The sequence below is a fragment of the Nonomuraea sp. 3N208 genome (assembly GCF_052245935.1).
Classification (GTDB): domain Bacteria; phylum Actinomycetota; class Actinomycetes; order Streptosporangiales; family Streptosporangiaceae; genus Nonomuraea.
This window is the reverse complement of record NZ_JBQQBR010000010.1, coordinates 223,966-273,819: the sequence shown is the minus strand read 5'-3', so window position 1 is coordinate 273,819 and position 49,854 is coordinate 223,966. Positions and strand designations below refer to the sequence as shown.

Genomic DNA, 49,854 nt, shown 5'->3' with positions numbered 1-49,854 from the left:
CAAACGCTGGATCACCCGCTGGAAAGCCGCTCTGAACGCCTTCGCCATCACCTTCGAAGGCCGTCTGACCCCGACCACTCGATAGAACTAATTCAAGATCGAGTTACACCGTTTTCTGGACAGGCCCGGGCGCCCCTGGTGGGCGTTACGAAGCCATGGAGAAACCGCAGCGGTCGCTGCCTGATGTGGATGGAGAGGTGGACCATGGCCAAGGTCCCGGATGACGCCGCCAAGACCGAGCGAGCTCGGTTGCTGTTGGAACGAGGCAAGCGTCTTGGGGAGCTGGATCGCCCGGCCGAAGCCTTGATCGCGGAGGAGGAAGCCGTCGCCATCCGCCGGCAACTGGCCGCGACGGATCCCGATGACCACCGTTCCGACCTCGCCGAGTCCCTGATCAACCTCGGTGTGGCCCTTTCGCAGCTGGACCGCGCCGCCGAAGCGTTGATGGTGGAGCAGGAGGCTGTCGCCATCTACCGGCAGCTGGCCGCGAGCTCTCCTGACCGTTATCGCTTCGACCTTGCCGAATCGCTGACCAGTCTCGGTGTGACCCTTTCGGAGCTGGGTCGTGCGGCTGAGGCGTTGGGTGCGGAGGAGGAGGCTGTCGTCCTCTACCGGCAGCTGGTCGGGACCGATTCGAATGACTACCGTCCTGAGCTCGCGAAGTGCTTGACGAGTCTTGGTGTGACGTTCTCGGAGCTGGGCCGCCCGGCTGAAGCTTTGGGTGCGGAGGAGGAGGCCGTTGCGCACTACCGGGAGCTGGTCGCGACCGACTCGGGTGACTACCGTCCTGACCTCGCCGAATCCTTGTTCAACCTCGCTTCGCGGCTCTCTGAGGTGGATCGCCTGGCCGAAGCCTTGACCGCGGAGAAGGAAGCCATCACCATCCGCCGGCAACTGGTCGCGACCGACCCCGATCGCTACCGTCGCGACCTCGCTGAATCCCTGACCAACCTCGGTGTGCGGTTCTTAGAGGTGGACCGGCCGGCCGAAGCCTTGATCGCGGAGGGAGAAGCCGTCGCCCTCTACCGGCAGCTGGCTGCCACCGACTCCGGTGACTACCGCTCCGACCTCGCCAAATGCCTGATCAACCTTGGCGCGATCCTCTCGCAGGTCGACCGCCCGGCCGAAGCCCTGAGCGCCGAGCAAGAAGCTGTCATGATCTACCAGCAGCTGGCCGCGGCCGACCCCGGCCGCTACCGCCCCGACTTCGCCGACTCCTTGACCAACCTCGCTGTGACCCTCTCGGAGCTGGACCGTGAGGAGGAAGCAAGGCGAGCCTGGGAAAGAGCGGAAATCATCCGAGCGAAACGATAAGGCCCGATCTCCGGCGCGTACGGCTCCTCCCCGTTCATCGCAGGCCCTCCACCGCCTTGATCGCCTGATCCACCTGCTCGGGCGTCGTCACGATGCTCGTGCCGAACCGCAGCAGCGGCTCGTTGTACGGCGTGACGCTCGCGACCACCTTCTGCGCGTGCAGCCGATTCACCGCCTCCAGCGGTTGCATGCCGCTGATCGAGCAGCACACCAGCCCGGCCGACAGCTCCTGCGACTCGGGCGTGGCCAGCGTGACGTGCGGCAGCTCCCGCAGGCCGCTCTTGAGCCGGGCGGCCAGCTCCTGTGTACGCCGCTGCACGCGGTCCTTGCCGATGGCCGTCATGAACGCGAACGCCTCCGGCATCGCCCATCGGTGCTCGAACGCCTTGTAGCCGCCCGGCGTGACCAGCTCGGCCGTGCTCGCGCCCGGCGACCCGCCGCTCTGCCAGGCGTCGAACGCGGCCTGGCTGAAGCTCGGGATGATCGGCGCGACCGCGTCCCAGACCCGGCCCCACATGATGCCGGTGCCGCGCGGCCCGAACAACCACTTGTGCGTGCCGCTGGCCAGGAAGTCACAGCCCAGATCCGCCACCCCGCCGGCCATCGCGCCGAACCCGTGCACCCCGTCCACGCACAGCAGCGCCCGGTCATGCTCGTCGCGGCCCTTGTTGACCTCGGCCAGCATGTCGGCGATGGCGCGGACCGGCACGCGGACGCCGGTGCTCGAATGCACCCAGGTGACCGCCACCACCCTCGTGCGCGGGCCGAGCCCGCTCCTGATCGCCGACACCATGCGGTCCTCCGAGGCCGCCGCCGGGCCGTCGTACAGCCGCACCCTGCGGACCTTCCCGCCGGTGCGCTCGGCCAGCAGCCGCAGGCCCTCGTGCGTGGCGAGGAAGTCGTGCTCGGTGGTCAGCACGTCCTGTCCCGGGCGCAACCGGATGCCGGAGTAGAGCAGGCCGAGGCCCATCGTGGTGCTGTCGGTCAGCGCGATGTCGCCCGGCTCGGCGCGCGCGCCCAGGTAGCGGGCCGCGGCCTCGCGTACCGCCTGGTCGGGGGACCGGCCACCAGCAGGCGTGTACTCGGGGTCGGCGTCCAGGGCGTCCCGGTACGTCCTGATCGTCTCGCGGACCGGCGCCGGAGCGGGAGCCAGCACGAACGCCGCGAACTGCGCGTAAGCGGGATCCAGTGCGAACTGCGCCCGGACGGAGGCCCAGTCCTGGGGATCGAAGGCGCGGCGCTGCGGAACGTTCGGCGTGTTCTGGGTTTTCTGGGCGGGCGCGGGCGTGCACGCGGCAACCCCGGCCAGCACCCCCGTGCCGAGCAGGGCCCGTCTGTTCAGCGGCATGCCATCTTCATATCCGGGCGTCGCGCCGCCGCCCAGGACCGCCGGCGAGTCGTTATCAGCTCCTGACCGAGGCCACCTGCCTGATCAGGTCGGAGACGCGGACGATGCCCAGGCAACGGTTCATCTCGTCGGTCACCACGAGATCGTCGTAAACGCGGCCGGCGTCCCGGCCGGCCGCCTGCATGGCCGCGATGGCCGGGGTCGTCCGCGGGACCGTGCGCGGCGGGTCGGCCAGCCGCTGCGCCGGTTTCGACCCGTGCAGGGCGTGACCGAAACGGGCCGCGAACGACAGCAGGAACCGGCTACGGTCCAGGCTGCCCTTGGGCCGCTGGTACTCGTCCACCAGGATCACGCTGGTGATCGTCGGCTCATGCCCGAACGCCTCCACGGCCTCTTCTGCCCTGGCCTCGGCAGGCAGCGTCACCGCGGGAATCAGCAGCTCCTGAACGCGCGGGCCCAGCAGCGCGGCCTCCGGCGTGGTGTCGGCGACGGGGAGCGGCACCCGTACCTTGCCGTCGGGGCCGGGCGCGAGCAGCGGGCCGTGCGCGAGCCGCACGCCCATGCCGCGGACCACCGCCACCTGCGCCTCGCGCTCGACGCCGGGCGCCATCACGTGCGCGCCGATGCCGCGCGCCAGCGTCACCACCGACCGCGCCACCGCGGTCGCCCGGTGGTCGGCCGGGATACGCGCCACCAGGTCGGGGTTCAGGGCCAGCAGGTACGGCGAGGAGTGCGTGATCAGCTCCAGTGACGCGCCGTACGATCCGACGTCGGCGAAGCCCAGCAGGTAGCCGATGTTGCGCAGGCCGTCGAGCCCGACCTTCAGCAGCGGCCGGTCCTGCTCCTGGCACGGTCCAGTGAGGAGGAGGATCGCCTCGCGCGGATGCCTGCCCGCCCGGCGGAGCGCCTCGTGCAGCGGCGCGAGCGCGCCCGCGCCCGACAGCACCACCTGGGCGGGGAGCTCGAGGATCATAGGCAGTGGGGTCGCCCGGAGCGTGTCCGCCTGGTCGACGACGGCGGGGTGCGCGATGACCGCCCCGGTGTCGAGGTCAACCATGGGGCTGGTGAGCAGGGAGGACGACACAAGCAGATGATTCCGCCCGCAGCTGGAGTCACAGAAGGCCCACGAAACAGAATTAACCGACATTTACCCTGCAGTTCCCCACCGGCCCGAAGGGGAATGCCGTTCGGTTTCCGTCCATTAGCCTTCAGAGCATGAGCGCGCGTCCGGCCAAAGGCGGTGGCCGGTGGGTCACGGTGCCGCCCGAGCGCGTGCACCCGTGGATCGACGGCTTCGCCGATCGCCACGGCCCCTTCTCCGCGACCGGGGACGCCCGAGTGGTGCGGCTGAGCGCCGCCGACGGGGCCCTGGCCGAGTTGCACGTGCCGTTCCCGCCCATGAAGCCGGGGCCGCCCCACGTCACCAGGCTCGTCACGCACGCCCAGGCCGAGCGGCGGGTGGGGGTCTTCCTGGTACGGCTCGGCGGGTACGCGGCCGGGGTCTTCCACGGCTCGGCGCTGGTGGCGTCGAAGGTGGGGTCGCGGCTGGTGCAGGGGCGTACGGCGGCAGGCGGGTGGTCGCAGCAGCGCTTCGCCAGGCGGCGGCGCAACCAGGCGGACAAGGCGTTCGACGACGCGGTGGAGACGGCGGTGCGGGTGCTGTCGCCGTACCTGGGGGAGCTTGACGGGGTGGTGTTCGGCGGGGACCGCAGGGCGGTGGACGCGTTGCGCGACGACCGGCGCCTGGCGCCGCTGCTCGCCCTGGAGACCGAGCCCTTTCTGGTCGTACCCGACCCCAAGCTCGCCGTGCTGCGGGATACCCCGGCGACCTTCCGCGCCGTCCGCGTCCGCGTGGTCGACCCTGGCCCTCCGGAATGATCGCTGGATCCTTGACGATGGCCGTCTAGTGGTCACGGAGGGCGGCGGTCCAGCCCTACCTAGCGGCTGTGCAGCTTCCCGACGATGCGATCGAAGATCTAGGGCGCGGACCTCTGGCTTCAGCTATGGAGGGTAAGCCCTTCTCTCGAAAATCCATGCGATAGACAGCCAGACGCATGTACAATCAGTGACACCATAATGACACTGCGAACGCATGTGACACCGCGTTCTCACGCATATTCCATGTCATTCGGGGCCCTGGCGTTCCGGCGTCGGGCACCTCAGCAGGCAGGATCGGCGAACAGCTCAAGTAACACATCGGTGATGCGATCGATGGAAGGAACCCTTGCTGGTGGAACCGGACGCCGTGCCCGGCCCCATAGACCTGCTGGTAGAAGCAGCCGCTCAGTTCGGCATTCATCGTCTGAACAAGGCCGTGGAGGGGCTTGCCTGCAGTGTCAGCGGTCAGGAGTTCCCGCCCCTGAGGTCGGAGCCATCGACGTTGTGGCGGCCGCTATGGGTGGCGCGCCTTTGGATGTGGTCGAGCAGTACGCCGAAGATCGGCGGAAGAGGCGGTGGATCATGCTGACCGGCCGCCGGTACCTGCTCGACCTCACCGCCGAGCAGGCCGCTTTCGCCGAGCGGATCGGCGGGGCATGCCGGGCTGCGTGGAACACTGCGCTGGAGCAACGCCGCGCCTACCGGCGGCGCGGAGGGTTCATCGGCTACCACGAGCAGGCCCGCCAGCTGGTGGAGGCCAAAGGCGAGCCAGGGCTGGAGTGGCTGGCCGAAGTACCCGGGCACTGCCTGCAACAAACCCTCATCGATTTGGATCAGGCGTGCGCCCAGCACGGGACGTTCAAGGTGCGCTGGAAGTCCAAGAGGCGCACCCGCCCGTCGTTCCGGTTCCCCGAAGGCGGGAAGATCGCTGTGGAGCGGCTCAACCGGCGGTGGGCACGGGCCCGGCTACCCAAGTTGGGCTGGGTTCGGTTCCGCTGGACGCGCCCGCTGGGCGGCCCGGTCAAGAACGCGACCGTGCTGCAGGAGGGGTGGCGCTGGTACATCAGTTTCCTGGTCGACGACGGCGTCCAGACTCCCGCCCGGCACGCCAACCCCGACAGCGGCATCGGGGTCGACCGCGGGGTGGCAAAGATCCTGACCACCAGCCAGGGGCGGTTCCACCACAAGGTGTTCGCCACCGGCCGCGAGGTCGAGCACGCCGCCAAACTGCAGCGGGACCTGGCCCGCACGACCAAGGGCAGTAACCGGCGCACGCGTGCCGCGCGCCGCGTAGGGGCGTTCGCCGCGAAGATCCGCAGACGGCGAGCAGACTTCGCCGCCAAGACCGCCCACGTGCTGACCCGCGACCATGACCTGATCGTGTTCGAGGCGCTCAAGACCAAGAACATGACCAAGGCCGTCGCACCGCGGCCGGATCCGGACAGGCCTGGGGCGTTCCTGCCCAACGGGGCCGCCGCCAAGTCCGGCTTGAACCGCGCCATCCTGGACAAGGGATGGCATCGGATCGAGCTCGCGGTCCGCAGCAAGGCCCGGTACACGGGCACCTTTGTGATCACCGTCAACCCGGCGAACACGTCCATCACGTGCCATGAGTGCAAGAACGTGGATGCGAAGTCCCGCAAGAGCCAAGCGGCCTTCGTGTGCACCATGTGCGGGCATCGTGATCACGCGGACGTGAATGCCGCCAAGAACATCCTCACCGCCGGGAGGGCGGAGCTCGCCACGGCCGGACCGGTCGTGCGGGTTGGGGCGCGCAAACCACGCAATCGCGTAGGCCGGAAGGCGAACCGCCAAGCAACAGCGGCCCAGGACGACACCGTTACGGCGAGTCCTGAGCTGGCTGGAATCCCCCGGCTTTAGCTTTAGCCGTGGGAGCGCTTCAAACTCTTCGTGTCTGTACAAGAAAGAAAAGAAGACAACAACGCAACACCAACATAGGGAGCTCAACATGGTCATGGCATCACGCGGGCGCCCCTGCAGGCTCAGGCCCGAGACCGACACCGCACGGCTACCCGCCACAGCCCGCGAACTGTTCGACGCGCTGCCGCCTCTTCCCGGCCTTCGCACCGAAGTCATCGATGGGAGATTGATCGTGAGCCCCGTCGGCACCCCCGAGCACGCGAGAATCGCGATGCTTATCCACAGCGCGTTGCTTCCTCTGCTCGTTCAACGCGGCTGGGACGGCTTCGCGGGCAATGTGGATGTCTGCATTGATGGACCGCAGACCCCCGTCGAGCCCGATTATGTGGTCGCCCCGCCTGACTGCCGTCGCTGGGACGACAGGGAGTTGCTGTCTTCGGGTCTGCTCATGGTGGTCGAGGTGATCTCGCCGAGCAGCGTCGAAGACGACCGAGTGAAGAAGCCTCCCATGTATGCCGCAGGCGGCGTGCCAGTCATGCTTCTGGTGGACCCGATCGCCGTACCGCCGACCGTCACCGTGCTCAGCGACGCCAAAGAAGGCGAGTACCAGACCTTCACCCGCGTCGCCAGGGGATCCACGGTGCACATCCCCGACCCGATCGGCTTCGACCTCGACACCGCTGTCTTCACCAAGCCCTGAGGGCGTGCGGAACGCTGAGTTCGCCCCTCATGAGGGCAGCGTCAAAAGGCGTCCTTGTGGTCGGCCAGGTAGGCGGACAACGGGCGCGGCGCGCGGCCGGTCAGGTCCTCGACCGTCGTCGTGGTCGTCGCCCAGCGGCCGTCGCCGGTCTCGGCCATCAGCGCGGCCAGGTCACCGGCGTGCGGCTGCGGGATGCCCTGCCGTTCCAGGTGGGCGGCCATCTCCGGGACGGGCAGGTCCACATACCGGACCGGGCGGCCGATCGCCGCGCCGACGGCCTCGGCGATCTGCTCGTGGGACAGCGACTCCGGCCCGGTGAGCACATGGTCGCGGTCGGGGCCGACCGGGCCGGTCAGCAGCGCGGCCGCCACCTCGGCGATGTCCCTGGTGTCGATGTAGTTGACCTGCTTGGGTCCGTACGAGCCGTAGAGCCGGCCGTCCCGGACGTCGCGCGGGAGGTTCTGCATGTACCCGGTCGGCTGCAGGATCGTCCACGGCAGGCCCGACTTCCTCAGGTGGGCGTCCACCTCGCCGTGCATTCCGCCGCCGAGCTTCTGCCCGGGGCTCGCCCCCCGTACGGACACCGCGACCACCTGTGCCACGCCCGCCCGCGCGGCCAGGTCGATCACGGCGCGGTGCGCGTCGACGAAGCCCGGCCAGAGCGAGCTGTTGAGGAACAGGCGGTCGCCGGGCGACAGCAGTCTGCCGATCGTCTCGGGCTCGGTGAAGTCGCCCAGCGCGTAGTCGCACGCCAGGTCCTCGGCGGGGCGGCGGACGACGGCGAGCACGTCGTGCCCGCCGGAGCTGGTCAGCCGTTCGACGAGCGCGCGTCCGATGGAGCCGGTGGCGCCTGTTACCACAATCATCTCGTCCTCCCCCTAAGTGGAATCTCAAATTCCGCTTACGCGGGACGGTACACTAACCGGAATCGAGTCGTCCACTTCGGACTCCAGGAGTCGTATGGTGCGCGCGGACGCGAGGCGGAACCTGGACAAGATCGTCGAGGCGGCCGCCGAGATCGTGGCAGAACGCGGGGTGAATGCGCCCATGGAGGCCATCGCCAAGCGCGCCGGGGTCGGCGTCGGCACGCTCTACCGCCGCTTCCCCGACCGGCATGCCCTCATCGCGGTCGTCGGCGACCACTACGTCCACTCCATGGCGAAGGCCCTGGACGAGGCCGAGAAGAGCAGCTCGGATGCCTGGGGCGCGATCTGGGACTTCGTCTCCTGGGTCGCCGAGCCCGGCCGCGCCGCTCTGGCCACCGCGCTGGCAGAGCTGCCAGAGGAGACGATCGTGGACCGGGCGGAGTTCGCGCGGTCGCGCGGACGGTGGATGGAGCAGCTCGACGCTCTCGTACGGCAGGCCCAGGCGGACGGCTCGATGCGGCCCGACGTCGGCGTTGAGGACCTCGTTCACCTCTTGAACGTCTTCACCTGCCACCCCGACAAGCTGCCCGCTCCGGTGGCGGCCGACCCGGCGAAATACCTGCATCTGATGCTCGACGGCATGAAGTCCACCACCGCAACATCGGCCTCGTGACCGTTTTGAGGTTTTGAGACGATTCAAAAGAATCTTGAAACCCGCTATGATGACCGACATCACAGCAGCACGGCCTCGTGAGGATCGATGGCGACCAGGAACATCAAGGAGGTCGCGCAGCTGGCGCGCGTCTCAGTGGGCACCGTGAGCAATGTGCTCAACCGCCCGGAGATCGTGTCCCCCGCCACACGCGAACGCGTCTTCGAAGCGATCAAAAAGCTGGGTTTCGTCCGCAATGAGGTGGCCCGCCACCTGCGGATGGGCCGCAGCCGGACGGTCGGGCTCGTCGTTCTCGACGTGTCCAACCCGTTCTTCGTGGACGTGGCCCAGGGCGCCGAGTCACTGGCCGACGACCACGACACCATGGTGGTGCTCTGCAACAGCGCCGGCGACCCCGGTCGCGAGCGCCGCCACCTCGACCAGCTCGAACAGCAGCGGGTGATGGGCATACTGATCACCCCGGTCGAGACCGAGACCCCCTGGCTGGAGGAGCTGATCGCCAGGGGCACGCCCGTGGTGCTGGTCGACCGCCCGGCCTCCGGGCTGCAGTGCTCGGTGGCGGTCGACGACCGGCTCGGCGGGCAGATCGCCGGCGCTCACCTCGTCGAACGCGGGCATCGGCGGATCATGTTCGTCGGCGGGCCGCCGTCCATCAAACAGGTGGCCGACCGGCACGCGGGCCTGAGCAGCGCCGTCGCCGCCGCCGACGGCGCGGTCGAACTGCTCACCGCCACCGCCCCCGCGCTGACCGTTGCCGAGGGGCGGGCCATCGGGGAGCGCGTGGCAGCCCTGCCACCAAGTAAACGGCCCACCGCCGTTTTCTGCGCCAACGACATGATGGCGCTCGGCTTCTTACAAGCGATGGCCACCCATGGGCTGCGCGTGCCCCATGACCTGGCCATCATCGGGTACGACGACATCGACTTCGCCGCGGCCGCCGCGGTGCCGCTGTCGTCGGTGCGGCAACCGCGTGAGCTGCTCGGGCGTACGGCGATCGACCTGCTGCTCGAGGAGGTCGCCGAGCCCGACCAGCATCGCCATAGACAGGTCATCTTCCAGCCCGACCTGGTGGTAAGGGAGTCCAGCGCCATGCGCCGCGACGACTGACGCTCCACCGCTTTCTTGCCACCGATTCCGGGCCACGCCAGTGCCAGGGGCGAGGGCCCCTGCCGGCGTGCCCACCGGAAGGAACCCCATTGCCCGAGATCATTTACCGCAACCCCCTCGCCACCCCCGACGACCTGGAAGGTTTCCGCATGGAGGGCGATGGCGCCCTCTCCTTCCCGCAGGGCCGCATGCGCCTGGAGAGCCGAAGACCCGCCTCCGACGGCCAGGCGGCCAACGTGGTGCTGTGGTGCCCTGAGGAGTTCCCTGCCGACATAAGCGTCGAATGGGACTTCTGGCCGGTCAGGGAGCCAGGCCTGGCCATCATGTTCTTCCATGCCCGGGGCAGGAACGGCGAGGATCTGTTCGACCCTGGCCTGGCCGAGCGCACCGGCCCGTACGACCAGTACCACCACGGCGACATCGACGCCTACCACGTCTCCTATTTCCGCCGCATGTGGGCCTCAGAACGTGCCCTGCACACCTGCAACCTGCGCAAAAGCCACGGCTTCCACCTGGTCGCGCAGGGCCCGGACCCGCTCCCGGCGGTGCTCGACGCCGAGGGCCCCTATGCCGTCCGCCTCGATGTCAAGGGGTCGGAGATCACCTTCGCAATCAACGATTTGGTCTCGTTCCGCTGGGCGGACGACGGCTCGATCGGCGGTTCCGCCCTGGCAGGGGGCAAGGTCGGCTTTCGTCAGATGGCTCCGCTGATCGGAGAGTACGGAAATCTCCGCGTCTCGGCTCATTGACTTTGAGTCGATTCAACACTAATTTCGCACCAACCCGCCGTTCACTCGCTTGTAACTGGGCAGGAACTGCGGGGCAACAACCCACCCCCGATCCGTGCAGATGCCACGAAAGGTGGTATGCCGGATGAACCATCCCGCAACGTCGATCAGAATCCAAGCTGCCTGTTCAGAGCTGATCTGGGCGGTCCAGCTGAACCTGATGTGGATCGTCTTCACCCTCGCGGGAGGCGTGATCCTCGGGCTCGGGCCCGCCACTGTAGCCGCCTACACCCTGGCTCGGAGGCATGCCCACAATGAATCGTTTCAGGCTTGGCGTGAATTCTGGACCGTCTACCGACGGGAGTTCGTCCGGGCCTCGTTGCTGGTCCTGCCGGTGGCGCTGCTCGCCACCGTCCTGATCGGCAACTACCTGTACTTCGCCGCGCAGGGTACGGAATCGGGCGGGCTGCGGATTGCGACGTTCGTTGCGCTGCTCGCGCTGGCCGCGGTCGGCACGTACATCGGACCGTTGTACGTGCACTACGAGCTGCCGCTCTGGGGTTACATCCCCAAGGCGTCGCTCCTGGCATTGACCCGGCCGGCCTCCACTGTGCTGTTGCTGTTCGCGCTGTGGGTGATCGCCTACGTGACCGCGACGCTGCCCGTCCTCGCGCTGATCATCAGTGTCGGCGCGTGGATCTATCTCAACACCTGGCTCTGCCTGCGCTTCTTCCAGGAGAACGAGGCGCGCCTGCATTCGAAAGGGAACCTATGAGCGCATCTCGTAGTCGGCTCATGGCTGGTGCGTTAACGCTAGCGACCGCCCTGCTGGCAACCGCCTGCTCCGGCACCGGTGGTGGCGGCGAGTCGAGCCAGGCCGACGCCAACACCATCACCTTCATGACCAAGCTGTTCGGCACGGCCCCGAACCCGCAGGGCGAGCTGCACCAGGCGATCGAGAAGTTCCTCGGCAAGAAGATCCAGGTCACCTGGGTGCCGAACGCGGACTACCAGGAGAAGGTCAACGTCACGCTGGCCTCCGCCAACATCCCCGACGTCATGGTGGTCAACCCGAAGTCGCCGGCCTTCGGCAAGGCGGCCGCGGCCGGGGCGTTCTGGGACCTCACCGACAAGATCAAGAAGTATCCCAACCTGGTCGGTGACGAGAAGGTTCTGCTCAACTCCTCGATCAACGGCAAGATCTACGGCCCCTACCGGACCAGGCCGCTGCTCCGCTCCGCAGTCATGATCCGCGCCGACTGGCTGAAGAAGGTCGGCCTGGAGGCGCCCAAGACCACGGACGACCTCTACAAGATCGCCGAAGCGTTCACCAAGAAGGACCCGGACGGCAACGGTAAGAACGACACCTACGGCCTGATCATTCCCAAGTGGCCGGGCGTCGAGTTCGCGGCCTCCAACCCGTTCAACGTGATCGACGTCTGGTTCGGCGCCCCGAACAACTGGGGCGAGCGCGACGGCAAGCTCGTGCCCGAGTTCGACACGCCCGAGTTCTTCGAGGCCAACCGCTTCACGAAGAAGATGATCGACGAGGGCCTCGTCAACCCGGACTGGAACACGCTCGACACCGCCAAGTGGAACGACCCGTTCGTCCAGAACAAGGGCGGCATCATCATCGACGTCGACGTCCGCACCACCCAGCTGCTCGACCTGCTCAAGGAGCAGGACCCGCAGACCTACGGCGACAAGGTCCTCACCGTCGGCAACCTCTCCCGTCCTGACGGCAAGAAGTTCTCCCTGCCGTTCAGCGGCTACAACGACATCCTGGCCGTCTCCAAGCAGCGGGTGAAGACCGAGGCTCAGCTCGACGAGCTGCTGAAGACCCTCGACAAGCTGGCAAGCAAGGAAGGCCAGGTCCTGCTCAGCAACGGCATCGAGGGACGCAACTTCAAGGTCGAGAACGGCGAAGCCGTCCTGATCAACCAGGAAGACCCCAAGGTCAAGCAGGTCCAGGACGACGTCGACAAGGCCTTCATCCAGCTCGGCACCCAGGCCAGCACCGGCACCACCGGTATCGCCTACCCGCGCGTTCCCCCGGAGGCGCCGTACCGGAAGGACCTGGCCGAGCGCAAGGAGCGCGTGGCCGAGGACCTGAAGACGGCCGTGTTCGACCCGAGCCTGCCGGTGGTCCCGCCGACCCTGGTGGCCAAGGGCGCGACGCTCAACCCGATCGTCACCGACGCGCGGATCAAGTACCTCGCCGGCCAGCTCACCGAAGAGCAGCTGAAGGCTGAGATCAAGCGCTGGTACGACGGCGGCGGCACGCAGATCGCCCAGGAGATCAACGACCTGGTCTCCAAGCTCGGCCAGTGATGTGACACGGGAGGGGCCCTCAACGGGCCCCTCCCCTAGAAAGGAGGCCGAGTGGCCACCGACCTGGCGCCGCCACCGGTCAAGGCGGCCAAGGTAGCCGGGCACAAGCCCAAGAGAGCCCAGACGCTGTGGCGCTACCGATGGCTGTACCTGCTGCTCATCCCCGGGCTGGCGTATTTCTTCGTCTTCAAGTACGTCCCGATGCGCGGGCTGCAGATCGCCTTCCAGGACTTCGTGCCGTTCCTTGGTTACAACGGCAGCGAATGGGTGGGCTTCAAGCACTTCTCGGACCTGTTCACCGGGCCCGACTTCGGCCGCTTGATGTACAACACGTTGTACCTGGCGCTGCTGAACGTCATCTTCGTCTTCCCAGCGCCGATCATCGTGGCGCTCATGCTGAACGAGCTGCGGATCAACATACTCAAGCGCTCGGTGCAGTCGCTGATCTACATCCCGCACTTCCTGTCCTGGACGATCGTCGCGTCGCTGACCTACATCCTGTTCTCCGTCGACTACGGCGTCCTCGCGGGCTGGATCCACGAGATCCTGGGCGGGCAGAAGATCGACTACGTGGCGCAGCCCGATTGGTTCCGGCCGATCATCATCCTGCAGACGCTCTGGAAGACCACCGGATGGACCACGATCATCTATCTGGCGGCGCTGGCAGGGGTGAACGCGGAACTGTACGAGGCGGCCAGGATGGACGGCGCGGGACGGTGGCGGCAGCTGTGGCACGTCACGCTCCCGGCGATCCGCCCGACGATCGTCGTCATGGCCATTCTCATGTCCGGCAACCTGCTCGACATGAGCTTCGAGCAGATCTGGCTCATGACCAACAACCTGAACCGCGGTACCGCCGACGTCTTCGACACCTTCGTCTACTACGTGGGCATCAACCAGGGCGCGTACAGCTACGCGACCGCTGTCGGACTGTTCAAGGGCGTGGCGGGAGTCCTGTTGATCTTCGGTTCCAACTGGCTGGCCAAGCGCCTCGGCCAGCGGGGCCTGTTCTAGGAGCGACCATGTCTGTGTTTCCCGATGACCTCCTCCGCTCCGCTCCTCGGTCGCTGGCGCTCCCTGCGATGCTCACTCCGGAGGCCCTCTCATGACGGTCAATCAATACCGCTCTGTGGGCAGCCGCGTCTTCGACGCGATCAACATCGCCGTCCTCGTCGGGCTGGGGATGATCACGCTCCTGCCGCTGCTGTACGTCCTGGCCGGATCGTTCGCCTCCGAGTCGGAGATCGCCTCGCGGACGTTCTTCCTGTGGCCGGAGAAGTTCGTCACCAGCACCTACGAGTACATCTTCGCCACCGACGTGTTCATCAGGGCGCTGCTCACAACCATCGGGGTGACGCTCGTCGGCACGGTCATCCAGGTGGCGCTCACGCTCACCATGGCCTACCCGCTGGCCAAGCGGTACCTGCCGGGCCGTACCCTGGTGCTCAATCTGGTGATCTTCACGGTGGTGTTCAGCGGCGGCATCATCCCCACCTATCTCGTCGTCCGCGATCTGGGGATGCTCAACAGCTACTGGGCGCTGATCCTGCCGCTCGCGATCAACCCCTTCTACCTGATCATTGTCAAGAGCTTCTTCCAGGAGCTGCCCGAGGCGCTGGAAGAGGCGGCACGCATCGACGGCTGCACCGAGATGGGCGTCTTCTTCAAGATCGTGCTGCCGCTGTCCAAGCCGATCATCGCGACGTTCTCGCTGTTCTACGCCGTGGGCATCTGGAACGACTACATGTCGCCGCTGCTCTACATCGACGACTCCAGTAGATGGACGCTACAGGTGCTGGTCCGCCAGCTCACCGGCGCGGACGCGCAGAACGCGCTGTCGGCCATGGAGACGGTGTTCTTCCCCACCCAGGGGCTGAAGTTCGCCGTCGTGGTCATCGCCACGCTGCCGATCCTGTGCTTCTACCCGTTCCTGCAGAAGCACTTCGTCAAGGGTGTGCTGATCGGGTCGGTCAAGGAATGACGCCTGCGATCCTGCTGGCCGGCGACTCGACGGTCGCCTCATGCCCGGCGTTCGAGGCGCCCATGTCGGGGTGGGGCGCGCAGCTCGGCGCGTACGTGGGCCGCCCGGTGCGTAACTTCGCCAAGGGCGGCGCCACCACGGCGAGCCACCGTGCCGAGGGTCTGTGGGCGGCGCTGCTGCGCGAGGCCGTGCCCGGCGATCTGGTGGTGATCCAGTTCGGGCACAACGACCAGAAGGAGCTCGACCTCCCGTACCAGGACAACCTGCGCGCCTTCGTGAAGGAGGCGCGCGGGGCCGGGGCGCGGCCCGTCCTGTGCACGCCGGTGCAGCGGCGCCGATGGGAGGGCGACCGGCTGGTCCCCACACACGGCGGTTACCCCGACCATGTCCGGGCGCTGGCCGCCGCCGAGGACGTGCCGCTGATCGACCTGACCGCCGCCACCACCGAGCTGTACGAGCGGCTCGGCCCGGAGGGGTCCACGACCCTGTTCACGCACTTCCCGCCCGGGGTGCACCCGCTCTATCCGGACGGGATCGCCGATGACACCCACTTCTGCTTCCGCGGCGCCGACGAGGTGGCGAGGATCGTCGCGGAGCGGCTGAAGGAGATCGCATGACAGCACTGCGCTGGCTGGACCGACCGGGGGAGCAGGGGGTGACCTGGGGAGTCCCGTGGCCGCGCGGTGCGGTCGAGCGGGACGCGCCGTTCGCGCTGACCGACGCGGACGGCCGCGAGGTGGCCGTGCAGAGCTGGGTGACGGCCACCTGGCCGGACGGCTCGGTCAAGTGGTCGGCCCACGCCATCGGCGCCCAGCCCAGCGCCGCGGAGTACCGGCTGGAGCCGGGCCGCGAGCCCGCCACGCCCCCCACACCGGTCACCGTCACCCGCGAGGACGGCGTGCTGACCGTCGGCACGGGCGTGGTGACCTGGACGATCGAGGAGAGTGGCGGCACGCTGGCCCGGTCGATCTCGCGCGGGAGCCGCGAGATCGCCAGAGACGTCCGCCTGATCAGCCTCCGCCAGCACGAGCCCACCCCCGACGAGGGCAGCCCCGTGGCCCGCGAGCAGTCCACCGGCGTGGTCGAGCAGGTCACGGTGGAGCAGGACGGCCCGGTGCGGGCAGTGGTGCGCCTGGAGGGCCGGCACGGCGACTGGCTGCCGTTCACCGTGCGCCTGTACTTCTACGCCGGCGCCGAGGACGTGCGGATCATGCACACGTTCGTCTGGGACGGCGACCCAGAGCGTGACTTCCTGGCGGGGCTCGGCCTGCGTGCCGACGTCGTCATGCGCGACGAGCTCCACGACCGGCACGTCCGGCTCGCCGGGGACCAGGGTTTCCTCACCGAGGCCGTACGCGGCCTGACCGGCCTGCGCCTCGACCCCGGCGAGTCCGTACGCAGGGCGCAGGTCGCCGGCCTGCCATGCGGCGAGATCGACCCCGAGGTCGGCAACCGCTTGCACCTCATCCCCGCCTGGAACGACCACACGCTCGACCAGAGCTCCGCCGACGGCTTCACGCTGCGCAAGCGCACCGCCGAGGGCCACGCGTGGGTGACGATCCCGTCGGGCACCCGCTCGGCCGGCTACGGCTACGCAGGCGGCGTCACCGGCGGGCTCGGCTTCGGGCTGCGGGACTTCTGGCGCCTGCACCCCACCCGCCTGGACATCAGGAACGCGGCCACCGACCTGGCCACGGCGACCGTCTGGTTGTGGTCGCCGTCCGCGCCCGCCATGGACCTGCGCTTCTACCACGACGGCATGGGCCAGGACACCTTCGCCGAGCAGCTGGAGGGCCTGGAGATCACCTACGAGGACTACGAGCCGGGCTTCGGCGACGCCCACGGCGTGGCGCGTACCCATGAGCTGACCCTGCGCGCCCTCGACGCCACGCCCTCCTCGGCGGACCTGGCCGCGTACGCGGCCGCCATGAACGAGCCGGGACTGCTCGCCGCGAGCCCCGAGCGGGTGCGGGAGGCCGGCGTGTTCGGCGTCTGGGAGCTGCCCGACCGCTCCACGCCCGCGCACGCGCGGATCGAGGGCCGCCTGGACTTCCTGTTCGACCTGTACGTGCGGGAGCGCGAGCAGCGCCGCTGGTACGGGTTCTGGGACTACGGCGACATCATGCACACCTACGACCCGGACCGGCACACCTGGCGCTACGACATCGGCGGCTACGCCTGGGACAACTCCGAGCTCTCGCCCGATCTGTGGTTGTGGCTGCAGTACCTGCGCACGGGCCGGGCCGATGTCTTCCGCTTCGCCGAGTCCATGACCCGGCACACCGGCGAGGTCGACGTCTACCACCTGGGCCGCTGGAAGGGCCTGGGCAGCCGGCACAACGTGCAGCACTGGGGCTGCAGCTGCAAGCAGCTGCGCATCTCCAACGCCGCCTACCGGCGCTTCTACTACTACCTGACCGCCGACGAGCGCACCGGCGACCTGATGGACGAGCTCAGCGTGCCCGAGGAGACGTTCACGATCATCGACCCGCTGCGCAAGGTGCGCCAGGACGTCTACACGCCGGACCCGGCGGCGCTGTCGGTCGGCCTCGGCACCGACTGGGGCTCGCTGGCGGCGGCCTGGCTCACCCGCTGGGAACGGTACGGCGACGAGCGGGCCAGAGACCGGCTGCTCGGCACCATGGCCGACATCGGGGCGCTGCCGCAGGGCTTCCTGACCGGCGAGGCCCGGCTGAACCTGGCCTCCGGCCGGTTCGACACCTCGACCGACAAAATCTCCGTCTCGCACCTGTCGTCACTGTTCGGGCTCCCGGAGATCTGCGCCGAGCTCATCGCGCTCGACCTGGGCATACCAGGGTTCGAACGGGCGTGGCTGGACTACTGCCGTCTCTACCTCGCCACCCCCGAGCAGCAGGAGGCCGAGGTGGGGCGGCGGCTCAGCGGCATCTCGCTGATCCAGGCGCACAGCAGGCTCACCGCATACGCGGCCGCCCGCACCGGCGACGCCGGCCTGGCCGCGTGGGCGTGGCGGAAGTTCACCTTCGACGAGGGCGACCAGCTCAACAAGAACCAGTTGCAGCGGCAGGAGCACTGGGAGCTGACGCTGGTGGACGGCCCGGAGGTGCTGTCCCCTTTGCGGGAGGCGTCCTTCGTGAGCACCAACGGCGCCGCCCAGTACGGCCTGGCCGCCATCCACAACCTGGCCCTGATCGGCAAGCACCTGGCGGAACGTTAATCGGAGGTATAGCCCCGCCCGTGGCCATACACTGATCGGTATGCACACTCCCGATTGATCGGCGTCGCACGCCCAAACCCTCGTTTCCTAGCTCGGGAGTGTTCCGCCACCATGATCATCGCCAATGATATCGAGCTGCGCGCCGGCGCGCGCCTGCTCATTGAGAAAGCCACATTCCGCGTCAACGCCGGTGACAAGATCGGGCTCGTCGGCCGCAACGGCGCGGGCAAGACGACGTTGACCAAGGTCCTGGCGGGCGAGGCGCTGCCCGCCGCCGGCGGCGTCACCACCAGCGGCAGCGTGGGCTACCTGCCGCAGGACCCGCGCACCGGCGACCTGCAGGTCTTGGCGCGCGACCGCATCCTGTCCGCGCGCGGGCTCGACGAGGTGCTGCGCAAGCTGCGCGAGGCGGAGCTCGGCATGTCCTCTGCCGATGATCGCACGCGGGAGAAGGCGGTCAGGCGGTACGGCCGGCTCGAGGACCAGATGCACGTCCTGGGCGGCTACGCGGCCGAGGCCGAGGCGGCCTCCATCGCCTCCAGCCTCGGGTTGCCTGACCGCGTGCTGACGCAGCCGCTGCAAACGCTTTCCGGCGGTCAGCGCCGGCGCGTGGAATTGGCGCGCATTCTTTTCAGTGGGGCGGAAACTCTCCTTCTCGACGAGCCGACAAACCACCTAGATGCCGACTCAATCGGGTGGCTTCGTGATTTTTTGCGATCCCATCAAGGCGGCTTGGTGATCATCAGTCATGACGTCGGCCTTCTTGAAGCGACGGTCAACAAGGTCCTGCACCTGGACGCCAACCGGTCGGCGATCGATCACTACAACGTCGGCTGGACGGCCTATCTGGCCCAGCGTGAGACCGACGAGAAACGCCGCAAGCGCGAGCGCGCCAACGCCGAGAAACAGGCGGGTGCGCTGCTGGCGCAGGCCGACAAGATGCGCGCCAAGGCCACCAAGGCGAAGGCCGCCCAGGACATGATGCGCCGTGCGCACCGGTTGCTGTCCGGCACCGAGGAGGTGCGCCAGAGCGACAAGGTCGCGCGGCTGCGTTTCCCCGACCCGCAGCCGTGCGGGCGCACCCCGCTCATGGCCGAGGGCCTGTCCAAGTCCTACGGCTCGCTGGAGGTCTTCACCGACGTCAACGTGGCCATCGACCGCGGTCACAGGGTCGTCATCCTCGGGCTGAACGGCGCGGGCAAGACCACGCTGCTGCGCCTGCTCGGCGGTATCGAGGAGCCCGACACCGGCGAGATCCGGCCGGGCCACGGCCTCAGGGTCGGCTATTACGCGCAGGAGCACGAAACCCTCGACTCCGGGCGTACGCTGCTGGAGAACATGCGCTCGGCCGGCGGCGAGTTCACCGACACCGAGTTGCGCAAGGTGCTCGGGTCGTTCCTGTTCACCGGCGACGACGTCGACAAGCCCGCCGGTGTCCTGTCCGGCGGCGAGAAGACCCGGCTGGCGCTGGCCATGCTGGTGCTCTCGAGCGCCAACGTCCTCCTTCTCGACGAGCCCACGAACAACCTCGATCCGGTCAGCCGGGAGCAGGTTCTCAACGCTCTGAGGTCGTATTCAGGAGCAATCGTCCTAGTGACACATGACGAGGGTGCCGTTGACGCCCTGTCACCGGATAGAGTGATCTTGCTACCTGACGGAACTGAAGACGCGTGGAGCGACGAATTTTCCGATCTTGTGGCACTTGCCTGATCTTAATTTGAGTGGGTACGGATCTTTTCCCGTGGAGTAGGTAGCCGATCCCGCTGAAATGACTGATCATGGCGGAGTAACGCTGCGGAAGTCCGGCACTACAGGAGGTACTCGTGGCCGAGACACTGAAGAAGGGCACCCGGGTCACCGGGGCCGACCGGGAAAAACTGGCCGGCGATCTCAAGAAGCGCTACGCCGCGGGCGAGAGCATCCGCGCCCTGGCGGCTTCAACCGGTCGGTCCTACGGGTTCATCCACCGCATCCTAAGCGAGTCCGGTGTGACTCTGCGTGGGCGCGGCGGGGCGACTCGAGGCAAGTCCAAGCGCTGACGGCCGCCTCGGAACGTGCGACCGCAGCCGCCCGTCCCTAGTCAGCCGCCGTCGCGCCCGGGCCAGAATCATATTCTGTAGGCTCGGGCGCGACGGACAGCACCACGGCTGGAGGGATCGGCGATGACGGAAGCACAGGCGCGGCAGCGTGGGGGGTACGCGGAGGAGGTCTCAGCCGAGCGATTGGCGGAGATCGGGCTTCGTTTCGAGGTGGACGGTGACATAGCGACGATCACGCTGGACCGGCCGGACAAGCGCAACGCGCAGACGTTCGCGACATGGTCGGCACTGGCTCGCATCGGCGAGAGCCTGCCCGAGCAGGTGCGCGTCGTCGTCGTGAAAGGTGAGGGACCGTCCTTCTCGGCAGGGATCGACCTGCGAATGTTCACATCTGAGGGGGTGCCCGGACAGGGCTCGTTCAGCTCGGCGGTCAAGATCGGGGACGCCGAGTTCGAGCAGCGCATCAGACAGGCCCAGGCGGGGTTTCTGTGGCTGCGCCGCCCGGAGATCGTCTCCATCGCCGCAGTGCAGGGGCACGCGATCGGGGCCGGGTTTCAACTCGCGCTCGCCTGTGACCTGCGGATCGTGGCCGATGATGTTGCGTTTTGCATGAAGGAGCCCGCACTGGGCCTGGTGCCCGATCTCACGGGGACCAAGCCCCTGGTCGAGCTGGTAGGTCTGGCCAAGGCGATCGACATCTGCCTGACGGCCAGGACCGTGCACGCGGACGAGGCCATGCGGATCGGCCTCGCGGAGAAAGTGGTCGCCGGGGGCGACCTGACGCAAGCCGTACAAGAGAAGGCCGCGGAGCTGCTGTCGACCAATCGGGACGCGGCTGTCGCGACCAAGCGACTCCTCCAGGGGGCGCGATCACGCACCCTGGAGGAGCAGAGCGTGGCCGAGGGCCTGGAGCAGGCCACCCGCCTCAAGGCCCTCTTCCCCTGACCCCCGCCGTCGCCCCCGCGCCACACGGGCCCCTGGCCCGCTGAGCGCCGCACGTGCCGGAGGGCACGCTCGCCCTGAGGGGTGGGCCGGTCCCGAGGGTGGGCTCGCCGAAACGTGGGCTGGAGATCGCCGGGCGGCAGGGTATTCGGGCTAGGTAGGGTGCGAGGGACGGCGTTCGCGGTGAGCTTAGGCGGGAATCGGCGGGTGGCGCGGAGCGCTCTTTGAGGGGGAGAGAGGTGGATCCCCCGGATGGCGATGATGGGTGGAGGCTTCGGGCCTCAGATGATGGCGTCGTTGCGGCGCGACGACTCCGTGACCAAACAGCGGCTGCGCCCCGGCACGGTCCGGCGCATCGCGCGCTACGCCCGGCCGCACACGAAGCAGATCGCGGCGTTCCTAGTGCTCGTCGTGGCCGGCGCGGTCGTCGTGATCGCGAACCCGCTGCTGATGAAGGCGATCATCGACGACGGCATCCTGCCCAGGCAGCCGGGCGTCGTGGTCGGGCTGGCGGTGGCGATCGCCGTGCTGGCGCTGGTGGACGCCGGGCTGACGCTGGTGCAGCGGTGGTTCTCGGCCCGCATCGGTGAGGGCCTGATCTACGACCTGCGCACCGAGGTGTTCGACCACGTGCAGCGCATGCCGGTGGCGTTCTTCATGCGGGCGCAGACCGGCGCGCTGGTGAGCAGGCTCAACACCGACGTGATCGGCGCCCAGCGCGCGCTGACGAGCACGCTGTCGTCGGTCGTCTCCAACGTGGTCAGCCTGATCCTCGTGCTGGGCGCCATGCTGGTGCTGTCGTGGCAGGTGACGCTGGTCGCGCTGGTGCTGCTGCCGATCTTCATCGTGCCCGCCAAGTTCGTCGGCCGCCGCATGTCGGCGCTGACCCGCGAGCAGATGCAGCTGGACGCCGAGATGAGCTCCGTCACGACCGAACGGTTCAACGTGGCCGGCGCCATGGTCGCCAAGCTGTACGGCCGCCCCGAGGACGACGCCCAGATCTTCGGCAGCCGGGCGGCCAGGGTGCGCGACGTCGGCGTGACGGTCGGCATGTACGGCACCGTCTTCAGGGTCGCGCTCGGCCTGGTCGCGGCGCTGGCCACGGCCCTGGTGTACGGGATCGGCGGCGTCCTGTCCGTCTCCGGCGTCTTCGAGCTGGGCACGCTGGTGGCCCTGGCCGCCCTCCTGATGCGCCTGTACGGCCCCCTCACGTCGCTGTCGAACGTGCACGTCGACGTGATGACCGCGCTCGTCAGCTTCGACCGCGTCTTCGAGATCCTCGACCTCCAGCCCATGGTGGCGGAGAAGCCGGATGCCGTGCCGGTGCCGGAAGGGCCTGTGACGATCGAGTTCGACGACGTGCGGTTCCGGTACCCGGCCGCCGAGGAGGTCTCGCTGGCCTCGCTGGAGTCGGTGGCCAGGCAGGACACGGGCCCGTCGCATCCCGTGCTGCAGGGCGTGTCGTTCACCGCCCGCCCCGGGCAGCTGATCGCCCTGGTCGGCCACTCGGGCGCGGGCAAGACCACGATCACCTCGCTGGTCTCCCGCCTGTACGACGTCAACGAGGGCGCCGTCCGGATCAACGGCCTCGACGTGCGCGACGCCACGCTCGGCTCGCTCCGCGACACCGTGGGAGTGGTCATGCAGGACGCCCATCTCTACCACGACACGATCGCGGCCAACCTCCGCTATGCCAGGCCGGAGGCGAGTGATGAGGAGATCTGGGAGGCTCTCAGGGCCGCGCAGATCGGCGACTTCGTCGAGAGCCTGCCCGACCGGCTCGAGACCGTCGTCGGCGACCGCGGCTACCGGCTGTCCGGCGGCGAGAAGCAGCGGCTCGCGCTGGCCAGGCTGCTGCTCAAGGCACCGCGCGTGGTCGTGCTCGACGAGGCCACCGCGCACCTGGACTCCGAGTCGGAGGCTGCGGTGCAGAAGGCGCTGAAGACCGCGCTGGAGGGCCGTACGTCGCTCGTCATCGCGCACCGGCTGTCCACGATCAGGGAGGCCGACGAGATCCTCGTCGTGCACGAGGGCCGCATCGCCGAGCGCGGCGGCCACGCGGAGCTGCTGGCCCGCGGCGGCCTGTACGCCGAGCTCTACCGCACCCAGTTCCGTTCTACTGATAGCCCAGCCGCTTGAGCTCCTCGCGCGCCACCTTCTCCACCAGCTCCAGGTCGTCCGGCCGCAGGCGGGTGCGCCAGGAGCCGGCCTTGGCGGCGTGCCCGTACAGCGGGACCTTGGACACCCGCGTCTCCAGGAACTCGGTGAGCGCGGCCACCGCCTCCGGCGGCCTGCGCACCAGGTCCTCGTAGCGGATGGTCAGCAGCTGCTCGGCGGGCAGCGTCCTGCGCAGCTCGGCGCTCAGGCGCACGGCGCCGCGCCAGCGCAGGGCGCACTTGCCCGCCGCCGGCATGGCCTTCCACCGGTCGAGGTGCTCGTCCTTGTTGACGCCCAGGAACGCGTTGGGGAACTCGGTCTGCTCCGTCAGCATCGCGGGCCGGAACCAGGCCAGGCACGCAGGATCGGCCAGCATGCCGGCCGCGACGTCCCTGCCGTCCCGGATGAGCTGCACGAACCGCGCGTCGGGGAACGCCTGCAGCAGCACCGGCGCGCTGTAGATCAGGTCGGGGCTGCCGTCGCCGAACCGGGTGATCTCGCCGGTGGCCACGCACGGCCCTGCGCCGGTGACGCCGCCCGCCTCCCTGCACGGCTCGGCGCACTGCCCGCAGGAGCCGGGCAGCACCTGCCACGACTCGGCGAGCGCGTCGCGCAGGACGCGAACGGCGCCGGACGTGCGGCCGATGGACGGCCTGCGGGCGAAGGCGTACACCACGTGCGCCACGCTCGCGCGGCCCATCGTCACGTGGCAGCCCGGCGAGCGTTTCAGGGCGCGGGCGAGCAGGTCCGTGCCGGAATGCGGAGCTCCGAGCAGAAAAACTGGCCGGCGGACCTTGATGCCGTTGACCACGAGGATGTGGGGCGGAAGTCGCATACGGAGGTCAAGTGTGACACCGTTTACCAGGTGAGCGAGCCAATGCCAGTGTCGGTCCTGACCGGAGCGGGGATCTCGACTGATTCCGGCATTCCGGACTTCCGCGGCCCGCAGGGCGTGTGGACCAAGGACCCGCAGGCCGAGGCGAACGCGACCATCGACCGCTACCTGGCCGACCCGGAGGTCAGGCGCCGCTCCTGGCAGGCCAGGCTCGATCACCCGGCGTGGACGGCCCGGCCGAACGCGGCGCACCGGGCGCTGGTCGACCTGGAGCGCGCGGGCCTGCTTCGGGCCCTCATCACGCAGAACATCGACGAGCTGCACCAGCGCGCGGGTTCCTCGCCTCAGAAGGTGATCGAGCTGCACGGCACCGTGCACCGCGCCGAGTGCCTGTCCTGCGCCCTGATCACGCCGATGCCGGAGGTGCTCGCCAGGGTCACGGCGGGCGAGGCCGACCCGCCGTGCCCGAGCTGCGGCGGCATCCAGAAGGCGAACACGATCTCGTTCGGCCAGTCGCTCAAGCCCGAGGTGCTGGCCGCCGCCCGCGACGCCGCCCGCGCCTGCGAGGTGTTCGTGGCGGTCGGCACGTCGCTGACCGTGCACCCGGCCGCCGGCCTGTGCGGAGAGGCGCTGGACGCGGGCGCCCAGCTGGTGATCGTCAACGCCCAGCCCACGCCCTACGACCCCTTCGCCGATCAGGTGATCAACGAGCCGATCGGCCAGGCACTGCCCGTACTCGTCCAGGAGTTGATCGATGCAGCCAGGTGACACCGTCGCGATCGTCTCGCCGTCGGGCCCGCCCGACGCCGTCCTGCTCGAACGCGGCATCGAGCGGCTGGAGGGCCTCGGGCTGAAGGTGGTGGCCGGCACGCACGTCCTCGACCGGCAGGAGCTCGACTACCTGGCGGGCGACGACGCCGCCCGCGCAGCCGACCTGCAGGCCGCCTGGTGCGACCCGGCCGTCTCCGCGGTGTTCTGCAGCAGAGGCGGGTACGGCGCCGCCCGCCTGCTCGACCTGCTCGACTGGGACGCGATGCGGGCCGGAACTCGAGCCGGTCCCAAGGTCCTCATCGGGTCGAGCGACATCACGGCGCTGCACAACGCGTTCGCCATCGAGCTGGGCGTGCCCACGCTGCACGGCCCGATGGCCGCCTGCGACGTCCTGGCTCGCGAGCCGGGCCCCGAGCCGCTCACCTGGGAGAGCCTGCAGGCCGCCGTCTTCGGCAGCCCGCAGCCCGTGCGGGGGGATCGGGTGCTGGCGCCGGGCCGGGCCGAAGGCGTGCTGTCCGGAGGCAACCTATCGTTGCTGGCGTCCATGTGCGGCACGCGGTGGCAGCCGTCGTTCGCCGGCAGGATCGCGTTCCTCGAGGACGTGGGGGAGGAGCCGTACCGGATCGACCGCATGCTCACCCAGCTGCTGCAGGCCGGGGCGTTCGACGGGGTGCGGGGGATCGCGCTCGGGTCGTGGGTGGACTGCGCCGACCCGTATCCGGTCCTCCGCGACCGCCTCGGACGGCTCGGAGTGCCCATCCTGGCGGGCCTTCCTGTGGGACACGGGTCACCGCAGATGACTGTGTGGCTGGGGAGACTTGGGGTTATCGATACCGAATCGTGCTCGCTAGCTGACACGTTCCGGGATGGGGAGCAGGCAAGGTAGGAGGGACGAATCCGACAGAAAGGGACACGGCGCGTGAGCTTGTTCAGACGTGACGGAGCACGTCGGAGCTCGGAGGAGCCCGTGTGCAGGCCCGTCGAGGACGTCGACCTCGACTCCCTGCTCGCGCTCGTTGCCGAGTCCCGCGGATTCGCCTGCGAATTCGCCAGCGACGGCTCCGCTATGACGCTCAGGGGGTCACTCGCGGGCGACACCGCGCTGGTCGTCCGGCTCACCGGGCTGCGGCGCGAGGCCGGGCGCCGGGCCAGGGATGACTGGCCCGTGCTGGTCTCCGAGCACCTCGCGCACGCCGTGGCCACCGCAGGCGAGCAGGTCGACGTGTGCGACCTGGAGCAGGCGCGGCCGCTGCTGCGCACCCGCGTGGAGTCCGTGGACGAGGTGGCCGACCTGACCAGGGTGGTGGGCCGCCACCTCAACGCCGACCTGGTGGAGCTGCTCACCGTGGGCTCGCGCTCGGTGCGTCCCGAGGAGGCAGGGTGCTGGCCCGTGCCCACGGCGCACGCGCTCGACCTGGCCGTCGGTAACGTCCGCGAGGACGAGCGGCTGCTCGTGGAGGGCATCGAGCTGTCGGGCACACCGGTGACCCGGCTGACCGCCCGCTCGCCGTCCGCCGCCACGCATCTGCGCTGGCTGGGCGACTACCTGCAGGTGCCGGACGACGGCGTGCTGGCCGTCCTCCCCGATCCGTACACGCTGCTGGTGCATCCGGTGGACGGCATCGGGGTGGTGCGGGCCATCGAGCGGCTGCGGGTCCACGCGCTGTCCACGGACGGGCTCAGCCCTCAGGTCTACTGGTGGCACGCGGACCGGTTGACCCTCATCAGGGCCGACATCGTCGTGCAGCGGGGGCAGACCAGGCTCGTGGTCGCTCCGCCCCCGGAGTTCGCCAAGGTCCTGGCCCGCCTCGCCGTCTGAGCCCCGCCGCTTCTAGGCGCGTCCCACGTACTCGCGCAGGTGGATCGCGGTCAGCGTGGTACCGGTTTCGACCAGCTCGGCCGGCGGGCCGGCGAAGATTACCTGGCCGCCGTCGTGACCGGCTCCAGGGCCCAGATCGATGATCCAGTCGGCGTGGGCCATCACGGCCTGGTGGTGCTCGATCACGATGACCGTGTTGCCGTCCTCCACCAGCCGGTCCAGCAGGGCCAGCAGCTGGTCCACGTCGGCCAGGTGCAGGCCGGTGGTGGGCTCGTCCAGCACGTACGTCGTGCCGTTCCTGGCCATGTTGATCGCCAGCTTGAGCCGCTGCCGCTCACCGCCGGACAGCGTGTTCAGCGGCTGCCCGAGGCCCAGGTAGCCGAGCCCGACGCCGGCCAGCCGCTCGAGGATCGTTTTGGACTGCCCGGTGGTGAAGAACTCGCCGGCCTCGGCCACCGACATGCCCAGCACCTCGCTGATGTTCTTGCCGCGCAGCGTGTACGTCAGCACCTTGGGCGTGAACCGCTTGCCCTCGCACTCCTCGCACACCGACGCCACCCCGGCCATCATCGCCAGGTCGGTGTAGATCAGGCCGATGCCCTTGCAGGCCGGGCAGGCGCCCTCGGAGTTGGCGCTGAACAGGCCGGGCTTGACCCCGTTGGCCTTGGCGAACGCCGCCCGGATCGGGTCGAGCAGCCCGGTGTACGTGGCCGGGTTGCTCCGGCGCGAGCCGCGGATCGGCGACTGGTCGGCCACGACCACGCCCTCGCGGCCCGCGACGTACCCGTGGATCAGCGAGCTCTTGCCCGACCCGGCCACGCCGGTGACCACGGTGAGCACGCCGAGCGGGATGTCCACGCCCACGTCGCGCAGGTTGTGCAGGGTCGCGCCCTCGATGGACAGGTGCCCGGCCGGCTTGCGGACGTCCTCGCGCAGCCGTACCCGGTGGTCAAGATAGCGGCCGGTCAGCGTGCCGGAGGCGCGCAGCCCGTCCAGGTCGCCCGCGTAGCAGAGCTGCCCGCCGGCCGTGCCCGCGCCCGGGCCGAGATCGGCCACGTGGTCGGCGATCGCGATCGTCTCCGGCTTGTGCTCGACCACGAGCACCGTGTTGCCCTTGTCGCGCAGCTGGAGCAGCAGGTTGTTCATCCGCTGGATGTCGTGCGGGTGCAGGCCGGCCGTGGGCTCGTCGAAGACGTAGGTGACGTCGGTGAGGCTGGAGTTGAGGTGCCGCACCATCTTCACCCGCTGCGCCTCGCCGCCCGACAGCGTGCCGGACTCCCGGTCCAGGCTCAGGTAGCCGAGACCGATCTCCACCAGCGAGTCCAGCGTGGACAGCAGCCCGTCCAGCACCGGGCCGACCGTCGGATCGCCGATGTCGCGGACGAAGCCGGCGAGGTCGTTGATCTGCATCGCCGAGCACTCGGCGATGTTCTTGCCGCCGATCCTGGCCGAGCGGGCGGACTCGTTGAGCCGCGAGCCGTCGCAGGAGGGGCAGACGGTGAGCTTGAGCGCCCGTTCGGCGAACGCCCGCGCGGACGGCTGCATGGACTCGCGGTCCTTGCCCAGGTAGGTGCGCTTGACCTTGAGGGCGAGCCCCTCGTAGGTGAAGTTGTTCGTGCCGTACTTGAGCTTCGTCGCGGGCTTGTGAAGGAGGTCCTTCCACTGCTCGGGGGTGAAGTACTTCAGCTTGACGGCGGGGTCGTACAGGCCGGAGCCGGCGATGACCTGCCACTGCCAGCTGTCCACCGGGAACCCGGGGACCTTGATGGCCCCTTCGTTCAGTGACAGCTCCTTGTCGACGAGCTCGTCCACGTCGATCTCGGACGCCTTGCCGAGCCCCTCGCACTCCGGGCACATGCCCTCGGCCATGTTGAAGCTGAAGTGGGAGGCGGTGCCGACGTAGGGCTCGCCGATGCGGCTGAACACGATCCGCAGCATCGTGTGGGCGTCGGTGGCAGTGCCCACGGTGGAGCGGGGGTTGGCGCCCATCCGTTCCTGGTCGACGATGATCGCCGCGCTGAGGTTGTGCAGCGCGTCCACGTCGGGGCGGGACAGGCTCGGCATGAACGACTGGACGAACGCGGTGTACGTCTCGTCGATCAGCCGCCGGGACTCCGCGGCGATCGTGTCGAAGACCAGCGAGGACTTGCCGGAGCCGGACACTCCGGTGAAGACGGTGAGGCGCCGCTTGGGGATGTCGAGGGAGACGCCCTTGAGGTTGTTCTCCCTGGCGCCGCGGACCTGGATGAGGTCGTGACTGTCGGCGGCCGTGTGATCGTGGTGCGGGACGCTGCCCGCCAGGGGGTTGGAGCTGCTGGTGTCTGAGTGTGCAAAAGGATGCATGAAGTGCCCTTAGTTGCGTTGCGGCCGAAGTGCGGCCGTGACGGCATGGACGCGGGTATGGGTAGTCCTCATCGGTAAAACGCTGGTGTATCAGAGCAGCCTGACGGTTCCGGCCCACTCCTTCGGTCTGTGGATGAGCCTGCCGACGATATCGCGCGTACGTTCTACTCGGCAGGGCCAACTCTTGGCATCCTTGCTGTCACACAATGTGAAACCCTGAGCTGGGAGGCGGGTGCAGGTCATGCGGGCATGCCGGTTCGGCCCGTCCGGGGTGGCCGTCCGCGACCGGCTCAAGACACCTCATGCTCAGTCCTTAGGAATGGTTGGAGACCACGGAATCGCGCTAAAGAATCTTGCTTTCAGTCCGTTCAGCTGATCCGCAGTCCTCGTTCCGCTCCCGTACGCCCCGCCGTCCCCCGTATGCCCCATGTTGTGGCCACATGAAGAGCCACATGAAGAGATGGCACGCGGTTGCGGCCGCGACGACGGTGGGCGCGGCGATCCTGGCCACGCCCGGCGTGGCCGCGGCCGACCGGGACAAGCGGTTCGACCTGCAGGCGCACCGGGGCGGGCTCGGGCTCGTGGTGGAGAGCTCGCTGCCGGGGTTCGCCAACGCGCTGGAGCTTGGCATCAGCACGCTGGAGCTCGACGTGCAGATCACCGAGGACGGCGAGGCGGTCGTCACCCACGACCGGAGGATCAGCAACAGGAAGTGCCGCGACACGGCGCCCGCGGTGCCGGGTGACCCCGAGTTCCCGTACGTCGGCAAGTACATCAACACGCTCACCCTGCGGCAGGTCAGGACCATGGACTGCGGGTCGCTGACGCTGGCGGAGTTCCCCGGGCAGCGGGCCGTGCCTGGAGCGCCGATGGCCACCCTGGGTGAGGTGTTCGACCTGGTCAACCGGTACCGGGCCCGCGGTGTCACGCTGAACGTCGAGGCCAAGGTCGAGGCCGGGGCGCCGCACGAGACGGCGCCGCGCGAGCAGTTCGTGCAGGTGACGGCCCGCGAGATCCGGCGCGCCGGGCTGCTGCGGCAGGTCACGATCCAGAGCTTCGACTGGGGCGCGCTCATGCGGATGCGGCAGGTCGAGCCGCGACTGCCGCTGGTCGCGCTCACCAACCGTGACTTCCTGCAGACCGGGCAGCCGGGCCCCTCGCCGTGGCTGGGCGGCATCGACATCGACGACTTCGGCGGCGACCCGCTCAAGGCGGTCAAGTCGTTCGGGGCGGACGCGTTCTCGCCGGTGCACGGGTTCCCGCAGAACGGCAAGGTGACCGACCCGGCCTACGTCCCGTACGTCACCAAGGACATGGTGGACCAGGCGCACGCCCTCGGCCTGAAGGTGATCCCGTGGACCATCGACGACGAGCCCACCATGAACAAGCTCATCGACGACGGCGTGGACGGCATCATCACCGACTACCCGGACCGGCTGCGCACCGTCATGGCCGAGCGCGGGTTCAAGCTGCCCCGGCCGTACAAGCTCCACAAGGGCTAGGTTTCCGCGGGCCGAACAGCTCGTGAACGATCGGTGCCCCGCCGTTCAGTGATCTCCAGAAAGTGACAATTGAAGCAGTAAAGGGGGATCTTAGGGAGCGTCGGTGGAGGCCGTGCTTGAGCTGCTGCGGCGGCTGGTGGAGTTCCTCGGTGGCGTGGGCCCGGTCCTGTTCGGCATCGTGCTCCTGCTGGTGGCGCCGTACGTCGACCGGCTGCTGGTGCGCCGCAAGCGCATCAGCTTCCGCGTCCTGTACAACTCCAAGATCGGGCTGGGCCCCGAGCAGCACAACGGCGGGGCCGACCCGGCCGAGCACGGGCCGCCGCAGCTGCGCCGGGTGGCGCGGCTGCTCGGCCGGATGAGCATCGTCGTCATCCGCATCCGCAACAGCGGCAGCTACGACATCGACCCCGACGACTTCGAGCGGCCGCTGTCGTTCACGTTCGGCGGGCGGCTGGTGTGGAACGCCAGGGTGTCCGACGCCAGCACCGACAAGCTGCGCGAGCACCTCCGCGAGAGCCTGCGCTTCTTCCCCGAGGAGGACCAGCCCGCCAAGGACGGCCTCGTCACGGTGCGGCAGCGGCTCTCGGACCGGATGGCGCGCTGGCTGGGCGCCTCCTCTGTCCAAGGACAGGACGTCGCCGAGCCGGCCTGGCACGGCGTGCGGCTGGACGGGCTGCGGATGAAGCGCGGTCAGAAGGCCAAGCTGGTCGTCGTCCTGCGGGAGCCCGACTCCGGCGAGGGCGAGATCACCAAGGTCGTCGGGCACAGCGGCAAGCTCAAGGACGCAGGCCTGATCCAGGACGAGCGCGAGAACCGCCGCGTCACGCTGCCGCGCGTCACAGTCGCGCTGGTGATCGTGCTGAGCGCCCTGCTCGTGCTCAGCCAGCTGTCCGACCCGCGCGACCCCACCGTCGCATGCGCCTCCGGCGAGCTGCGCGTCGTGGGTTCGACCGTGTTCATGCCGGCGATGCGGGCCGTGGCCGACGAGTACGAGAAGGTGTGCGGCGACGCCCGCATCCTCACCGAGGCCACCGGCTCCATCGGCGGCGTGCGCAGAGTCGCGGAGGCCGGTGCGAACGCGAACCTCATCGCGGTGTCGGACGGCAAGAGCAAGGTCCACCACGACCGGCTGCACGCCGAGAAGCTCGCGATCGTCACATTCCACGTGGTCGTCAACAGTGGCGTCGGCCTCGCGACGCTCAGCGTCGACGACCTCCGCAAGATCAACAAAGGCGACTACACCGACTGGAGCCGGCTCCGCGACGACAAGACGCCCTTGCCCATCCGCATCGTCAGCCGCGACCAGGACTCAGGAACCCGGGATCTGTACGAGCAGCAGGTGCTGCGCACCGGCGAGAACGTGCTGTCCTCCAACGAGTGCCTGGACAAGGACCGTAACCCGAGTGCGCCGGTCATCCGGTGCGAGCGCCAGGACAACGCCGAGGTGATCCACAAGATCAGCACGATCCCGGGCGCGATCGGGTACGCCGACGCGGCCTCGCTCGCCGAGGCGCGCAAGGCCGGCACGGTCACGGCGCTGACCCTGGACGGCGAGGCGTTCGACCCCGAGACCGCCGCGCAGGCCGGGTACCCGTTCTGGACGGTCGAGCACCTCTACGCCAAGGAGCGGCCCGGTGCCGGCTCCCTGGCGGCTTCCTTCATGGACTTCGCGCGGTCGCACGCGCTGGCCCAGGTGCGGCTCGCGGAGGTGGGCTTCGACCCGTGCGTGACCAAGGAGGGCCTCGAAGAGGCGTGCGAGCTGCGCTGAGCGGTCTCAAGCGGACAGGGGGTTGGCGTGCCGGTGATGCACGCCGATCACCGGGATCTCGTGCAGGCTGCCCGAGTACAGGAACTGCGTCATCCCGATCAGCAGTCGCCGCACGTCCTCCTGCGGACGCACCACCAGCCGCAGGAACTGGCTGGTGGTGCCCAGCTTGTTGCCGCACTCGCGGACGTACACGCCGTGCTCGGTCAGCAGGTGATCGCGCAGCGGCACCCCGTCGTGCCCGGGCGGCAGCTTCACCAGCAGGAAATTGCCCTGCGACGCGAACACCGACAGCCCCGGCATGGTGCTGAGCTGCTGGAACATCGCCCGCCTGTCCTGGTTCAGCCGCTTGAGGCTGTCCTGGTACTCGACGACGAACTGCTTCATCATGAACACGATGACCTCGGCGAACGAGTTGAGGTTCCACTTGGGCAGCGCGTCGCGGACCCGGCCGGCCAGCGCCGGGTTGGCGACCATGTAGCCGAAGCGGATGCCGTGCAGGCCGAAGTTCTTGCCCAGGCTGCGCAGCACGATCACGTTCGGCCGTACCGCGGCCTCCGCCGCCACGCCCGGGTACGGCTCGGCGTCCACGAAGTCGCCGAAGGACTCGTCGACGATCACCAGGTCCAGGTCGATGAGCTTGTCCAGGAGCCGCACGACCTCGTGCTTGGGCAGGTAGCCCCCATCCGGGTTGTTCGGGTTGCAGATCACCGCGACGCGGGAGCCGCGCATGCGGATGAACGAGACGTAGTCGTTCACGTCGAGGGCGAAGTTCCTGCTCTCCAGCAGCGGATACATGTCCACCCGTTTGCCCGTCTCCAGCGGCTGGTCGGTCCAGCGGCCGAAGGTGGGGATCGGCACCGCCAGGCTCTCCCGTACCAGGAGGTGGTCGATCCAGGTGATCAGCTCGGTCGATCCGTTGCCCATGGCGACCGTCTTGGGGTGGAGGCCGAGCGTGGAACAGAGCTCCGCGGTGATCGTGCCCGCGTCGCTCGGATAGAACTTCAGTATCGTCTCCAGATTCCTCCCGAGGTGCTCGAAGATCTCCGGCGTCGGGAAGTACGGGTTGCACGGTATGCAGAAATCCACTGGGGCGCGCTCTCCGGACGAGCTGCGCATCAGTGTGAAGTACGACGGGCTGTGCGCCTGTGTACGCAAGAGGCTGAGCTCCACGACACCTCCATGGAACACGTGTCCGATGTGTGTAGGTACGCGCCGATGGAGTGACCGGTTCACGGCGGTGTGCGCCTGTTCGGCGGAGCGTCCGGCGGAAGGGCGGCGGAAAACGACGACGGCCGCGGGGAAGATAATTGACCGGATCGCCGTAACCATCCGGAGCATACGTCGGGCCGGCGCCCGCCAATTATTTCCGGTGAAAATCTTCCGCCATTATTCGGCGTAGAATTCCGGATGTCCGTCCGGGGGTGCGCTCCTCTGTCCCCTTGCTGGTTGTACAGGCAGGACAGGTGGACGGCTACGGCAAGTAAACAGGCCGTGTCCCATATGAAGGCATTTGCCGTTGTTGGCGGGCAATCCTCCGTGAGTTGCATTTGCGTTCGGTCACCACTCTCCATTTTTTCTCATGCGAGAATGCATTGACACGGAAAAGTGATCTTGTAAGCATCTGGCTTGGGCGTGCTTTCTGAATTCGCCGCGGGAGAAAGGGAGGCGCGTACATGGCCGCCGAATGGACTCTGTTGCCGTCCGTGGTCGTTCGCAGTGCCGGGTTCCCCTGGGAGCTCGTCGCGTCGCTGGCCTACCCGCGGGCGGCCGAGACGGCGGCGGCCGTCGTACGGCTGGAGCGGCAGGCGCTCGACCTGCTCGCCTGCCCACAGGAGGGGGGTCGGCTGCCGCGGGCGCTGCGCGGCCGCCTGCGCAGGCTGCGTCCCTTGCCGCCCGGCACGCCCGGCCCCGCAGACTGGCTGGCAGAGTGGAACCGGGTGACCGGCCTGCTGGAAGAGGCGCGTCTCGCCCTGGCCGACATGGTCGCCGCCGACGCCGGGCGGGCCAGGACGGCCACCGCCGCGATCGCCGCCGACGAACGTTTCCTCGACGCCCTGGTCTGCTCCGCTCCCGCCGCCTACCGCGAGCTGCGGCGGGGCCCGGCCGAGGCGGCGCGGCAGCTCGCACCCCACCTGCAGCGGCTGGCCACCCGATGCGCCAGAACCGGCTTCTACGCGCCCATCGACTTCGCCCGCATCGAGCCCGGCCGCGACAGCGGCTACACCTGGGCGGGGCACCGCGAATGCGCCCGGCGGATCGCCTACCCCGCCGGCCGCATCGGCGAGGCGCTCCAGCAACGCATCCTGGCCGACCCCACGCTCGTCGCCGGGCTCGTGCCACGACGGCGGACCGGGGCGGGCCCGGGGATGGGCACGGGGCAGGACGGCGCCGCCTTCGCCGGTCACTGCGACGGCCGCCGCACGATCGCCGAGATCGCCGCCGACACCGGCACGGGACTGGAGCGGGCCTCGGCGGCGCTCGCCGTGGCGGTGCGCCGCGGGTTGCTCACCCACGATCTGTGCCCGCCCGCCACCGTCTCCGATCCGCTCGGCTGGCTCCGCGACCGGCTGCCCGGCGAGGAGGCTCCCGCCGCGCCGGAGCCGGGGCTCGTGGCGGCACGGGAGGTGCACGCGCAGCGGCGGCGGGCCTTCGCCCGCCCGCGGTCGGCCGCCGGGACCGACCTGCCCGTGGGGCGGCGGGTCAGGGAGATCGCCGAGTTGCTCGAGCGGTACCCCGCCGCCTCGCCCGACGTGAAGCTGGCCGTGCAGAGCAGGATCGAGGCCCTCGCCGGCGGCGGCCAGCGGGCCGGGCGCGACGAGCGCGTCGTCGTGTACGAGGCCGCGGCCGGCACCCTGCACGTCACCGTCGGCGACCCGCTCGCCGCCGACCTGCGCGAACGCGTGCCCGCGGCACTCGGACCGCTCGCCGAGGAGGCCGAGCTGACCAGGCTCCGCACCAACCGGTTGCTCGCCGGGCGGCTCGGGGCGGGCACGTTCGAGCTGGCCGAGGCGCTGCAGGCGGCGGGGAACCTGGAGATCCAGCGCGGCGACCGGATCGCCGGACCAGTCCACGACGCGGCTCCGGACGCCGTCACCCTGGACCTCGCCGGGTTGTTCGGGGAGCCCGTCCCCCCGGCCGCGCCGGTGTTGTGCACGGCCGACGTCATGGTGGCGGCGCCGGCGCTGGAGGCGTACGAGCCGGGCGTGACCCCGCTGGTGCTCGGCGGGCTCCACAACGCGCCGCTGCTCACGCCGTGGGAGCTGAGGTTCCACCGGGACGGCGGAGCTCCGGAGGTCGCCGGCGCTCGCCGGAGCTCGGCCGAGCGGGACGGGGCTCGCTGGAGCTCGGCGGCCGTCGCGCGGGCGCTGCGCGGGTTCACCCCGCTCAACGTCGTCTCGCCCCGCGCCGACGGCCTGCCCTCGCCCGAACTCCCCGGGCCCGTGCTGGAGTCCGGGGGCGTGGCGGCGGACCCGCGGCGGCGCCGCGTCGGGCTCGACGACCTGTACGTGCGCAGCGACGGCCACCACGCCGTCCTGCACGCCAAGGGCACCGACGAGCCGCTGATGTTCCACAACGGCGAACCGGGGCACGCCCTGCACACCGCGCTCGGCCTGCCGAGACTCCGGCCGCCCGCCCTGCCGGACCTGCCCAGGACACCCCGCCTGACGTGGGGGAACGTCGTCATCTCCCGGCGGCGATGGCGGTTGGGCAGGATCGCGTTCGACGCGCTCGGCCGGGCCGGAGGCGACCGCGACCTGCTGCTGGCCATGGCCCGCCTGCGCGACCTCCACCACCTGCCCCGCACATTCTTCGCCGCCGCCGACCGAAGCCCCGTCTACGTCGACACCCGGGCGCCCGCCCTCATCGGGGAGCTGGCCCGCCTGGCCGGCACCGCCGAACGGCTCACCCTGACCGAGACGCTGCCAGGACCGGAGGAGTGCTGGCTACGCGACGGCGGACGGCGCTTCGCCGCCCGGCTGCGCTGCGTCTACCTGCGGCCGGCGTCGCGTGCGGAGGCGTGCGGCTGATGGACCTGCTCGTCGTGCCCCCGCTCCCCAGCCCGCGCCCCCGGCGAGCTCGGGTGGCGGGCCGCGGGCGAGGAGCAGCACGCGGACCTGCGGCTCGCCGGCCTGGTCCGATGGGCGGTCGAGCGGTAAATCGGTTGCCCCGGCACCCGGCGGGCTGCTGTACTCACCCGCAGCGACAGTCCAGCGATCAAGGAGGCCCCGAGATGCGGGAAGCGTTCATGTCCCCCCAGCACCCAGACTCCTTCGACGCCAAGGGCATGACACTTCTTGAGACGACCGTCCGACCAGAGGATTCCCCCGCATAGCAGCTCCGTCCTGCGCCTGCTGCGGCCGGGACCCCGCCCCGCCGCCGCGCTCGCCGCGGCCATCGCCGCCGCCACCGCGCTTCCGCTGGCGGCGCCCCAGATCACCCGCCGCTTCGTCGACGACGCGATCGGCGGAGCGAGCACCCGCCACCTGACCCTGATCGCCCTCGGCTACCTCGTCCTGGCCGTCGCCGGGCAGGCCGCCAGGATGGTGACCGCCTGGCTGGCCAGCCGGCTCGCCTGGGACGGCACCAACCGCGTTCGTGAGCGGCTCGCCGGACACGCGCTCGGCCTGGACATGGCCTTCCACGGCAGGCACACGCCCGGCGAGCTGATCGAACGCGTGGACGGCGACGTCGTGGCGGTCGCCGACTTCGTCGTCGCGTTCCTGCTGGACGTCGTCGCCAGCGTCCTGCTCCTGGCCGGGGTGGTGGTCGTCGTGTTCGGCGTCGACTGGCGCATCGGGTGCGCGCTGCTGGCGTACTGCGTCCTGATCGGGTACGGCATGGCCCGCGCCCAGCAGGCGGCCGTGCCGTCCGCAGCCCGCTCGCGGGCGGCGAGCGCGACCCTGTTCGGCCACCTCGAAGAGCGGCTCGCCGGCGCCGAGGACATCAGGGCCAACGGCGCGGGAGAGCATGCGGTACGCCGTTTCCACCAGGTCAGCGCCGCCCTGTTCCGCGCCGAGAACAGCGACGCCCGTGTCGGGACCGCCCTCCTGGCCGGCACATCGGTGGCCTTCGCCACCGGAACGGCGATCATGCTCGGTCTCGCCGCCTGGGCCATGACCTCAGGCACGCTCACGGTCGGCACCGCCGTGCTGCTCTTCCAGTACACGGTGATGGTACGAGCGCCGTTCGAGCGGCTGATCGACCAGATCCGGGAATACCAGGCGGCGCTGGCCGGCCTCTCCCGCATCGGCGGCCTGCTGGCCGAACGGCGCACCCTCCCCGACCCGGCCCGCCCGCGGCCGCTGCCCCCGGCCGGGCCGCTCGGCCTGCGCCTCGACGGCGTCAGCTTCGCCTACCCGGGCGACGACGAGCAGGTGCTGTCGGGCATCACCCTCGATCTCGCTCCCGGCGAGACGTTGGGCCTGGTCGGCCGCACGGGCAGCGGCAAGACCACCCTCGCCCGGCTCATCCTGCGCCTCTACGACCCGCTCGAGGGTGCGGTGCGCGTCGGCGGGCTCGACCTGCGCGAGGTGGACCCGGCTTCCCTGCGCCGCCGGATCGGCGTCGTCACGCAGGACGTGCAGTTGTTCGCGGCCGGTGTGCGCGACAACCTGACGCTGTTCCGGCCGTCGCCGGGCGACGACCGGCTCCGCGAGATCCTCGACGGCGTCGGTCTGGGCGACTGGCTGGCCGCCCTGCCAGACGGGCTCGACACCGAGGTACGCGACGTTTCCGCGGGCGAGGCGCAGCTCATCGCGTTCGCGCGGGCGTACCTGGCCGATCCGGGTCTCGTCGTGCTGGACGAGGCGTCCAGCCGGCTCGACCCAGCCACCGAACGCCGCATCGAGCGGAGCATCGACCGCCTGCTCGACGGCAGAACCGGTGTGATCATCGCGCACCGGCTCTCCTCGCTGTCCCGCGTGGACAAGATCGCCGTACTCGACCAAGGCAAGATCATCGAGTACGGCCGCCGCGCCGACCTCGCCGCCGATCCCCAGAGCCGGTTCGGGCGCCTGCTCGACCTGGCGGGGGTGAGCAGGTGATGAAGCCGGTGATGGTGGTGGCCACCAGGCTGGCCACATTCGACCTGCGCCGCTACCTGGTCGGCGCGCTGCTGTGGATGCCGGTCCATGTCGTCCCGCTCGCCGGCGGGCTGGTGCTGCGGCAACTGTTCGACCAGCTCAGCGGGCACCATCCGGCGAGCCTCGAGCTGTCGTTGTGGTGGTGCGCGGCGTTCGTGGGCGTCGAGATCGTCCGTGGCGTGATGATCGTCATCGCGTGGACGTATGGGGTCTACTGGTGGTGCGCGGCGGCGACCCTGCTGCGGTCCAACGTACTGCGCTCGATCCTCACCGCCCGGGGCCCCGCCGCCGCCCGCCTGCCGCACTCCTCCGGCGAGTCGGTCGCGCGCCTGCGCGATGACGTGGCCGACACGGTCGACTTCACCGACGAGAGCGTCACCCTGGGCGGCACGACACTCTTCGCCGCAGCCGCTTTGGTGATCATGGCATCCATCGACCCCGTGATCACGCTGGTGCTGGTGGTGCCGATGCTCGCCGTCGGCGTGCTGAGCAGGACGTTGCGGGGGCCGATCGCCCGGTGGCACCGGCGGTCCAGGGTGCTCGGCGCGGCCGTCACCGCGTACATCGGCGAGCTCTTCGGCGGCGTGCTCGCCATCAAGACCGCCGGCGCCGAGGAAGCGGCGCTGGAGCGGCTCAGGGAACACAACCGGCGCCGGCGCGACGCCGCCGTCAAGGACCGGCTCGCGACCGACCTCCTCGACGCCACCACCGGCACGACCATCGAGCTCAGCATCGGCCTCGTGCTGCTGCTGGCCGCGCCCGCGATGCGCGGCGGCGAGTTCACGGTCGGCGACCTGGCGCTGTTCACCAGCTACATCGGCTGGCTGACGGCCTTGCCACGGGCGATCGGCGCAACCCTGTACGGGCTGCCGCAGGCGGCCGTCGCCGTGGACCGGCTCACCCGCCTCATGGCACCCCACGAGAACGCCGACGACCTGTCCAGGAACAACGGCGTCTGGCTTCGTCACGACCCGTCTCCACCATCACCGGCGGCGGTTCGTCCGGGAGGCGCCGACGGGCTCTCGCAGGGCGGGGACCGGTTGGCCGTCCTCGAGGCACGCGGACTGACAGTCCGGCACGACCACCACGACCACCACGACGGCTACGACGGCCATGACGGCCATGACGGCCATGACGGCCACGACGGACGCGGCGTCTTCGACGTGGACCTGCGCCTCGAACACGGCACCTTCACCGTCGTCACCGGGGCCGTCGGCTCCGGCAAGACGACCCTGATCCGCGCTCTGCTCGGCCTCCTGCCACTGCACTCCGGCGGGATCTCCTGGAACGGCGCCCCGATCGACGACCCGGGCACGTTCCTCGTCCCCGGTCGCGCGGCCTACGCCGGCCAGATCCCGCGCCTGTTCTCCGAGACCCTGCGCGAGAACCTGCTCCTCGGCCGGTCCGCCACCGACGACGAGATCCGCCGGGCACTGGAATTGGCGGCGTTCGAGGCGGACCTGGCCGAGATGCCGGACGGTCTGGACACGGTGGTCGGCCCGCGCGGCGTACGGCTGTCCGGCGGCCAGGTCCAGCGGGCCACCGCCGCCCGGGCTCTGGTGCGTGCTCCGGATCTGCTGGTCGTCGACGACCTGTCGTCCGCGCTGGACGTCGAGACCGAGCGCCTGCTGTGGGACCGGATCGCCGGCCGCGGGCCGGAGACCGTCCTGGTGGTGTCGCACCGGCAGGCCGCACTCGAACGCGCCGACCAGATCATCGTCCTCGACCGCGGCCGCGTCGCCGGGCGCGGCCCCCTCGGTGAGCTGCTGGAGCATTGCCCAGAGATGCGCCGCCTGTGGAGCGCCGAGCGCATCACGGAAGCCGAGGAAGGAGCGGGCGACTGAGTCCCTACCCGTCTGTCTTGCTGAGGGCCGCCAGGACCTGGTCGAGCTTGGCGTCGAGCGACTGGAGCTTGGCGTCGACCGAATCGAAACTGCCGTCGACCGACTCGAACCTGGCGTCGATCGACTGGAGCTTGGTGTCGACCGACTGGAGTTTGGCGTTGACCGACCGGAACTCGGCGTCAACCGACTCGAACCTGGCGTTGACCGATCGGAACTCGGTGTCAACCGACCCGAACCGTTTCTCCATCAGCTCGGTCAGCCGCCGCTCGAGGTCGTTCAGGTCCTCCTTCGTCGCGAGGGTGGCGCGACCGGCCATGATCTCCCCGAACACCGGCTCGGCGTTGGCCAGGACCTCCTGACGGATCACTGCGGGAAGCTTCTCCACGGCCACCTTGATGTCCGCCACGTCGGCGCCAGTGCGGAAGGCCCAGGCCTCCAGGCGCTGGACGCGGCCGGCGATGTGGGCTCGGTGCTGTGGAGCGGCCATGCCGTCATGTTAGACGGCTCACGGCATGAGAGGGGGCCGAAGCCGCACGATCTGTGGACAGGCCGGAGGCCGCTCTGGCCGCAAACGAGACGCCACCGACATTACGGTCGAGTCCTCAGGTGATGGGCGCGGTGGCCTCGGTCCAGCAGTAGTCCTTGCCTCCGACCTCACCGATCGTGGCGAACTGGGCCGAGTAACCGACCACGCGCTTGCCCGGCAGCACGAGACCCGCCACGCCGTCGCGCCGCACCAGACTGGCCACCCCGTCGGCGTCGGTGATGCCATCGCCGATCTGCTCACCCAGCTGCTCGCCCGGTGCGCCGATCCGCGCGAAGAAATGAATGCGCGCGCGGGCGACGGGCCTGCCGTCGTCCGTGGTGAGCCTGGCGGTGAGCGTGACGGGCGCCGACGTGTCGGTCACGTGGAGCGGCTCGACCTGCAGCCGGGTCTCGGCGCAGCCGCGTATCCATGAGCACCCGGCCGCCGCGTCCAGCGCGACGGCCGTCAGCGCGAGTGCCGCGAGCCCGCGGGATAGGTGCGTCCCGCGGGCGTCGTGGTCACCGTTCATCCAGGTCACTGTAGAAGCTGCTCGCAGCTTCCTGGGTCGAATCCGTGCACCTCCCAGTCGGCCCCGTCGAAGGGCGACATGAAGTGCGCGAACAGGTCGATGATGTAGTCCTGCACCTGGTCGTCAGGGTCGAGCAGGGTGACCATCTGCTGGCCGTCGGCTCCGTTCAGTGTGATCGTGTTGGTGCTCTTCGGCGGGACGAAGCCCGGCTTGGTGCTGAGCGACAGGCAGAACAGGTCGATGCCCACCTCGAACTGGAGCTTGGAGCTGATGTCCCGCATCTGCTGGTCGTAGCGGTGCAGTTGCACGCTCCTGGCGGGCAGCAGCCGCAACGTGTCGTTGAACGCGTCCGGGCCGAGGTCCCTGTCGATCTTCACGTTCAGCGTCACGTCGTGCTTGAGATCAAGCTCGTTCACCCCGAGGTCGAGGGTGCCGTAGTCGCCCTCGAAGCCGGGGAAGACGAAACCGAGGGCCGCAGGCGCTTCGAGCCCGAACGGGATCTTGCCCGGCTTGATCCTCAGTGTGTTGATGTCGTGGACGGCGATCCCGAAGTCGCCGAGCCTGCTCTCGTCCAGCTTGTAGTCGCCGTCGAGTTGGAAGGCGAAGAACCCGGCGGTGTACGGGATGTCCTTGCGGACGGACACCGCCTGCTGGGCGACCGGCGAGATGACCACTCCCGCGTGCAGTTCGACGAGCTTGGTCGCCTGGGGCTCGGACAGCATGTCGATCGAGAGGTCCTCGTTGACTTTGACGGTGGTGTCCCCTGCCAGGTCGGTGAGCTGGAAGCTGGCGTCGATGAGCTCACCCTCGGGCCGGACGATGAACTTCTTCAGCAGTGCACCCTGGAGGCCGAACAGTCCGTCGAGCGTGCTCGCGGCGGACTTGTACGTGAAGTTGGGCACCTGCAGGCCCTTGCCCGTGACGTTCGCGCCGATGGTGAATGCCGCTGGCACGTCGGTGAACTCGATCACGCCGGTGCCGCGTCCGTCCGTGTCCGGGTCGACGGTCACCTTGGCCAGAAGCCGGTCCACCGGGGCCGAGTTGCCGACCGTGATGCTCGTCTCCTGGCCGTAGGCGCCGTTGACGGAGAAGGCGGCGGGCACCTTGTCGATGACGATCTGGCCACGCACGACGCCGAAGTCGGGGACCTCCGACTCGGCCATGACCTCCACCTTGGGCAGCGTGGCCACGGGCTCGATCTTGTAGTTCGCCTTGATCGATCCCTTGCCCGCGTCGAAGTCGCCGATCTGTACGCTGGTGATCTGCTCCGGCAGTCCGGTCAGCGTGGCCAGCGCCTTGATGGGAACGGGCGGCAGGATCTTGCCTGCCACGTACAGCTTCAGCTCGTCCACCTTCGGCCGGTAGCCGGAGAAGGTGAACGTCTTCTTGGCCAGGTCGACCGTGACGCCGGACGGAAGCCCGCTGAGATTGATGAAGCCGCGCACGCCGAAGCAGCCGCGAGCCGTACAGAACGGGCCGTCGTCCTGGCTGCCGCCGGAACCCTCCACCAGCGCGATGCCGTTGGCGAAGCCGGGCGCGCCGTCGGGAATGCCCGCGGTCTTGCCCAGCCAGACGTCGGCCTTCAGGTCGAGAGAGTCGCCATTGGCGTTGTAGCTGACCGCACCGCCCTCGGCCGCCGACACCTCGATGTGCCCGGGGATGGGGCCGAGCGTGCCGAGCCCGCCGAAGCGCAGCCCGCCGGCCAGATAGAGGTCGGCGTCCAGCGCGACGACCTGGCGGGCGGCCTGGAAGTCGGCGGTGAAGCCGGTGTCCTGCTTGCTGAACTCGACATTGCTCAGCCCGTCGATGCGGACGCTGGCGTCGAGTTGCTTGTCCGACTCGCGGAAATGGGCCGCCAGATGCGGGCCGCTCGGCGCCAGGGCGCCGTCGTGGTTGGTGGCCGCGATGGTGGCTGAGCCGATCGGTCCTGACACGCCGGTGAAGCGGTAGACGCCCTCACCCCAACTGGCCGTGAACCGGGCGGGTACGGTGGCGACCTTGGCGGCGACCCGGAAGTAGCTGCCTTGAACGTTCACCCTGGCGAAGGCGAACACCGAGGTGACCGGCTTGTCGGCGGTCCAGTCGAGGTGCTTGGCCACCATGTCGGCGGTCACCGTGAGGTGGGTCGGGATGTCGTCGACCGTGGCCTGCAGGTCCTCGCCGCTCGTTGCGCTGACCTGCGTCACGTAGGCCTTGTTGACGTAGAAATCGATCTTCTTGAGGCTGGTGGAGGTGGTGACGTCCACGACCGTCTTGTCGCCGAGCGTCCACGAGGCGTCCACGCTGGCCGGGATCGCGGTGAGCGTCCCGTCGATCGTGGGGCCACTCGTGACGTTGGCGTAGGCGGCGCGCAGGGAATTGATCACCGTGGCGGCGCGGTATTTGGCATTCCTGGCGGCCGGGTCGAGATCCACCTCCACCGAGGCGGGCAGGTTGGAGATCGTCACCCGGGCGAGGTGGGTGTCGTCGATGTCGGCCGCGCCGGAGAACGCCTGGCCGCCCGGGTTGAGGGTGAGCAGGGCGTGCGGGTGACCGCCGTACGTCACGTCGAACCCGGCGAGCCCGTTGATCGTGGCAGCCGCGCCGATGACGGCAGCGTCCTTGATCAGCGTGACGTGATCTCCGGCCGGCGCCGAGATGGCGCCCTCGTTCCGCTGCACCAGCGCGGTGAGGCGCCCGATCCTGGAGTCGGTGGTGGCCGTGAGGTGGTTGGCCGCGTGGTCGTGTTCGAGCTTCAGGTGTGCCGGTAGGTCGGTAAGCCCGGCCTTGACGATGGTCTTGGCGGCCGCGCGGTCGAAATAGGCCGCATCGACGGTCTTGGCCAGCGGCGCGTTGGCGTCCACGTCCAGCGTCGTCTTCTCGCCGTCGGTGGAGGCGTAATGAGCGCGGATATCGGTGGGCAGTTTGGTGAGCGCGCCTTCCGCCACCTTGTCCAGGCGTTCGCCGGTGTAGAGGTAGTTGTGCACCGATGCCTGCTCGATCGCCGCCGAGCTGGTGAAGTGCACGTCCGCCTCGCCGTTCTTGGTGTTCCTGGTGAGCTCGGCGGTCACCTGGGCCGGCAGCTGGTTGACATAGATCTCGGTGAACTGGTCCTCGGCCTTGTTGGTGAGGACGAGGCCGTCCAGCACGGCGGGCTGCGACGAGGAGACCTCCAGCCTGCCCTCGAACGTGCCCGTGTCGAACCTGGCCCTGGCGGTGAACCGCTGCGGCACCGGGCTCTGCCTGAGACTGGCCAGCGTGGGCTCGACCAGCTGCCTGCTCTCGAGGTCGCCCAGTCCTGCCACGGTGGCGATGGCCGTACCGGGCTGGAACCTGCACAGGTTGGCGCGAACGTCCACGATTCCGCGGGTCGCGGCGATGGGGTCGACGGTGTAGACCCCCCAATCGAGGGTCGAGAGCGAGGTGCCGCGGTGATAGCCATCGAAGCCGATGGAGAACCGCTTGAAGGTAGAGAAGTCGAGCGAGGCGGGAATGTCGTACTGCGCCCAGACCTGCGCCTTGAGCTCCCCGCCATGGGTCTCGCTGGTCGGGAGGCGGGCGCTCAGCAGGCCGAGGCCCGCGGTGATCTGGATGCTGAGGTCGTAGCGCTGCTGGGCCAGCTGCTTTTCCAGCTGCTTCTTCAGGTTGAGCAGCTCGAGCAGCTTCAGCGGATCGTTGATGATCGCCTCAATGTCCTTGATCACCTGGTTGAGCCGCTGCTGGGTGGAGTTCAGCGTGTTGGCGGCCGTGCTGATCAGATTGATGTCGAGCGCGGGCACGAGATCGGCCAGCAGGTCGGGCGTGCCGTCGCCGGTGACATCGGCGACGACCGGCACCACGATCGGGCGGGGGATCGAGCACGAGACGGACCTGGTGGCGGTCTCGGCGCACAGCCGGTACGTGATCAGCGGGACGCCCTCGGGCAGCGCGCGATACAGCGCTGCAAGGTCGAAGCCGCTCAGCTCCTTGACCTTGACCGCCGCCTGGGCCACCACATCGGCCAGCGGGCCGGGCAGGTCAAGGATGCCGGCCTGGTCGGTCGCGGGCATGTACTTGCGCACGTCGGGGTCGACCTTGCCGTCGGTGACCAGGCCATGGCTGGCCAGCCGGGCCTTGGCGGCGGCGTCGAGCTGGTTGAACAGGGTGGGGCCCGCGGGGATCGTCACCTGCGGTCGCTCCGGGCCCACCGGACGCGCCTCCACGGGGCGCGCGGCCAGTGATGGGCCTCGAGGCACGTTCACCGTGCCGTTGGGCGGGACCTCTATCTTCGGCACCTGCGCGATGACCGGTTTCGCGGCGATCGCGGGGCCTGTGGCGACAGTGGGTCCCTCGGTGGACCGTGGGAAGGGTGCGGGGTCGGCGCTCGCAGGGGTTGCCCCCAGCGCGATCATGCAGGATAAGGCGGACATGACGATGAAGGCGCGCGATAACGCGCGCCTGGCGGCGCGTTGCATGTGGACTCCCCGTAGATCGCTTGACCTTTCAGGGAGAGCGGACCATTTAGTTGTACGGGGCGTCAATAACGAATTCACAACAAGCCTGGCGACCCCGGGTCAGCCACCAAGTTAGGGACTCGGCCCCAGGCGCGGGGCGACCAGGCGACTGAGTCGTGCACCATGGACATGTGACTCCAAGCACGACGAAGTCCCCACTCGCGGACCTGGTGGAGGCGGCCGAGCCAGGCGATCCGCGCGAGTCGGCCGACCACGCTCTGTTGGCCGAGCTGGTCGGACGGGGAGAAGTGGCGGTGTTGAGCGGTGCGGGCCTGTCGACCGAGTCGGGCATCCCCGACTACCGGGGACCGACAGGCCAGGCCCGGCGCGCCGAGCCGATGACGTACCAGCGTTTCGTCGGCAGCGCGGAGGCGCGCCGCCGCTACTGGGCGCGCAGCCACGTCGGCTGGCAGCAGATCGGCCAGGCCCTGCCCAACGCCGGCCACCGCGCCGTGGCCGCGCTGGAGCGGCACGGCCTGGTATCCGGCATCGTCACCCAGAACGTCGACGGCCTCCACCAGGCGGGAGGCGCGCGGCGGGTGATCGAGCTGCACGGCGGCCTCGACCGCGTCGTCTGCCTGTCATGCCGGGAACGCACCCCGCGCGCGGACCTGGACCGCCGCCTGCGCGAGGCCAACCCGCACTGGCACGCCACCGGCCACCAGATCAACCCCGACGGCGACGCCGTACTCACCGACGAACAGGTAGAGGGCTTCCAGGTGGTGGACTGCACCGGCTGCGGCGGCCTGCTGAAACCGGATGTGATCTTCTTCGGCGAGAACGTGCCCCGGACCCGCGTCGACGAGTGCTTCGGTACGGTGACCCGGGCGCGAACGCTGCTCGTGCTCGGATCCTCGCTGGCGATCAAATCAGGCCTGCGGTTCGTCACCAAGGCCGCGGCGCTCGGTATCCCGATCGCCATCGTCAACCAGGGCCCGACCGGCGGCGACACCGACGCCACGCTCACCCTGGACGCCCCGCTCGGCGCCACCCTGACCGACCTGGCGACCCGCCTCGGGGCAGAATAGACCGCATGCCTCCTCGATCATGCCTCTGCGGCCTGCCCGCCTCCTACGAGGACTGCTGCGGCAAGCTGCACCGCGGCGAGGCGGCCGCCACCACCGCCGAGCAGCTCATGCGCTCCCGCTTCACCGCGTTCGGCGTAGGAGACGAGGCCTACCTGCTGGGTACCTGGCACCCGGCCGCCCGCCCCGCCCGCCTGGACCTGGACAAACGGGTGCGCTGGGTTCGCCTGGAGATCCTGGAGACCACCGGCGGCAGTGTCATCCACACCGAGGGCACGGTCCGCTTCCGCGCCCACTACGTCGACCGCGGCAGGCCGGGGGAGATGGAGGAACACAGCCGCTTCGTCCGCCTCGACGGCCGCTGGGTCTACGCGGGAGCCGTGTAGAGCCTGGAAAGACAGCACTCTCAGAGACACGTTGTTGCCGCAAGATGAAAGCGTGTTGGGCGAACGTCTCCAGTCCATAGCAAGCGGCGCGGACTCAGCCAGCGGGCACTTGCGGAGCGCTCAGGAGTCTCCCTGTCCTTGATCCGCAAGGTGGAGCAAGGCGAGCGGCAGGACGTACGGATCGCGACGCTGCGTAAGTGGGCCACGGTTCTCGGAGTGGCCACGACCGCGTTGCTGAGTCTGGAGGCGGCCAGGCCAGCGGCGATTCTCCCTCAGTCCCTCACTGGTTCGCAGAGTGCGGCGCTATCGGAGGCGCACTTCAGGGTGACGTCCGCCACATACAGCGCCCTTACCTTCGGATTCTTCGAGATCTCCAGCAGCGTTTCCGCGTCGTAGTTCTCGTATACGAAGCCGTAGATCTTGCCCTGCTGTGATGCCGCTTTCAGGTTCTCTAGGTCAAGGCCGAACGCCTTCAAAGCGGACTGATCTTGTGGCCGCAGGGTGGACACCCATTCCTGGAAGGAGGCCACATAGGATTGCTTATCACATGTCCGGCCGCAGTAAAGGCCGTTGCCGAGGGGCAGTTGTCCCCCTCCTGGTGCTAGAAGCACCCGCTGGGGCTGGGCCAGCCCCGAGTTAGCTCTCAGGACCGCAGCCTCCGTCATGGGCTCGGCGAACTCGGCAACGGCCACCACCTCAACACTGCGCCCGATGTTCGAGAGCAGCTCTCGTGTGTCTTGTGCGACTTCGACGCTTCCTTTCGAGGTTCCCAGAACCTCAAGCACACGGCCCAGGCGAGTTTCGGGGAGTGGCGACACACGTTTGACCCTCGAATCCTGGTCGAACGTCACCGAGACAGGCACCGTACCGACATCCCCCGTCATGAAGGCGCCGATGGGGTAGGCGGTCAAAATCACCGACAGGCCATCAGCAGTCTTTTCCTGAGCGGGTGCTGGACTGAAGCCGTAGTCCGGATGGGCAACCGACAGAGCACTGAGGGTGAGCTCCGTTAATGTCCGCTCGTCCTTGTGGACGTTCGCCTTTGATGGCGTACATCCGGCGAGCAGCAGAATCAGAACTGCCGCAGCCACGAGCACCGTTCGATAGGGTGACTGGACACCGTTCATTCTCGGCTGCCTTCCTCCTTCGTTGAACCTGGCGGCCTGGACGGACCGGCATTCTCCGAGAATGCCGGTCAGTCCAGGCCGCGATTCGCGTAGGCGTATGCCTCCGCTTATTGCGGACGGACGTACTTTCCTTGAGTGACTGGCTTCATCCGTTGTCCATTCTTAGTCGCCTCCGCGTTGCAGCGCGGGTGACCGGTTCGGTAGGAAGCCCCGCCACCTGTGGGGGCCATCCCGCGAAGGTCAGAGGACGGCAGACGATCTCTGCCCAAAGAACATACTTGGACTGAAGGTTGCTGTCATCGGCTGGGGGTGCCAGAGGGGGCGAGAGGCGGGGGATGGCACCACTGAAGTACTAGCTGAAGACCTGCATCGTCCATTTCGCCCCGGCGGGCGCGTTCACCTCCACGTGGTGCGGCCCCTTCTCTCCCTCCGGTATACGGCTGAATCTGGTCTTTGTAGGCCCCTTGGAGCATTCATGCCCGAAGTGGGAGGAGTCTACTTTGATAGACACGTTCCCGGAGGTTCCGGCGCAATCGAAGGCGATAGTGTATGAATCCTTCGCCTGAAACTCTCCTTCCCATTGAGCTGTTCTTTGGTCGATGCGCTGAAAAACAATGCCCCCCTTGATGCCGGCTGTCAGTTCTTTGAGAGAAAGGGTGGGCGATGCCGTGGGGCTACCTTGCGCGCGCTTCCTATCCGTACTGCTGGGTGCTGAGCAGCCGCTTGCCGCCAGGATCAACGTGGCTACCAGAATCCATCGATGCATGTTATCCGTCCGAAAATCCTGCGCATGGTCTGACTTAACCCCAACTGCAGTTTCTTTTCCTGTCGGGGAGAGCCGCGAGCCCGCGCGGCCCTTGGATTTCTCGTGGAGGGCGTCCCGGGCTCGCAGCGATGAGCCGAGTCAGGAGGGTGTCAGTTCTCTTCTCCTACTAGCCCTTGTAGTCACTCCAGGACGTGGGGGGCCAGTGATCTTATTGCTCGAATCTCCTTCCTTTCGCGCGTAGTGGAAGATTCCCTCGGTCTTCTGGGTGTATCTGGTGATGCCGCAGACGCTCCCCGATGTCTGCCAGCAGTCTGCGTCAGCAGCGTTCGGGCTGCTCCACATGGCGGTGCGAAGGCCCACATTGCTGTAGAGAGGACCGTACGTCTTGCGTACCGAGCCTGGAGCGAGCAATTCGCTGCCGCAGTCCTTTCCGCCTGCCTGGGTAACCGCTATGCTATTGGATCCTGAATATTCGGCACCGTCCTTGCTGAAGCCTCCGCCGATCGAGAAACCGTACTCGGCGCTGGCGGACTTCACGACGAAGCACGGCTGAGATTTGATGTCGACTGTCGAGTTGAGCATCACGCTCCGGTGCCGCTTCATCGCCTTGGTGTCTAGTATCCAGCGGCCGTTCTTGTCCTTGGTACTCGGGTTAATGAACCACGGGCTGGTGTACAGGGTGGAAACAGCGCCTATCTTCTGGATAGTCCAGGCAGTGCTGTCCCGGGGCTCGTACCTTCTCCAGAACGCCTTGTGAAGCACCTCGAACAGTAGCCCCTTGGCGGGCCGGAGAGTGGACTTCCCCGGCCCTCCGAGCGAGGTCCACGAAGCGACACTGGGGCTACACGGGTCAGCCTGCGCTGACTGAGGTGACTGCGCTGACTGGCTAGGCCCACGTTCGGGAGGACTCGGTGTAG

39 protein-coding genes and 1 pseudogene (1 of these 40 only partly in view) are annotated in these 49,854 nt (G+C 68.8%); 28 read left to right on the top strand and 12 right to left on the bottom strand.

What is annotated here, in order from left to right; genetic code table 11:
- Window positions 1-204 precede the first annotated feature (204 nt).
- Complete coding sequence (locus ACTWPT_RS18010; protein WP_443178532.1) at window positions 205-1,314, top strand: tetratricopeptide repeat protein; 1,110 nt, start codon at window positions 205-207, stop codon at window positions 1,312-1,314.
- A 34-nt stretch (window positions 1,315-1,348) separates the two neighbouring features.
- On the opposite strand, the gene ACTWPT_RS18005 is transcribed toward ACTWPT_RS18010, so the two are convergent.
- Both ACTWPT_RS18005 and ACTWPT_RS18000 read right to left on the bottom strand, forming a co-directional pair.
- A complete protein-coding gene (locus tag ACTWPT_RS18005) occupies window positions 1,349-2,662 on the bottom strand; it encodes an aminotransferase class V-fold PLP-dependent enzyme (RefSeq protein ID WP_443178531.1) in 1,314 nt (437 codons plus the stop codon).
- A gap of 55 nt (window positions 2,663-2,717) precedes the next feature.
- Complete coding sequence (locus ACTWPT_RS18000; protein ID WP_443178530.1) at window positions 2,718-3,746, bottom strand: EAL domain-containing protein; 1,029 nt, start codon at window positions 3,744-3,746, stop codon at window positions 2,718-2,720.
- Window positions 3,747-3,877: 131 nt separating this feature from the next.
- Between ACTWPT_RS18000 and ACTWPT_RS17995 the strand changes: the two genes are divergently transcribed.
- The 3 genes from ACTWPT_RS17995 (at window position 3,878) to ACTWPT_RS17985 (ending at window position 7,121) form a co-directional block, all read left to right on the top strand.
- Window positions 3,878-4,540, top strand: coding sequence for an acVLRF1 family peptidyl-tRNA hydrolase (locus ACTWPT_RS17995; RefSeq protein WP_443178529.1), 663 nt, complete (start codon window positions 3,878-3,880; stop codon window positions 4,538-4,540).
- Window positions 4,541-5,077: 537 nt separating this feature from the next.
- The gene (locus ACTWPT_RS17990) at window positions 5,078-6,421 is read left to right on the top strand and encodes an RNA-guided endonuclease InsQ/TnpB family protein (protein WP_443178546.1); all 1,344 of its coding nucleotides are present in this window, start codon (window positions 5,078-5,080) and stop codon (window positions 6,419-6,421) included.
- A gap of 88 nt (window positions 6,422-6,509) precedes the next feature.
- Window positions 6,510-7,121 (top strand): Uma2 family endonuclease, encoded by a 612-nt coding sequence (locus tag ACTWPT_RS17985; RefSeq protein ID WP_443178528.1) that lies wholly within the window; start codon window positions 6,510-6,512, stop codon window positions 7,119-7,121.
- 41 nt (window positions 7,122-7,162) lie between these two features.
- On the opposite strand, the gene ACTWPT_RS17980 is transcribed toward ACTWPT_RS17985, so the two are convergent.
- The gene (locus tag ACTWPT_RS17980; protein ID WP_443178527.1) at window positions 7,163-7,987 is read right to left on the bottom strand and encodes an NAD(P)H-binding protein; all 825 of its coding nucleotides are present in this window, start codon (window positions 7,985-7,987) and stop codon (window positions 7,163-7,165) included.
- A 94-nt stretch (window positions 7,988-8,081) separates the two neighbouring features.
- Here ACTWPT_RS17980 and ACTWPT_RS17975 point away from each other — a divergent pair, with 94 nt between their 5' ends.
- The 13 genes from ACTWPT_RS17975 to ACTWPT_RS17915 all read left to right on the top strand — a co-directional run bounded on the left by ACTWPT_RS17975 (window position 8,082) and on the right by ACTWPT_RS17915 (window position 23,123).
- Window positions 8,082-8,660, top strand: coding sequence for a TetR/AcrR family transcriptional regulator (locus ACTWPT_RS17975; protein WP_443178526.1), 579 nt, complete (start codon window positions 8,082-8,084; stop codon window positions 8,658-8,660).
- An 87-nt stretch (window positions 8,661-8,747) separates the two neighbouring features.
- Window positions 8,748-9,767, top strand: coding sequence for a LacI family DNA-binding transcriptional regulator (locus ACTWPT_RS17970; RefSeq protein ID WP_443178525.1), 1,020 nt, complete (start codon window positions 8,748-8,750; stop codon window positions 9,765-9,767).
- Window positions 9,768-9,856: 89 nt separating this feature from the next.
- Window positions 9,857-10,516 carry a DUF1961 family protein gene (locus ACTWPT_RS17965; RefSeq protein WP_443178524.1) on the top strand — a complete coding sequence of 220 codons (660 nt, stop codon included), beginning with the start codon at window positions 9,857-9,859 and terminating at the stop codon, window positions 10,514-10,516.
- A 100-nt stretch (window positions 10,517-10,616) separates the two neighbouring features.
- Window positions 10,617-11,270: a YesL family protein gene (locus ACTWPT_RS17960; RefSeq protein WP_443178545.1), complete on the top strand. Its 654-nt coding sequence runs from the start codon at window positions 10,617-10,619 to the stop codon at window positions 11,268-11,270.
- 20 nt (window positions 11,271-11,290) lie between these two features.
- Window positions 11,291-12,826, top strand: a complete 1,536-nt coding sequence (locus ACTWPT_RS17955; protein ID WP_443178523.1) for an extracellular solute-binding protein — start codon at window positions 11,291-11,293, stop codon at window positions 12,824-12,826.
- Between the two features lie 51 nt (window positions 12,827-12,877).
- Window positions 12,878-13,840: an ABC transporter permease gene (locus ACTWPT_RS17950; RefSeq protein WP_443178522.1), complete on the top strand. Its 963-nt coding sequence runs from the start codon at window positions 12,878-12,880 to the stop codon at window positions 13,838-13,840.
- Between the two features lie 91 nt (window positions 13,841-13,931).
- Window positions 13,932-14,807, top strand: coding sequence for a carbohydrate ABC transporter permease (locus ACTWPT_RS17945; protein ID WP_443178521.1), 876 nt, complete (start codon window positions 13,932-13,934; stop codon window positions 14,805-14,807).
- A complete protein-coding gene (locus ACTWPT_RS17940; protein ID WP_443178520.1) occupies window positions 14,804-15,424 on the top strand; it encodes a rhamnogalacturonan acetylesterase in 621 nt (206 codons plus the stop codon). The genes ACTWPT_RS17945 and ACTWPT_RS17940 overlap by 4 nt, the downstream gene beginning before the upstream one ends.
- Window positions 15,421-18,003: an exo-rhamnogalacturonan lyase family protein gene (locus tag ACTWPT_RS17935; protein ID WP_443178519.1), complete on the top strand. Its 2,583-nt coding sequence runs from the start codon at window positions 15,421-15,423 to the stop codon at window positions 18,001-18,003. Before ACTWPT_RS17940 ends, ACTWPT_RS17935 begins: the two co-directional genes overlap by 4 nt.
- Window positions 18,004-18,114: 111 nt before the next feature.
- Window positions 18,115-19,713 (top strand): ABC-F family ATP-binding cassette domain-containing protein, encoded by a 1,599-nt coding sequence (locus ACTWPT_RS17930; RefSeq protein WP_443178518.1) that lies wholly within the window; start codon window positions 18,115-18,117, stop codon window positions 19,711-19,713.
- A 113-nt stretch (window positions 19,714-19,826) separates the two neighbouring features.
- Window positions 19,827-20,042, top strand: a complete 216-nt coding sequence (locus ACTWPT_RS17925) for a helix-turn-helix domain-containing protein (protein ID WP_020547488.1) — start codon at window positions 19,827-19,829, stop codon at window positions 20,040-20,042.
- A gap of 123 nt (window positions 20,043-20,165) precedes the next feature.
- Entirely contained in the window at window positions 20,166-20,987 is an 822-nt protein-coding gene (locus ACTWPT_RS17920; protein WP_443178517.1) for an enoyl-CoA hydratase/isomerase family protein, read from the top strand.
- Between the two features lie 249 nt (window positions 20,988-21,236).
- Window positions 21,237-23,123 carry an ABC transporter ATP-binding protein gene (locus tag ACTWPT_RS17915; RefSeq protein ID WP_443178516.1) on the top strand — a complete coding sequence of 629 codons (1,887 nt, stop codon included), beginning with the start codon at window positions 21,237-21,239 and terminating at the stop codon, window positions 23,121-23,123.
- Here the strand turns inward: ACTWPT_RS17915 and ACTWPT_RS17910 are convergent.
- Window positions 23,101-23,976 (bottom strand): sulfotransferase family protein, encoded by an 876-nt coding sequence (locus ACTWPT_RS17910; RefSeq protein WP_443178515.1) that lies wholly within the window; start codon window positions 23,974-23,976, stop codon window positions 23,101-23,103. The two genes, ACTWPT_RS17915 and ACTWPT_RS17910, sit on opposite strands and share 23 nt — an antisense overlap.
- Before the next feature lie 42 nt (window positions 23,977-24,018).
- On the opposite strand from ACTWPT_RS17910, the gene ACTWPT_RS17905 reads away from it, so the two are divergent.
- The 3 genes from ACTWPT_RS17905 to ACTWPT_RS17895 all read left to right on the top strand — a co-directional run bounded on the left by ACTWPT_RS17905 (window position 24,019) and on the right by ACTWPT_RS17895 (window position 26,566).
- Window positions 24,019-24,744, top strand: a complete 726-nt coding sequence (locus ACTWPT_RS17905) for an SIR2 family NAD-dependent protein deacylase (RefSeq protein WP_443178544.1) — start codon at window positions 24,019-24,021, stop codon at window positions 24,742-24,744.
- Window positions 24,731-25,633 carry a S66 peptidase family protein gene (locus ACTWPT_RS17900; RefSeq protein ID WP_443178514.1) on the top strand — a complete coding sequence of 301 codons (903 nt, stop codon included), beginning with the start codon at window positions 24,731-24,733 and terminating at the stop codon, window positions 25,631-25,633. Before ACTWPT_RS17905 ends, ACTWPT_RS17900 begins: the two co-directional genes overlap by 14 nt.
- A gap of 81 nt (window positions 25,634-25,714) precedes the next feature.
- Window positions 25,715-26,566, top strand: a complete 852-nt coding sequence (locus ACTWPT_RS17895) for a hypothetical protein (protein WP_443178513.1) — start codon at window positions 25,715-25,717, stop codon at window positions 26,564-26,566.
- 12 nt (window positions 26,567-26,578) lie between these two features.
- Here the strand turns inward: ACTWPT_RS17895 and ACTWPT_RS17890 are convergent, their stop codons facing one another.
- Window positions 26,579-28,909: an ATP-binding cassette domain-containing protein gene (locus ACTWPT_RS17890; protein ID WP_443178512.1), complete on the bottom strand. Its 2,331-nt coding sequence runs from the start codon at window positions 28,907-28,909 to the stop codon at window positions 26,579-26,581.
- A gap of 452 nt (window positions 28,910-29,361) precedes the next feature.
- On the opposite strand from ACTWPT_RS17890, the gene ACTWPT_RS17885 reads away from it, so the two are divergent.
- Entirely contained in the window at window positions 29,362-30,411 is a 1,050-nt protein-coding gene (locus ACTWPT_RS17885; RefSeq protein ID WP_443178511.1) for a glycerophosphodiester phosphodiesterase family protein, read from the top strand.
- A 103-nt stretch (window positions 30,412-30,514) separates the two neighbouring features.
- The gene (locus tag ACTWPT_RS17880; RefSeq protein WP_443178510.1) at window positions 30,515-32,179 is read left to right on the top strand and encodes a PstS family phosphate ABC transporter substrate-binding protein; all 1,665 of its coding nucleotides are present in this window, start codon (window positions 30,515-30,517) and stop codon (window positions 32,177-32,179) included.
- Window positions 32,180-32,185: 6 nt separating this feature from the next.
- Here the strand turns inward: ACTWPT_RS17880 and ACTWPT_RS17875 are convergent, their stop codons facing one another.
- Complete coding sequence (locus tag ACTWPT_RS17875) at window positions 32,186-33,349, bottom strand: pyridoxal phosphate-dependent aminotransferase (RefSeq protein ID WP_443178509.1); 1,164 nt, start codon at window positions 33,347-33,349, stop codon at window positions 32,186-32,188.
- 503 nt (window positions 33,350-33,852) lie between these two features.
- On the opposite strand from ACTWPT_RS17875, the gene ACTWPT_RS17870 reads away from it, so the two are divergent.
- From ACTWPT_RS17870 to ACTWPT_RS17860, 3 genes are all read left to right on the top strand, one after another.
- Window positions 33,853-36,207, top strand: a complete 2,355-nt coding sequence (locus ACTWPT_RS17870) for a hypothetical protein (RefSeq protein WP_443178508.1) — start codon at window positions 33,853-33,855, stop codon at window positions 36,205-36,207.
- 267 nt (window positions 36,208-36,474) lie between these two features.
- A complete protein-coding gene (locus ACTWPT_RS17865; protein WP_443178507.1) occupies window positions 36,475-38,223 on the top strand; it encodes an ABC transporter ATP-binding protein in 1,749 nt (582 codons plus the stop codon).
- The gene (locus ACTWPT_RS17860; RefSeq protein WP_443178543.1) at window positions 38,223-40,106 is read left to right on the top strand and encodes an ABC transporter ATP-binding protein; all 1,884 of its coding nucleotides are present in this window, start codon (window positions 38,223-38,225) and stop codon (window positions 40,104-40,106) included. Before ACTWPT_RS17865 ends, ACTWPT_RS17860 begins: the two co-directional genes overlap by 1 nt.
- Before the next feature lie 4 nt (window positions 40,107-40,110).
- Here the strand turns inward: ACTWPT_RS17860 and ACTWPT_RS17855 are convergent, their stop codons facing one another.
- From ACTWPT_RS17855 to ACTWPT_RS17845, 3 genes are all read right to left on the bottom strand, one after another.
- Window positions 40,111-40,593, bottom strand: a complete 483-nt coding sequence (locus ACTWPT_RS17855) for a hypothetical protein (protein WP_443178506.1) — start codon at window positions 40,591-40,593, stop codon at window positions 40,111-40,113.
- Between the two features lie 115 nt (window positions 40,594-40,708).
- Window positions 40,709-41,161, bottom strand: coding sequence for a hypothetical protein (locus tag ACTWPT_RS17850; protein WP_443178505.1), 453 nt, complete (start codon window positions 41,159-41,161; stop codon window positions 40,709-40,711).
- A gap of 5 nt (window positions 41,162-41,166) precedes the next feature.
- Complete coding sequence (locus ACTWPT_RS17845; RefSeq protein ID WP_443178504.1) at window positions 41,167-45,549, bottom strand: hypothetical protein; 4,383 nt, start codon at window positions 45,547-45,549, stop codon at window positions 41,167-41,169.
- Between the two features lie 215 nt (window positions 45,550-45,764).
- Between ACTWPT_RS17845 and ACTWPT_RS17840 the strand changes: the two genes are divergently transcribed.
- The 3 genes and pseudogenes from ACTWPT_RS17840 to ACTWPT_RS17830 form a co-directional block, all read left to right on the top strand.
- Window positions 45,765-46,661 carry an NAD-dependent protein deacetylase gene (locus tag ACTWPT_RS17840; RefSeq protein ID WP_443178503.1) on the top strand — a complete coding sequence of 299 codons (897 nt, stop codon included), beginning with the start codon at window positions 45,765-45,767 and terminating at the stop codon, window positions 46,659-46,661.
- Window positions 46,662-46,666: 5 nt separating this feature from the next.
- Complete coding sequence (locus ACTWPT_RS17835) at window positions 46,667-47,044, top strand: YchJ family protein (RefSeq protein WP_443178502.1); 378 nt, start codon at window positions 46,667-46,669, stop codon at window positions 47,042-47,044.
- A gap of 93 nt (window positions 47,045-47,137) precedes the next feature.
- Window positions 47,138-47,260, top strand: a pseudogene (locus tag ACTWPT_RS17830) (helix-turn-helix domain-containing protein); the annotation flags it as partial.
- Between the two features lie 56 nt (window positions 47,261-47,316).
- Here the strand turns inward: ACTWPT_RS17830 and ACTWPT_RS17825 are convergent.
- From ACTWPT_RS17825 to ACTWPT_RS17815, 3 genes are all read right to left on the bottom strand, one after another.
- The gene (locus ACTWPT_RS17825; RefSeq protein ID WP_443178501.1) at window positions 47,317-48,171 is read right to left on the bottom strand and encodes a hypothetical protein; all 855 of its coding nucleotides are present in this window, start codon (window positions 48,169-48,171) and stop codon (window positions 47,317-47,319) included.
- 904 nt (window positions 48,172-49,075) lie between these two features.
- Window positions 49,076-49,699, bottom strand: a complete 624-nt coding sequence (locus tag ACTWPT_RS17820; RefSeq protein ID WP_443178500.1) for a hypothetical protein — start codon at window positions 49,697-49,699, stop codon at window positions 49,076-49,078.
- Between the two features lie 124 nt (window positions 49,700-49,823).
- Window positions 49,824-49,854 carry the 3' portion of a hypothetical protein gene (locus ACTWPT_RS17815; protein WP_443178499.1) on the bottom strand. It continues 98 nt past the right edge of the window, so the window shows 31 of its 129 coding nt (coding positions 99-129); its start codon lies off the right edge, out of view — the gene reads right to left on this strand; its stop codon occupies window positions 49,824-49,826.

Coding starts and splice junctions, on each gene's coding strand:
- ACTWPT_RS17920 (WP_443178517.1), top strand. CDS start 20,166: ATGACGGAAGCACAGGCGCGGCAGCGTGGGGGGTACGCGGAGGAGGTC.
- ACTWPT_RS18005 (WP_443178531.1), bottom strand. CDS start 2,662: ATGCCGCTGAACAGACGGGCCCTGCTCGGCACGGGGGTGCTGGCCGGG.
- ACTWPT_RS17980 (WP_443178527.1), bottom strand. CDS start 7,987: ATGATTGTGGTAACAGGCGCCACCGGCTCCATCGGACGCGCGCTCGTC.
- ACTWPT_RS17970 (WP_443178525.1), top strand. CDS start 8,748: ATGGCGACCAGGAACATCAAGGAGGTCGCGCAGCTGGCGCGCGTCTCA.
- ACTWPT_RS17995 (WP_443178529.1), top strand. CDS start 3,878: ATGAGCGCGCGTCCGGCCAAAGGCGGTGGCCGGTGGGTCACGGTGCCG.
- ACTWPT_RS17960 (WP_443178545.1), top strand. CDS start 10,617: ATGCCACGAAAGGTGGTATGCCGGATGAACCATCCCGCAACGTCGATC.
- ACTWPT_RS17855 (WP_443178506.1), bottom strand. CDS start 40,593: ATGGCCGCTCCACAGCACCGAGCCCACATCGCCGGCCGCGTCCAGCGC.
- ACTWPT_RS17860 (WP_443178543.1), top strand. CDS start 38,223: ATGAAGCCGGTGATGGTGGTGGCCACCAGGCTGGCCACATTCGACCTG.
- ACTWPT_RS17890 (WP_443178512.1), bottom strand. CDS start 28,909: ATGCATCCTTTTGCACACTCAGACACCAGCAGCTCCAACCCCCTGGCG.
- ACTWPT_RS17900 (WP_443178514.1), top strand. CDS start 24,731: ATGCAGCCAGGTGACACCGTCGCGATCGTCTCGCCGTCGGGCCCGCCC.
- ACTWPT_RS17850 (WP_443178505.1), bottom strand. CDS start 41,161: ATGAACGGTGACCACGACGCCCGCGGGACGCACCTATCCCGCGGGCTC.
- ACTWPT_RS17955 (WP_443178523.1), top strand. CDS start 11,291: ATGGCTGGTGCGTTAACGCTAGCGACCGCCCTGCTGGCAACCGCCTGC.
- ACTWPT_RS17825 (WP_443178501.1), bottom strand. CDS start 48,171: ATGAACGGTGTCCAGTCACCCTATCGAACGGTGCTCGTGGCTGCGGCA.
- ACTWPT_RS17870 (WP_443178508.1), top strand. CDS start 33,853: ATGGCCGCCGAATGGACTCTGTTGCCGTCCGTGGTCGTTCGCAGTGCC.
- ACTWPT_RS17905 (WP_443178544.1), top strand. CDS start 24,019: ATGCCAGTGTCGGTCCTGACCGGAGCGGGGATCTCGACTGATTCCGGC.
- ACTWPT_RS17845 (WP_443178504.1), bottom strand. CDS start 45,549: ATGTCCGCCTTATCCTGCATGATCGCGCTGGGGGCAACCCCTGCGAGC.
- ACTWPT_RS17910 (WP_443178515.1), bottom strand. CDS start 23,976: ATGCGACTTCCGCCCCACATCCTCGTGGTCAACGGCATCAAGGTCCGC.
- ACTWPT_RS17985 (WP_443178528.1), top strand. CDS start 6,510: ATGGTCATGGCATCACGCGGGCGCCCCTGCAGGCTCAGGCCCGAGACC.
- ACTWPT_RS17935 (WP_443178519.1), top strand. CDS start 15,421: ATGACAGCACTGCGCTGGCTGGACCGACCGGGGGAGCAGGGGGTGACC.
- ACTWPT_RS17930 (WP_443178518.1), top strand. CDS start 18,115: ATGATCATCGCCAATGATATCGAGCTGCGCGCCGGCGCGCGCCTGCTC.
- ACTWPT_RS17915 (WP_443178516.1), top strand. CDS start 21,237: ATGGCGATGATGGGTGGAGGCTTCGGGCCTCAGATGATGGCGTCGTTG.
- ACTWPT_RS17885 (WP_443178511.1), top strand. CDS start 29,362: ATGAAGAGATGGCACGCGGTTGCGGCCGCGACGACGGTGGGCGCGGCG.
- ACTWPT_RS17835 (WP_443178502.1), top strand. CDS start 46,667: ATGCCTCCTCGATCATGCCTCTGCGGCCTGCCCGCCTCCTACGAGGAC.
- ACTWPT_RS18010 (WP_443178532.1), top strand. CDS start 205: ATGGCCAAGGTCCCGGATGACGCCGCCAAGACCGAGCGAGCTCGGTTG.
- ACTWPT_RS17945 (WP_443178521.1), top strand. CDS start 13,932: ATGACGGTCAATCAATACCGCTCTGTGGGCAGCCGCGTCTTCGACGCG.
- ACTWPT_RS17975 (WP_443178526.1), top strand. CDS start 8,082: ATGGTGCGCGCGGACGCGAGGCGGAACCTGGACAAGATCGTCGAGGCG.
- ACTWPT_RS17940 (WP_443178520.1), top strand. CDS start 14,804: ATGACGCCTGCGATCCTGCTGGCCGGCGACTCGACGGTCGCCTCATGC.